Source organism: Rhodococcus sp. B10, from assembly GCF_011770055.1.
Taxonomy (GTDB): Bacteria; Actinomycetota; Actinomycetes; order Mycobacteriales; family Mycobacteriaceae; genus Rhodococcoides; species Rhodococcoides kyotonensis_B.
This window is the reverse complement of the sequence record NZ_JAAFYV010000034.1, coordinates 1-57056: the sequence shown is the minus strand read 5'-3', so window position 1 is coordinate 57056 and position 57056 is coordinate 1. Positions and strand designations below refer to the sequence as shown.

The window sequence follows — 57056 nt, the reverse complement described above, 5'->3', positions numbered from 1 at the left end:
ACCCTGCTCGACCGCCTCGTCGACGGGGCTCTGTTCGGGATCGAGTGCGCCGTCGAGAACCATCGCGCGGACGTTGGTGGGGAACGTCTCGGCGTACGTGCTGCCGATCCGCGTGCCGTAGGAGAATCCGACGTAGGTGAGCTTGTCGTCCCCGAGGACCGAACGGATGACGTCCATGTCTCGGACGACCTCCTGCGTGCCGACGTGTTCGAGAACGTCGGCGCCGGTCCGCTCCGCGCATTTGGCCGCGTAGTCGCGGTGATCGTCCTCGGTCTCGGCGATGCCTTCGGGCGACATGTCGACGTCGTTCTCGCTGCGTTGCTCGTCGGTCTCCTCGGTCGTCAGACACCTGACCGCCGGGGTCGACGCGCCGATCCCGCGCGGGTCGAATCCGATGCGGTCGAACCGTTCCGAGACGGCCGAGCCCTCGGCCTGCGTCGCCAGGTACAGCCCGGAGGCTCCCGGCCCGCCCGGGTTGAACAGAATCGAACCGATCTTGTCTCCGGTCGCACGCGCGCGCGAGATCGCGACGTCGGCGGTGGCGCCTGTCGGGTCCGCGTAGTCCAATGGCACGGTCACCTTCGCGCATTCGAGATCGGTGCCGATCAGCGATTCGTCGGTGTCGTAGCTGTCGCACGATTCCCAACCGAGGGTCTGGGTGTAGAACTGCTCCAGCCCCGGAGGAATCACGCCCGCACCGGGCGCCCATGCCTCCGCCGGCTCTGCCTCCGGAGTCCCCACGGTGGACTCGGGTTGCGCGCATCCCTGCACGCCGAGCACTGCGACCGCGACGAACGCTGCGACACCCGCTGTCGACGACTTCATCGACATGATGTTGCCAGAGCACGCCGAGCGGAGTGCCGAGGACGCCTTTAAGATCCGACCCGTGCAGGCACTGCGAATCGCTCTTGCTCAGATCAATCCGACGGTGGGCGACCTGGAAGGCAATGCCGCGCTGATCGTGTCGTGGGCGAGGCGTGCCGTCGAAGAAGGCGCGCAGATCGTCCTGTTCCCCGAGATGGCGCTGACGGGTTATCCCGTCGAAGACCTCGCGCTGACTCCGGCCTTCGCCGATGCAGGTAAAGATGCCGTGCGACGGCTCGCCGACGCCTTGGACCGTGCAGGCTGCGGAGACATCGTCGCCGTCGTCGGCTATCTGGACCGCGACCTCGCGGGTGCCCGCAACAGTGCGGCCGTGCTGTTCCGGGGCGAAGTCCTCTCGCACTACGACAAGGTCGCCCTGCCGACGTACCGCGTGTTCGACGAGGCCAGGTACTTCGCACCCGGATCGCGACTGAGCATCACGAGCATCGGCGATCACCGCGTCGGCGTCGTGATCTGCGAGGACATCTGGCAGCCCGGTGGCCCGGTTCCCGCGTACTCGGCGGCAGGTGTCGACGTCCTTCTCTGCCTGAATGCGAGCCCGTTCGAGCGCGGCAAGGACCACATCCGCCGGTCGGTCGTCGAACGACGAGCTGCCGAAGCGGGCGTGCCTCTGGCGTACGTCAATCTGGTCGGGGGGCAGGACGAGCTCGTGTTCGACGGCGGCAGCCTGGTCGTCGCGCGCGACGGACGCCTGCTCGGTCGTGCTCGACAGTTCTCCGAGGACCTGCTCTGCGTCGATGTCGATCTGCCCGACCACCCGCGACCCGATCGCGACGACGTGCCAGGCTGGACCGTCGACCGAAACACCGTGTCCGACATCGTCGTTCGCGGATGGGATCGACGAGACGAGACTGTCGCCGATTCGAAGCCCGACGAGGAACAGGTGTGGGCAGCACTGGTCACCGGGCTGCGAGACTACGTGCACAAGAACGGTTTCCGATCCGTCGTGCTGGGCCTGTCGGGTGGGATCGACTCGGCCGTCGTCGCCGCGATCGCCGTCGACTCGCTGGGGAGCGACGCCGTTCACGGTATATCGATGCCCTCGCGATACTCGTCGGACCATTCACGCAGTGACGCAGCCGAACTCGCGCGCCGCACCGGGCTTCACTTCCAAACCGAATCGGTGGAGCCGATGGTGGAAGTGTTCGTGCGCACCCTCGGACTCCACGGTCTCGCCGAGGAGAACATCCAAGCCCGCTGCCGCGGAATGACTCTGATGGCCGTATCGAACGAGGCGGGCCATCTGGTGTTGGCGACGGGCAACAAATCCGAACTGGCCGTCGGCTATTCGACAATCTACGGCGACGCCGTCGGCGGATACGCACCCATCAAGGACGTTCCGAAATCGCTCGTCCGCGACCTCGCGCGGTGGCGCAACAAAGCGGCTACCGAGCGCGGCGAGGTCCCGCCCGTTCCCGAGTCGAGCATCGACAAGGCACCGTCGGCTGAGCTGCGTCCCGGCCAGCTCGACACCGATTCACTGCCCGACTACGACGAGCTCGACGCGATTCTGTACCGCTACGTCGATTGCGATCAGGGCCTGCACGACATCGTCGCTGCCGGGTACGACCGAGACACCGTCGCCGACATCCTGCAGAGGGTCGACGCGGCCGAGTACAAGCGCAGGCAGTATCCGATCGGCACCAAGGTCACCTCGCGCGCGTTCGGGCGCGATCGGCGGATGCCCGTCACGAACGCGTTCCATTCGCACGAGGAACGAATGTGATGTATTGCACTGACAGGACCTCTCGGGCTCGCCGTCGGTCGGTGGCAGACTGAAGGACGTCATCAACCCCATCCCGGGGACCCGCAGGCGGGCCTCGAGGAACCGAAAGGGACAAAGATGTCCGACAACTCCGTCTATGGCGCGTCCGACGCCTCGGTATCCGGATTGACTCGCAAGACCCGCACTCATCACCTTCTGCAGATGAAGGCCGAGGGCGAGCGGTGGGCCATGCTCACCGCCTACGACTATTCGAGCGCCCGCATCTTCGAAGAAGCCGGTATCCCCGTGCTGCTCGTCGGGGACTCGGCGGCCAACGTCGTCTACGGCTACGACACGACGGTCCCCGTCACCGTCGACGAACTGCTGCCCCTCGTCCGCGGCGTCGTCCGGGGAGCACCCAACGCACTGGTGGTCGCCGACCTCCCGTTCGGAACGTACGAGGCGTCGCCGCAGCAGGCGCTCGAGACCGCGACGCGTTTCCTCAAGGAAGGCCTCGCGCACGCCGTCAAGCTCGAGGGTGGCGAACGCGTCGCCGATCAGATCGCAGCCATCTCCGCGGCAGGAATTCCGGTCATGGCGCACATCGGCTTCACGCCGCAGAGCGTCAACGGGCTCGGCGGCTTCCGCATCCAAGGTCGTGGTGACGGTGCCGATCAGCTCGTCGCCGACGCCATCGCGGTCCAGGAAGCAGGCGCGTTCTCGGTCGTCATGGAGATGGTGCCCGCCGATCTCGCCGGTCAGGTGACCCGCAAGTTGTCGATCCCGACCATCGGTATCGGCGCGGGCAACGAGACCGACGCGCAGGTCCTCGTGTGGCAGGACATGGCCGGCTACACGAGCGGCAAGACGGCCAAGTTCGTCAAGAAGTTCGGCCACGTCGGTGACGAACTTCGCACCGCCGCCGCAACCTACCTGGCCGAGGTGCGCAGCGGGGTCTTCCCCGGTCCCGAGCACAGCTACTGACTCGATGCGGAGATGGCACACTCTGTGCCATGAACTCACGACCGACACGTGACACGCTTGTTCGGACAGCCGTCTCCCTCGTGGGGGCGGCTGCCGTCGTTGCAGCGGCTACCGCATGCAGCACCGATTCGACGTCGACGGGCTCGTCCTCGTCCCTGACGACCACCACCACCTCGGCAGCGCCGACGACGACCCCCGCCGCGACCGGTCCCGCCGTCACCGATCAGCAGGCCCAGCAGCTGTGCACCGACCTGGAACAGCAACTGCAGGAGTGGCGCATCCAGGGTCCGACGCTGGGGCGCGGCGGATTGAACATCGTCGTGCAGACGTGGGCGGCGCAGAGCGGCGCAATCAACGTTCAGGTGATCCAGGACCGTTCGATTGTCGACACCGTCACCATCGCCAATTGCCCCGAGGTGCGCGACGAAGCCATGCGTTCCCTCGACATCCCCGACCTCGCGTCGGGTCTGGTCGGGTTCTGACCGGTGACGCAGACGTACGCAACCGAGCTGTATCCGCCCATCGAACCGTACGACGCAGGCCACCTCGACGTCGGCGACAGTCAACGCATCTACTGGGAAACCAGCGGTAACCCGTCGGGCGCCCCGGTGGTCTTCGTCCACGGTGGTCCCGGCGGCGGCACCGGTCCGGCGCAGCGTCGATACTTCGACCCGGCGGTGTACCGGATCGTGCTGTTCGATCAGCGAGGATGCGGACAGTCGACGCCGCACATCGCCGACGGCGCGGACCTCTCGGTCAACACGACCGACCGCTTGATCGCCGACATCGAAACGCTGCGCACGCATCTCGGTGTCGAGCGGTGGCTCGTGTTCGGTGGTTCGTGGGGTTCGACGCTGTCGCTCGCATACGCGCAGAGCCACCGCGACCGCGTCGTCGGACTGATTCTCCGAGGCATCTTCCTGCTGCGGCGCAGTGAGATCGACTGGTACTACAACGGCGGCGCAGGCCACCTGTTCCCCGAGCAGTGGGAGAGGTTTCTCGCCCCGATTCCCGAGGCCGAGCGCGCCGGCGATCTGGTCGAGGTCTACCACCGGCTTCTGACGTCGGACGATCGTGACGTCGCGACGGCCGCGGCGGTCGCGTGGTCGTCCTGGGAGGCGGCGACGAGCTACCTGTTGCCTCGGCCGGAGCAGATCGCCGAGAACGAGGACCCACGGTTCGCCTCGGCGTTCGCCGGCATCGAGAACCACTACTTCGTCAACGGCGGATTCCTGCGGGAGAACCAGCTGTTGGACGACGCGCATCTGCTCGACGGCATCCCCGGCGTCATCGTTCAGGGCCGGTACGACGTGGTCTGTCCGGCGACGAGCGCATACGCCCTGCACAAGGCATGGCCCGGTGCCGAACTGATCGTCGTCGACGACGCCGGGCACTCGGCGAGCGAGCCCGGCATCGTCCACCACCTCGTGCAGGCCACGGACAGGTTCGCCTCGCTACGGTGATTCGTATCCGAACTGGATACGGCGGGAGTCGGTGTCGGCGACGGTGAGCCGTACCGTCACCTTCTCCCCCTCCGGTGGCTCACCGGTGCACTTGCCGATGACGATGGGATCGTCGAGGAACACTTCGGCATCGCGTTTGCCGTCCGCTCCCCGCAGCACGAGCGCCCCGAACTCCTCGCCGACGCGTCCGGCCAGCACCGTCGCCTCGGTCAGGTCGATGCAGGCGCGATCGACCTTCGACGCGGTCGAATCCGACGAACGCATCACGGCCGGCAGGTCCGGCAACGCCGTGCGTGCCCACACCGGAATCTCCGTGTCGCCTACGACGGCGAGACAGACCTCGGTGGCGTACCGATCCGACAGTCTCCGCAGCGGCGCGGTGACGTGCGCGTACGGCGCACCGATTCCCGCGTGCTCGGTCACGGGCGGCAACTCCCCGTCGAAGGCGGCGTAGTCCGCGCCCCGCAGCAGACCGGTCGCCTCGGTCATCATCGCCAGGGTCTCCGGTGCGTCACGCGGCAGACCCGCGAGAACTGCGCCTGCCGACGCACCCGCAGGCCACTCGATTCCGAGCGTGTCCGCGGTGGTCCGCAGGGTGGCCAGCGCGTCCTCCGACGCAGGCGGAAGCGTTCGCAACAACCCGACCCGCGCGTCGAGCATGATGCGTGCCGCGCACATCCCGGTCAGCAGCGACACCTCGGCGTTCCATGCGTCGACGTCGGTTCGGCCCTGCAGTTCGATACGCCAGGAATCGCCGTCGCGCACGACCTCCTGTTCGGGCAACGTGATGTCGATCGACCCACGCAGCACTGCCGCCTGAGCGCGCAGCGCCCCGAATTCCGCCAGCGCCGCGATCGACGGGTGTGGTGTGCCCGCGTCGAAATCCGCCTGCACACCGGCGTAGTCGAGTCGTGCGACCGACTTCACAAGAGCTCGGGAGACGGTCCACGCGACCGCCTCACCGTTCGAGTCCAGCTCGATGCGCCACAACGCGGCCGCCCGAGTTTCGTTCGGCAACAAGCTCGCCGATCCTTCCGAGAGCACCCTGGGGTGCAGCGGTACCGATTCGTCGGGCAAGTAGTACGTCTGGCCGCGCTCCCGCGTCTCGGCGTCCAGTGCCCCGCCGGGCGCGACGAGCGCACCGACGTCGGCGATCGCGTAATGAACCACGAATCCCGACGCCACTCTCTCGATGTGGACCGCCTGGTCGAGATCCATCGACCCTGGCGGGTCGATGGTCACCAGCGCGAGGTCGGTGCGATCGGCACGCTCGGCCGCGTGCCGATCGACGGGCGCAGCCGCCTCGGCCATGGCGTCGTCGGAGAACGCCTCTCGCAGATCGAACTCGGATCTGATTGCTCGGAAATCGAAGGTGGAGACGGGCAGTCGGATCGGAGCCACGTCGGTCAATTGTTCCAGTCGTCGTCGGCCTTGTCGGCCGCCTTGTTGCGCTCGGCCGCGATCTCGATGGCACGCTCGGCCGTCTGCCGATCGGGGTACGGTCCCATGCGGTCGAAGGCGCCTGCCTCTTTGCCCTGGGAGACGGTCTTGGTGCGGACGTCGTAGTACCAGGCTTCGTCGTCTGTGCTCATGGAACCAGTGTGCCGTACGGAGTGCGAACGAGTCGGCATGTAAGCCGGATCCTGTTTTCCCTCCCGCCGAAACGGGACGGAACGACGACCATCCATCTGGGCACACCGTCGCCGGGTACCTCGAGCAGTCCACCCGCAGGCTCGGGCGAGCAGCCCTCGAACACCTGCGCAGCCGCACCTAGAGAAGGTGCGGCCTTCGACCTTGCTCCGGGCGGGGTTTACCTAGCCACCTCAGTCACCTGAGGTGCTGGTGCGCTCTTACCGCACCGTTTCACCCTCACCCACGCACGACACCCGAGAGCGCCGCGTGTGGGCGGTCTGTTTTCTGTGGCACTGTCCCGCGAGTCACCTCGGGTTGCCGTTAGCAACCGCCCTGCTCTGTGGAGTCCGGACTTTCCTCGGCGCGAAGCTTGACGGAATCGCTCCGTCAGTTCTCCGTGCCGCAGCCGTCCAACCGACTCGTTCGCGAGAGCAGATTCTACCGGCAGTGTGGGATGGTCGTTCCGCCGGCTCCGGTCCTGTCATTACAGTTCACGTCATGGATCACGTCATTCTGCTGCGCGGAATCAACGTCGGCGGAATCAACATCAAGATGGCGGATCTGCGAGCCGCCCTGACGGAAGCCGGCTTCTCGGACGTACGGACCGTCCTGGCGACGGGCAACGTGCACCTGCGGTCCCCGATGCGAGGCGCCGAGCTGAAGTCGTCCGTGGAGAAGGTGCTGTCGGACCGCTTCGGCTACGAGGCAGGGGTCATCGTGCTCGACGTGCCCACGCTGCGCGGCATCGTCGACGACTATCCGTTCGACGCCGAACGGAACGGCTGGCATCCGTACGTGATCTTCGGCAACGACGACACCCATCTCGCCGAGCTCGCGGCCATCGGAGACACCCTGGATCCCGTGCTCGAACGGATCGCGGCCGGACACGGCGTCGTGTACTGGGAGGTCGTCAAGGGCAGCACCACCGACAGCGTGGTCGGAAAGTTCACCGCGAAGGCCAAGTTCAAGCCGACCACGACGACGCGCAACCTGCGGACGCTCGCCAAGATGCTCGCGTGAGCGTCGTCGCTGCCGCACTCGTAGCGGCCGTGCTGATTTTCGCCATCGTTCGTCCGCGTGGTCTTCCGGAGATCGTGATCGCCCTCCCGGCGGCTGCGCTGACGCTTCTGCTCGGCTTGGTGTCGGTCTCGGCCGCGGCGGAGCAAGTGACCACACTGCTCCCGACGGTCGTGTTCCTGGCGTTCATCCTCGTTCTCGCTCATCTCGCCGACGCGCGCGGCGTCTTCACGTGGATGGCGTCGGCCATGGCCCGCAGCGCGCACGGCAGTCCGCATCGCTTGCTCGTGTCGGTGTTCGCGGCGGCCGCAGTGACCACCGCGATCCTGAGTCTCGACGCCACCGTCGTGCTGCTGACGCCCGCTGTCGTCGGTGCGGCCCGCGCACTGCGCATGTCCGCGAGACCGCACAGTTACGCCAGTGCGCACCTGTCCAATTCGGCGTCGACGCTCCTGCCCGTCTCCAACCTCACCAACCTTCTGGCGTTCTCGGCGACCGGGCTGACGTTCGTCCACTTCGCAGCGTTGATGGCATTGCCCTGGGTGGCGGCGGTGCTGATCGAGTTCGTGGTCTTCTGGGTGTTCTTTCGATCCGATCTGAAGCGGACCGAAGCAGTACCGCCACCCGAACGCGTCCCCGCTCCGGTCGGCACGTTGATCGTGCTCGGCGCCACGTTGGTCGGATTCGCCGTGGCCGGCTTCTTCCACGTCGAACCGTTCTGGGTCGCGGCCGCGGGCGCACTCGTGCTGGCCGTTCCGTCGCTACGCGACGGGTACACGTTCCCGACGCGTGTACTGCGGGCCGCCGACCTGACGTTCTGCGGCTTCGTCCTGTTGCTCGCGATCGTCGTCGCCGGCGTGACGGCAGGGCCCATCGGCCGGTGGCTCGCCGACATTCTGCCGACCGAACCGACCTTCGTCGGCCTGCTCGTCACCGCAGCCATCGCTGCAGTCGCATCCAACGTCGTCAACAACCTGCCCGCGACGCTGATGCTTCTCGCCGCGTTCGGCCCGTCGGCGCCACCCGGACTGTTGCTCGCGATGGTCATCGGGGTCAACCTGGGCCCCAACCTCACCTACGTCGGCTCGCTCGCGATCATGCTGTGGCGGCGGGTGGCCGCCTCGAACCACGAACCGGCCGACCTGAGGACGTTCACCGTTCTCGGTGTGATCACCACGCCGCTGACGATCGTCGGATCGGTTGCGGCGCTGTGGTTCTCGCTAGGAGTCCAGGTATGACGTCTCGTTGACCAGACGCACCGACGCTCCCCCGTCGGGATAGAACTCCGCGATGCTCAGCGACGCCAGATCGAGGTGCATGCGGTACAGAATCGACGGACCCACGTCGAGCGCCAACTGCAGCAGCATCTTGATCGGCGTGACGTGACTGACCACGACGATCGTCGAGCCCGCGTACGACGCGATCATCTTGTCCCGCGCCGCCTTGACGCGTCCGAAGACGACGTCGAAGCTCTCCCCGCCGGGTGCCGCGACGGACGTGTCACCGCGCCACCGCTGGTGGATGTCCGGATCTCGCTCTGCGGCCTCGGAGAAGGTCAGACCTTCCCAGTCGCCGAAGTCGGTCTCGGTGAGGTCGTCCAGAACGGACACCTGCAGCCCCGCCTTTCGGGCGTAAGCTTCCGCGGTCTGCCGGGCGCGACCGAGGGGACTCGACACGACGGCTGCGATGTCGTCGCGCCGTGCCAGGTAGTCCGCGGCCGCGGCGGCCTGACGCTCGCCCAACTCGGTGAGCGCCGGGTTGCCTCTGCCGGAGTACTTTCGGCCGACCGACAGCGGGGTCTGCCCGTGACGCAACAGCAGCATCCGCGTCGGCTCACCCACGGCGCCGGTCCAGCCGGGCGCCGCAGGCTTCTCGGCGACCTCCTCGGCGGGTGCGAGGTCCTCGCCTGCGTCGGCCGCATCCATCGCCTCGTTGGCGAGGCGGTCGGCGTGCGAGTTCTGGTTACGCGGAATCCACTCGAAGCTCACCGAGTCGAAGCCGCGAACCAGTTCTGCGGCCTCCCGGTTGAGCGGAATCATGTCCGGGTGCTTGACCTTCCACCGCCCCGACATCTGCTCGACGACGAGTTTGGAATCCATGCGGACATGCACGACACGTGCGCCGACGTCGGCAGCCGCCGTCAGCCCGGCGATCAAGCCGCGGTATTCGGCGACGTTGTTGGTGGTGACACCGAGCGCCAGCCGTCGTTCTGCCAGCACTTCGGCTCGGTCCTCGGACAACACGACAGCACCGTATCCGGCGGGACCCGGGTTGCCCCGCGAACCGCCGTCGGCCTCGACGATCACCCGCGTCGGTGCACTCACAGACCGGATTCCTTGGTACGCACCAGGATTGCGTTGCATTCCGAGCACCGGACGAGTTCGTCCGCGGGTTTGGCCGCGATACGCGAGATCTCACCGCGATCGAGTTCGATGCGGCACGCACCGCACCGACGGGCTTGGAGCAGTGCTGCGCCGCGACCGGTCAGGGCCCGCTGCTTTTCGTACAGAGCGAGCAGGTCCTCGGGGAACGTGGCAGCCAGCTCGGACCTACGCCCGGTGCTGCGTTGTTCGGCGGCGTCGATGTCGGCGACGGCATCGTCACGACGTCGGCCCGCATCGATCAGCTCTTCCTCGATCTGCGTCAGCTGTGCGCCCGCGTGGTTGTAGTCGCTTTCCGACGCCTCCCGCCGCTCCATGACCTCGAGCAATTCTTCTTCGAGGATGCTCTGACGACGCTCCAAACTGGTCAGTTCGTGCTGGATCTCGGACATCTGCTTGGCCGCGACCGTGCCGCTCTCGAGCAGCTTCTTGTCGCGGTCCTCGCGCTGGCGGACCGCGTCGACCTCGTTCTCGAGCTTCTTGATGTCGCGATCGAGGTCGTCCATCGAGATCTGGACGGCGACGGCCGCGTCCTTCCTGGCGATGCGCTCGGCTTCGAGTTTCTCGACCTCCGCCTGCTCAGGAAGGTTGGTGCGACGGTGCGCGATCTGAGTCAGTTCGGTGTCCACTGCGGCCAGTTCGAGAAGTGAGGCCTGTACTCGGGGATCGACGTTCACGCGTGATGGCTCCTGCGACTATGGAAGAAGGATTCGGTCAAGCCTACCGGCACGGTGTCAGGTGTCCGCGGCACCGAGGGTCCACGGGTCCGTTCTGGTCGTGCTCACTCGACTCTCCCACGCGTCGGTGCCCGAGAAAGCGGAATCGACGATCGCACGCGCCTGTGCGCACCACGGCCATTCCGACGCCCAGTGCGCGACGTCGATCACCGCAGGCCCCCCGGCGCGAAGATGCTCGTCGACGGGGTGATGGCGCAAGTCGGCGGTGACGAACACGTCGGCGCCGAGCGAGCCGACCGAGCTCAGGAACGAGTCTCCCGCGCCGCCGCACAGGGCGACCGTCCGGACGACGGCGTCCGGGTCGCCTGCCGTCCGCACTCCCCACGCGGTCTCCGGCAACCTGCTGCGTACGCGTTCGGCGAACGCACGCAGCGTGACGGCCTCGTCGAGCGTGCCGACGCGGCCCAGTCCCGTCGACGACGGACGCCGCACCTGCTCGAGAATGTCGAAGGCCGGCTCCTCGTAGGGATGGACCTGTCGAAGCCGTTCGAGCACCTGCGCGCGCAGCGACGCAGGCGCGACCATCTCGACGCGGTCCTCGGCCACCCGTTCGACGCGCCCGACGGTTCCGATCGCCGGATCCGCGCCCTCCTGGGGGTGGAACTGGCCCGTCCCCGCGACGGTCCAACTGCACTCGCGGTAGTCGCCGATCGCGCCCGCGCCTGCCTCGAACAGCGCGTCGCGCACGGCGTCGGACTGCTCGGTCGGCACGAACACGACCCACTTGTCGATGCGCGGTCCGTCGATCGGCTCGATCGGGCGGGTTCTCGTGACTCCCAGGAGGTCCGCCAAGGCGTCGGAAACTCCCGGGTCGGCCGAGTCGGCGTTCGTGTGCGCGGTGAACAGCGCACATCCGGCCTTGACGAGGCGGTGGATCAGCGCACCCTTCGGGGTGTTCGCCGCGACGGTGTCGACGCCGCGCATCAACAGCGGATGATGCACGACCAGCAGGTCGGCGCCCCACTCGATGGCCTCGTCGACGACGCCTGCGGTGGCGTCGACAGCGAACACCACCTTGCGCACTCGGTCCACGGGATCACCCGTGACGAGCCCGACCGAGTCCCAACTCTCGGCGAGCCGGGGCGGATACGCACGGTCGAGGACGGCGATCACGTCGGCGAGGCTGACGTGGGGTTCGGACACGGATGTCTCCTTCTCTACAGAACGCGTCTCAGTGCGTCGACGAGGACGTCGACGTGCTCGGCACCACGGACGGCGACGCGCAGGTGGTGCGGCGGCAGTCCGGGGAACGTGTCGCATCGGCGCACAGCCACCCCCTCCGCGCGCAGCCGCTCACGGACGTCGGCAGCCGACGGCACCTGGACCAGCAGGAACGGGGCATGCGCCGGCGTGTGCACGCCGACGCCCAGACCGACCAAGCGGGCGATCATCGCGTCCCGATTCTCGGCGATGCTCGACGCCTGCGTCGCCGCCAGATCGACCGCGGCCGGTTCGCTGCATGCGGTGATGGCTTCGAGCTGCAGGGTGCCGACCGGCCAGTGCGCGCGACCGTGCGCCAGCGACGCCAACAGGTCCGGCGGACCGAGAACGTAGCCGCACCGCAGGCCCGCGAGCGCCCAGGTCTTGGTCAAACTGCGCAGCACCAGCACGTCCGGCAGCGCGTCACCCGCCAGCGACTGGGACTCACCCGGAACCGCGTCGGCGAACGCTTCGTCGACGACGACGACTCTCCCGGGGCGCCGCAGGGCGAGGACGGTCTCCCGTCGATGCAACACGGACGTCGGATTGGTCGGGTTACCGACGACGACCATGTCGGCCGACGCCGGCACCAGCGCCGGATCGAGTACGTACGGCGGCGGCAGGACGACCTGTACGACGTCGATGTCGGCCTCGCGCAGCGCGAGTTCGGGTTCGGTGAACGACGGATGCACGACGGCCGCCGAGCGTGGCTGCAGCCTCGGCAGCATCGCGAAGCCTTCGGCGCCTCCGGCGAGCAACAGCACCTCGTCGGGACTGCGGCCGTGCCTGCGGGCAACCGTCTCCCGCGCGCGCAGGTCCGCCGCGGCGGACGGATACGCACCGAGTTCGCCGAGTTTGCCGGCCAGGCGGTCGCGAAGCCACAGCGGCGGGGCCGTCCCTTGGACGTTGACCGCGAAATCGACGAGACCGTCGCCGACTTCGGCGTCGCCGTGATGGCGCAGCAGCGATCGTGAGAGCACTTCGAGCGGTCCTTTCGTTGCCAGTGAGCGTAGTCGGCGGCCTCACCGATATGGTTTTGTCATGACAAAGCCCCCGGAATCGACGAACGTGCAGGCCTCTGTCGTGCTGTTCGACCTGGACGGAACGCTGACCGACTCGGCGCCCGGCATTCTCGCCGGTTTCCGCCACGCTCTGGCGTCCGTCGGAGCACCCGAGCCGACCGAGAAGCAACTGGCACTGGTGATCGGACCGCCCCTCATCGACTCGTTCCGCACGATGGGCCTTGCCGAGGACGTGGCTCAGCGCGCGCTCGCCGCGTACTTCGAGCGGTACGACGCCCAGGGCTGGGCCGAGAACTCGGTGTTCGACGGCATCGAGCCGGTTCTGGCGGAGCTGCAGTCGCGTGGCATCCGGCTGGGTGTCGCGACGTCGAAGTCCGAGCGATTCGCGCACCGGATCCTCGACCACTTCGGTCTGTCGAAGTATTTCGAATTCATCGGCGGCGCGAGCAGCGACGGCGTCCGACGCGCGAAGCCCGACGTCATCGCGCACTCGCTCCGCAATCTCGGTCTGATCCCGAAGGAGATCGCCGACGGCGGAACGCCGGGTGTGATCATGGTCGGCGACCGTGACCACGACGTGCACGGTGCCGCTCGGTTCGGAATCCCCGCGGTCTACGTCGACTGGGGATACGGCATCGACGGCGAGAACGACGATGCCGCGTTCACCGTGACGACGATGGACGAGCTGACGAAGGTGCTCGGTGACAACACCGTTGCGTAAGCCCGGCGTGCACATCGCCTTCGTCTGCACCGGCAACATCTGCCGCTCCCCCATGGCCGAGAAGATCTTCGACCAGTTCCTGCTCGAAGCAGGTCTCGAGCAGAGCGTTCGAGTCTCGAGTGCAGGCATCGACGGCTGGCACGAAGGCGAGGGCGCCGATCCGCGTGCCGTCGCCGAGCTCGAGGCGCATGGATACGACGCCGACCACGTGGCAGCGCAGGTGGACGACGGCCATCTCGCGGCCGACCTCCTCGTCGCACTCGACTCGGGACATGCGCGACAACTCCTGCAGTTGGGCGCTCCCGCCGACCGCATCGCACTGCTGCGCTCGTTCGACGACGACGCCGACTCGGAGTCCGTCGCCGACCCGTACTACTCGTCCGACAGCGCGTTCACCGAGGTTCGCGAGCAGATCGAAGCAGCGATGCCCGGTCTCGTGAGATGGGCCGGCGAACGCGTCTCCGACGAGGCGTCGTAGATCACGTCGGACCAGCCGCTACGGTAGTGGTGTGCGAAGGCTGAAATTCCTGCTGCGACCGGGCTGGTTGGCGCTGGCGGTCGTCGTCGTGGCGTTCGCCTTCATGTGCTTCTACGTGCTCGCGCCCTGGCAGCTCGGCAAGAACACCTCGACCTCACACCGCAACGACCTGATCGAGCAGTCGGTGAACGCCGATCCCGTGCCGATCTCGCAGGTCCTGAATGCCGACGGGTTCGCGCCGGACGACGAGTGGCGACGCGTCGTGGCCGAGGGGTCGTACATTCCCGACAAGGACGTGCTCGTCCGGCTTCGGGTCATCCGAGACCAGCCCGCGTACGAAGTCGTCACGCCGTTCCAGCTACAGGACGGCCCCGTCGTCCTGGTGAACCGCGGGTACGTGCTGCCCGTCCAGGGCACCGCTCCCCCGGCCATCGAACCTGCGCCGACCGGGCCGATCACTCTCGACGCACGGCTTCGGGTGTCCGAAGGTAGTTCACGACAACCGATCGACGAGGCCGGGCACCTGCAGGTGTACAACATCGCTCCGGGGCAGATCGGTGAGGCCGTCGGTCTCTCACCGGTCGACGGCTACCTGCAGCTCGACGACGGACAGCCCGGCGGGCTCGGTCTCATCGACCTTCCGCAGACCGACGCGGGTCCCTACCTCTCGTACGGACTGCAGTGGCTCGCGTTCGGCATCATGGCACCGCTCGGGCTCGCGTATTTCGTGCGAGCGGAATGGCGAGAGCGCCGAAAAGCGAAGGGTCAGGACATCGTCGGCGACACGCCGCCCACCCCGACCGAGCCCGATACCATCGACCGCGCCTCCGAGCCGGTCGCCGCAGAGCCCGAGTCGACGGCTGTCGAACCGGAATTCACGCTGCCGACCCGCAAGGAACGTCGCGCCGCGAAGAAGGAGAAGGAACGGTCAGCCGAGCGCACGGCGAACGACGTGCGTCTGGCCGACCGCTACGGCAAGAACCGCTGACGCGACGGTCGCGGCACCCTGCACGAGCGTCGACAAGCGCGCCGCCCGTCCGATGTCCGACGCCGTCGGCTCCCGGCCCGTTCCCAGCGTCGCGCGGATCTCGACGCCGTGGGCGTATTCCGTGCGCCCACCGAGGCGGACGCCGAGCGCGCCTGCCGCCGTCGCTTCGGCGACGCCCGCATTCGGGCTCGGATGGCGAGACGCGTCGTGACGCCAGGCGCGGATCGCGTCGGGCGCCCGACCACCGACGGCGGGCGACAGAAGGACGGTCAGCGCACCGGTCAGCCGGGCGGGTACGAGGTTGACGACGTCGTCGAGTCTCGCCGCGAACCAGCCGAAACGTCGATATCTCGGCGACCTGTATCCGATCATCGCGTCCAAGGTGTTGACGGCGCGATAGCCGAGAATGCCGGGCACGCCTGCGGTCGCACCCCAGAACAGCACGCCGACGGTGGCGTCCGAGGTGTTCTCCGCGACCGATTCCACCGACGCCCGCGCCAGACCCGCCTCGTCGAGCACGCTCGGGTCGCGACCACACAACGACGGCAGCAGAGCGCGCGCGGCGGCGACGTCACCGTCGTCGAGGCTCCGGGCCATCCGAGTTCCCGTCCGCGCGAGCGATGTTCCACCGAGTGCAGCCCACGTCGACGCTGCCACGAGAGTGATCTCTCCGACCGCGCCCCATCGTCGGGCTGTCTCGGTCGCCGCGGCCCCGAGGCCGACGCAGCCACCGACGAGAACAGACGTGTGCACGACACCGGCAACTCGGCTGTCTCGGTAGATCCACCGCTCGAGCCCCGCGGCGCATCGACCGAAACCGGCGACCGGGTGAAACCGACGGGGATCGCCGAGTGCTCGGTCGAGTGCGTATCCCAGCAGTAAGCCGGTGGCACGCGATCGATTGTGCCGCTTGTTCATACGCTCGAACATAGCGAACTCGTCCGATGGGCCGATCGGGCGCGCGGCGCCCGCCCGATCGGCCCCGTCACGGCTGGGGAATCAGGTCCAGCGCGACCGGTAGGCGGCCGTCATCTGCCGGTTGTCGAAATTCAAGTCTCGACCCGAACCGAGCATGGCCATGGCCAAACCGACGAAGCCGACCGCTCCCATCAAGAACAGCGTCATGATGTACCCCCTGAGATCGCAGAAACACCCGCGTACGGGCTTGAACCGATCTTGATTGTTACCGACGGACACAGACAAAAGAACGCAGATGAGGGGGCCGTCACATGTGGCGACTGTCACCGAAATACCGAAGCTAGGATCGTCGTCATGACCGTCGACGGCACGTCCCCCGACAGCACGACATCCCGCAGGCCCGGCTGGGTCAACAAGGCCATCATGATCGCCATCGGAGTGGTGGCGCTGATCATCGCGTACTTCGCCCTCGCAGCGTTCGTGCCGCGGTGGTGGGGCATCCGCATGTCGCAGCTCGCGGATCAGTCCTTCGGCAAGGGCATTCTGTGGGGTCTCGTCTTCGGCCTCGTGTGCACTCTCGTTCCGCTGCTGCTGTTCTTCGTGGCCTGGTCGGTGCGGGGGCGCCGTGGCGGCAAGGTCACCGCGATCGTCGCGGCGCTACTCGCGGTCGTCGTCGCCGTGCCCAATCTGATGACGTTGTCGATCGTCGCGGGCAACGGCAACGCGGCGCTGGCCGCCGCTCAGAACATGAACACCGGTGCGCCGGGCTTCCGAGGCGCCACCGCAGTGGGCGCCGTCGTCGCCGCCGTGCTGTTCGCACTGTTGGTGTTCGTCATCGTGCGTGGTCGACGTCGGCGCGCCCGGAAGCGACTCGACGCCGCGGCGCCCCCGCCTGCAGTCTGACTCACTCGTACACGCGCGGGATTCCGACGACCTTCGTCGCGTCGACTGTCAGCCCGAGCCGAGAATCGAGACCCAGCGCGGGGACCTCGGGAATCGACTCGGGGTCGAGACTCACTGCGCCGATCACGTTCGATCCGGCGATGGCGAAGTCGGATATCGACCGTCGGACATGGTTCGCCGAGGTGGCCAGTACAACGCTCTGCGCTCCGATGTCCCGCAGCAGAGGTTGCGTCAGCACCGCATTCTGGGGTGTCGAGTTCGCACGGTTCTCGACGTGGATCCGTTCTGCCGCAACTCCGTTGTCGATCAGCCAGGTACGCATGGCATCCCCCTCCGCCACGCCGTTCCGGGGATTTCCACCCGTGACGACGACCGGTGACGTGGGTGACGCCGTCGCCGCGGCAGCAGCACCGGTCAACCTGTCGATCAGTTCGTCGCGCATCGAGCCGTCATCCGCCAGTCCGAAGCCGAGCACAACGATCGCGGTTCGTGCACCGTCGTAGACGGGCGCCCACTCGACGGGAGCTTCCGCCGAAGTGGCGATGATGTCGATCGCACGCTCGACTGCGGCATGCAGTTCGGGGTCCAGGCCACCGAGCCGTTCCAACGCTGCGTCCCGGCCGCGCGGGTCGTTGGCGGCGTTCCGGTAGAAGGCCTGCAGGGCGGGCACGTTGGAATCCTGCGGCGCCGCCAGCGCCAGCGCGTCCAGTGCCGCGAACCCGACGTCGTAGTTTCCCTTGACCAAATTGTCCTGCGCGGAGTTGTACAGAGCAGGGGTGGCAGGTGCTGCGATCGATTCGATGATCGCGCGCGCATCCGCCGGGGTGGGCGGTGCCGGTTCAGCGCTTGCGACACCACCCGAGGCGAGAACCGCTGCGGCGGACAGCGCGGCGGAGACACCGATCTTCGTGCGGGACAGGCTGATTCGCACAGCACGTCCTTCCTTCCGACGACGGAGGTCAGCCACAGGATAGCTCGAGTGTGACCGATGTGACCAGTGTTACGAAAGTGCAGGAAGTTACACCGTTGTAAGTCGTTCGTCGTCGAATGCCCACCGCGCGAACATGTTCGACGGTCAGGGAACGACCGGAGCCTTGCCGCCGTCGTACGGTTCGATGGTCACCTGCTCATCCGGTGCGAACTCGACGCCGACGATGTCGTCTCCTTCGGTGACCGTGACGACCACGGCGAGACCGTCCTGCGCAACGGCTTCGATGCGGCCGCGAGATTCGCCGTCGTCGCCGACGAGTTGGTAGTCACCGACCACGACCAACAGCTCCTCCGCCGAAATCGTTCGACGCCCACCGAAATCTTCTACAGTCATGCCCACCACCGTAGACGGATCGAACGTTTTCCGTCACGACACGCGCCTCGGAGTGATCTCGACCAGCACGTCGAAATCGAACTCACCCGCTTTGGCAAGGTAGATCGGTTGCGAGACATGGCCGTTGGTCATCTTCAGATGACCGCGTGCGCCGTCGTACGAGAAGTTCTGGGCGATCGACTCCAATGCCGTCACCTCGGCCGACCCCGCGCGGTCGACCATCTCCCCCAACATCGTGATTCCCTCGTAGCACGACTGACCGAGTGAACCGACTATCGGCGCGTCGACCCCGAAGCGGGACGAGAATCGGCCGGAGAAGTCGAGACTCTCCGACGTGCCGAGCGTCTCGAAATAGCCTGAGGAGACGTACAACTCGCGGGCGTTTTCCGATCCGGTCGCCAGCAGCATGTTCTCGTCCATCAGTGGGCTGAGCCGGACGCACCGACGGTCCAGTCCCGCGGACGCGAACGCCTGATGGAACGCGACGGCGTCGTCGCCCAGCAGCAGGACGACGACGCCGTCGCACCCGGATCTCTCGATGCCGGATACGGTCTGGGCGTAGTCGACGGTGCCGATCGGTGAGAAGTCACCGAACACCACCGACACGCCGATCGAGTGCAGGTACTCGGTGACGATGGCGGCCGTCTTGCGGGGCCATACGTAGTCGTTGCCGACCACAGCCCACCGCCTGCGGCCCAAGTCGTCGACCATGACGTCCAACGCCGGAATCAGCTGCGCCGATGGTGTTTCACCGGTGACGAACAGACCGGGGTACCGATCCCCACCCTCGTAGAGCGACGTGTAGACGTACGGAATTCTGTTGGCAGTGATGGGAATCAGCGCACGGCGCACCGCGGATGTATGCATCCCGGCGACCGCGTCGAGGGCTCCGACGTCGACGAGCCTACGTATCTCTCCCGCGACGACGGCCGGGTCGCGCCCCCCGTCGATCGGCACCAGTTCGACGCGTCTTCCGAGCACGCCGTCGTTGGCGTTGAGCTCCTCCTGTGCGAGTTGCGCGGACAATTCGCTCGACGGTCCGACGAGACCGAACGATCCGGACATGGGAAACACGATGCCGACGGTGAACGTCGCATCGCTGCGTGCCCGCGTCACATTCATTCGTCCGTTCACCTGCCGTCGCCTAGACTCCTCTGCGGAGAATCCCTTCATGATAGGAGTGCGATCGCGTGAGCCTTTCCGAACGGCCAGATCGTGCTCCGGGCACGGACCGACTGCTCGCGTCCGTCGATCGCTTGGTCGGCGAGCGTATGCGCACGCTGCTGGCACCGGCAGATCTGGACCTGGAGGAATGGCGCGTTCTCTGCCTGCTGTCCGACGGCGACGGTCACACGATGGCCGAAACGGCCGAGTTCGCACTGCTGCCGCCTCCGACTCTGACCAAGGTCGTGAACCGCCTTGTCGCGAACAATCTCGTCCACCGGCGATCGGGCACGGTCGACCGCCGTCAGGTGCTGATTCGCACTACCACTCGCGGACAACAGAAGTACGACGCGTTGGCGTCGGATGTCGAAGCTCTGCACCGCGAGCTCTTCGGCGCGGACTCCGACCGCGCACTACTCGAAGGCATGCTCGAGACACTGCACCGCAACGCGGCGGCCGACCGCGCGCCTGCCGATCACTGACCGGATTGCAGATGGGGCGCATCCGCGACGATCGACGTCAGGAGTTCGTCGACGGCTTTGACCCTTGCGAGCGACGTCAGCTCGCGTGGAACCGCGACCCAGTACGTGCGATCGATCGAGAACTGTTCCGGCAGAACGCGTTCGAGCGCACCATCCGGCTCGCCGATGTAACTGGGTAGCGGCGCGATGCCCAGGCTGTTCTTGGCCGCGAGCCAGTGCCCGGTGATGTTGTTGGTCTGAATCTGCGCACGCCCGTCCGCGAGGATCGAGTCCAGGATGCGCAACGGCGCCACGTCGAGCAGCGCCCCGACGTACCAGATCAGTGTGTGGTCTCGCAGATCGTCGATCTTCGAGATCGCGGCCGTCCTCGCCAGGTAGTCCCTCGTCGCGTACAGGTGCAGTGAGTACGTGGCCAGTTTGCGATACGAGACGAGCCGCGCCGACGGCTGCTCCAGCGTGATGGCGACGTCGAACTCGCGCGTGTTCAGAGAGTTGTGCTCGGTAGCGGTCACCAGCTCGACGTCGAGATCGGGGTGACGGCTCCGCAGCTTTGTCAGATTGGGCGTCAAGACGAATGCGCCGAACCCGTCCGGAGCCGCAATACGAACCGACCCCGTGAGCGATCCCATCGTCGACGTCTGATCCTCGAACGCGGCGATCAACGCCGATTCGACCGTCTCCGCGTAGCCGACCAGCCTGTCCCCCGCCTCCGTCAATCTCCACCCACTGGGTGTGCGATCGAAAAGCCGTTGTCCCGCAAGCTTTTCCAAACTCGTGATCCGACGACCGACAGTCGTGTGATCGACACCGAGCGCTTTCGACGCCTCGTTCAGGCGACCGTGACGGGACACCTCGAGGAAGAAGCGGAGATGGTCGGCGGTGAACATTTCGCCAGCGTATCAGCGCGTGCATTTTTGCACGCACAGGTGCGCGATTGGCCTTTGACAGGGGCATGTATGCCTACGAGACTGGTGTCACATCTCGAGCGAAGGAATATCTGTGACGACTATCGCGCACTGGCTGGACAACAAGGAATTCGCCGGCACCTCCGGTAACACCGCACCGGTCACCAACCCCGCTACCGGCGAGGTCACCGGACAACTGGCACTGGCCAATCTGGACGATGCCCGCACCGTCATCGACGCCGCCGCAGCCGCGTTCCCCGCCTGGCGCGACACCTCCCTCGCCAAGCGCGTGCAGGTCCTGTTCAAATTCCGCGAACTCCTGAACGAACGCAAGGGCGAGTTGGCGGAAATCATCACCGCCGAACACGGCAAAGTACTCTCCGACGCATTGGGTGAAATCTCCCGCGGCCAGGAAGTCGTCGAATTCGCCTGCGGCATACCGCACCTGCTGAAGGGCGGGTTCACCGAGAACGCCTCCACCAAAGTCGACGTCTACTCCATCCGCCAACCCCTCGGTCCCGTCGGCATCATCTCCCCCTTCAACTTCCCCGCCATGGTCCCGATGTGGTTCTTCCCCGTCGCCATCGCCGCCGGCAACACCGTCGTACTCAAGCCATCGGAAAAAGACCCCACCGCCTCCATCTGGATCGCGAACCTCTGGGCCGAAGCAGGACTACCCGCAGGCGTGTTCAACGTCCTGCAAGGCGACAAACTCGCCGTCGACGAACTCCTCGAAAACAAGAAGATCAAAGCGATCTCCTTCGTCGGCTCCACCCCCATCGCCCAATACGTCTACAGCGTCGGCACCGCGAACGGTAAACGCGTCCAAGCGTTGGGTGGCGCGAAGAACCACGCCATCGTCCTCCCCGACGCCGACCTCGACCTCGCCGCCGACGCCATGGTCAACGCCGGCTTCGGCTCCGCAGGCGAACGCTGCATGGCCATCTCCGCACTCGTCGCCGTCGGCGACATCGCCGACGACCTCGTCGCGAAAATCGTCGAACGCACCACCCCCCTCGTCACCGGCGACGGCACCAAGAACTCCGACATGGGCCCCCTCGTCACCCAGGCGCACCGCGACAAAGTCGCCTCCTACGTCGACGCCGGCGAAGCAGCAGGCGCCACCATCGTCGTCGACGGCCGCCAAGTCCAGCCCGACGGCGGCAAAGACGGATTCTGGCTCGGACCGACCCTGATCGACAACGTCACCACCGACATGAGCATCTACACCGACGAAATCTTCGGACCCGTCCTGTCCGTCGTCCGCGTCGACAGCTACGACGAAGCCCTCCAACTGATCAACGACAACCCCTACGGCAACGGCACCGCCATCTTCACCAACGACGGCGGCGCAGCACGCAGGTTCCAGAACGAAGTCGAGGTCGGCATGGTCGGCATCAACGTCCCCATCCCCGTCCCCATGGCCTACTACAGCTTCGGCGGCTGGAAGAACAGCCTCTTCGGCGACACCCACGCCCACGGCACCGAAGGCATCCACTTCTTCACCCGCGGCAAAGCCATCACCAGCCGCTGGCTCGACCCCAGCCACGGCGGCATCAACCTCGGATTCCCCGAAAACAGCTGACACCCCCACGTGCGCGCGAATGTATAGCCCGCTATACATTCGCGCGCACGAGGCGTAGTTCTAACACGCACGAGGCGTAGCCCTAAGGAGTAGTGCATGGTTGCCAACATTTCGTTTCCGCGGTTTCTGAAACTCGGCTCGGGCGCAGTCGAGGAGTTGGGTTCGGTTCTGTCCGATCTCGACGTCGAGCGCCCCCTGCTCGTCACCGATGCGTTCATGGTGAGCAATGGATCTGCCGATCGGCTGCTGAAGATCATCGAGGCCGCGGGGAAGCAGGGCGCGGTGTTCTCCGAAACCGTTCCCGATCCGACCACGGAATCGCTGCAGGCCGGTCTCGACGCGGTACAGGCGCACGGCGCCGACGTCATCATCGGTTTCGGCGGCGGTAGCCCGATGGACACCGCGAAAGCCCTTGCCGTGCTGACGAAGCAGGGCGGTGAGATGCGTGATTTCAAGGCGCCGCGCGTGTACACGGGTCCGGCGCTGCCCATCGTCGCGATTCCGACGACGGCCGGAAGCGGTTCGGAAGCAACGCAGTTCACGATCATCACCGACGTCTCGACCGACGAGAAGATGCTGTGCCCCGGCTTGTCGTTCCTGCCGATCGCGTCGATCGTCGACTCCGATCTGACGATGTCGATGCCTGCTCGATTGACGGCCGATACCGGCGTCGACGCGCTGACTCACGCCATCGAGGCGTACGTCAGCAAGAAGGCGAACCCGATTTCCGACGGTTTGGCCCTGTCGGCGATGAAGACGATCGGCCGGTATCTGTTGCGGGCGTACAGAGATGGTTCGGATCGTGAGGCACGCGAGAACATGATGCACGCGTCGACGCAGGCAGGCATGGCGTTCTCCAACGCGAGCGTGTGTCTCGTGCACGGCATGAGCCGTCCGATCGGTGCGCACTTCCATGTCGCACACGGTCTTTCGAATGCGATGCTACTTCCTGCGGTCACCGCGTTCTCGATTCCGGGTGCGCGCGGACGCTACGCCGACTGCGCTCGCCAGCTGGGTGCGGCCGATCAACACGACAGCGACGATGTGGCGTCGTCGAAGTTGATCGAGTTCATCGACACGCTGTGCGCGGACGTGGAGGTTCCGTCCCCGAGCAAGTACGGCATCGACAAGGCGCGATGGGACGAACTGATCCCCTTGATGGCCGAGCAGGCCCTTGCGTCGGGCTCGCCGGGAAACAACCCGGTGGTTCCGACCGCCGACGAGATCGCCGAGCTGTATCGCACGATCTTCTGAGTTCACCAGCACTGTGGCCTCGTACCCGTCAAGGGTGCGGGGCCACAGGTGTTTCGGCCCGAAATGTACGAATCCAAGACCGTCTCGAGAAATTTACATAGTTCCTAGAAAAATAGTGTCTGTAGGAAGTATTCTTCTGGGAGCGCAGCATCGTGTCGACCATCACCGCTGGCTGCGCATCCCACCGACCACGGCGCCCCGCGCACCCGCGGACGGCCCATGAGCCACCGCGTCGATCGAGAAGAACTGGACACGCGTCATGAACATGAAGAAATATTTCGAGGGGCCGGCCACCAGCCTCGACGATCAGATCGAAAGTTATGCGACATCGCGCGTACCGGCGAGCCAGCGCTGGCCTAGGCCGGCAATTCTGCTGGTGTTGACGGGCAACGTCACCGCGATGTTCTGGTTCTCGCTCGGCGGCCAGATCGGCTTTCTCGTCGGTTGGCCGATGTTCCTCGTTCCGATCGCCTACATGGTCGTCGGTGCGACCCTGATCGGAAGCCTGATCATGCGGATCGCCAGCCAGGAGGGGCTTTCGCTCCCGCTTCTGACGCGCGGTCTCGGATTCGGAACGAAGGGCTCCGCGGTTGCCTCGCTTGTCTACGCGGTGAACTACGTCTTCTATTTCATCTTCGAAGGCAGCATCGTCTCACACGGCCTCAGCGAGTTCGCGGGCATCGACATAGACTCGTTCTGGGCGACGGTCGTGTTCGCTGTCGTCGCGCTCGTCGCGCTGTACTTCTCCTGGCGCGGAATGCATTCGATGAACGTCCTGCAGAAGTTCGGCATGCCGATCTTCCTCGTTCTGTTCGCGATCGGCATGTACATGCTCGCGAGCGGTTACGTTCTCGTGGGCCCCGGCGAATGGGAAGCGACGGGCGGCTTCTCGTCGACCGCGATGTGGCAGGCACTGAGCCTCGTCAACGGCCAGATCGTCTTCCAGGCACTCATCGCGACCGACTACGGCCGATTCGTCAAGAAGGAGGTCACCTACCGCGGCACTGCAGGTCTGATGCTGTCGGAGCTGCTGATGATCGTCGTCGTGATGATTCTCGGTGTCTTCCTCGGCTTCACGATGCTGCGTCACTTCGACGGCACAGCGACGCCCGAGCTGTCCGCCACCGACCCCGGCCTCTACTTCGCCGTCGTGATGGGTCTGCTCGGTGTCGTCTTCGCCATCGTCACCCAGGTTCGCATCAACGTCATGAACCTCTACTCCGGATCGCTCGCGCTCTCCAATGCATGGGATGCGTTGTCGCCCCGCAAGTTCGGACGTCAGTGGTGGATGGTGGCGCTTCTCGTCATCGGAATTGCTCTGTACCCCATCAACGTTCTGCAGTACACCGACAAGTTCCTCGCCGTCACCGGCATCATGACCAACACGTGGATCTTCATCCTGCTCGCCGACTACTTCGTCTGTCGCAAGTGGCTCGGGCTGGCACCGTCGTCGAACATCGAATTCCGCGACGGCTTCGTACGCACCTGGAATCCGTGCGGAATCACCGCGATGATGCTGGGAATCGTCATCGGCGCTCTGGGCGTCTTCGGCGTATACCCGTCGTACTACGCGTCGTTCATCGCGATGTTCGTCGGACCGATCGTCTACATTCCGCTGACGATCGCCACCCGCGGACGCTTCTACACACCCACCACCCTGCCCGCTGCGGAACAACACACCGATTTGCCCGACGCGACCCCGACGCACCGATAGGACCGACACGATGACTTCCGTAGCACCTTACGAAGCAGCAGCGATTCAGTACGAGCCGACGCTGTTCGACAAGTCCGGCAATGTCGCGGACCTTCTCGCGCTGGTCGGCGAAGCCGCCCGGCACGGCGCGAAGCTGATCACCACTCCGGAGATGGCGACGACCGGATACTGCCTGTACGACTACGACGAGGCAGCCACCGTCGTCGAAACCGTCCCCGGCCCGACGACGGATGCGTTCGCTGCCGTAGCGAGCGAACACGGCTGCTATGTCGTCGTCGGAATGCCAGAGGTCGACGCGGACACCGGCCTGTTCTACAACGCCGCCGTGCTCGTCGGTCCCGACGGCGTGGTGGGCAAGCATCGAAAGACGCACTCGTACATCGCCGAACCGAAGTGGGCGGCACCGGGAAATCTCGGCCACCAGGTGTTCGATACCCCCATCGGCCGGATCTCTTTGCTGATCTGCATGGACATGCACTTCGTGGAGACCGCGCGCGTCGTGGCTCTCGACGGTGCGGACGTGATCTGCCACATCAGCAACTGGCTCGCCGAACGCACGCCGGCTCCGTACTGGATCAGCCGCGCCTTCGAGAACCGGTGCTACGTCGTCGAGAGCAACCGCTGGGGCCTCGAGCGCACCGTGCAATTCAGCGGCGGGACGTGCATCATCGAGCCCGACGGCACCGTCGCGTCGTCGATCGACTCCGGAAACGGCATCGTGTACGCGCAGATCGACCCGGCGCGCGCCCGAGAGCAGAACCCGTGGGGCGATCGCAGGCCGGAGCTCTACCGCGAACTGCAGTCGAACACATTCCTCTGGAACCCGCTGGACTTCTTCTCCCTCTACGGACACCGCACGTTGCCCGACGGCGCTCGCACCGCGGTGACGGTCGTGCAGTCCACGCCCACCACCGATGTCGAAGCCAACGTCGCCGCCATCGAGAACATTATGTCGAAGGCGAACGGCGGTGAGCTGCTGGTCTTTCCGGAGTTGTCGATCACCGGACCGCTGTCGACGGATCGTCCGGCGTCCGCGGTGGCGGAATCGCTCGACGGGCCCTCCCTCGCACGGATCGCCGACGCGGCCGCGAGAACCTCCACGACGGTCGTCGTCGGCCTCGCAGAGTTCGCCGACGCGACGTTCTACAACACCGCCGTCGTCGTCGGTCCGTCCGGAATCCTGGGCAGCTATCGCCAGACCCATGTCGCGCCGGCCGACACGGAGTTCTTCGACGCAGGCGACAGCTGGGCCGTGCTCGACCTGCCTGCCGGACGCGTCGGAATCCTGCTGGGCAACGACGTTCACTTCCCCGAGGCCGGACGTGTTCTCGCCCTTCGGGGATGCGACATCGTCGTCTGTCCCGCGGCGATGTCCGCACCGGTCGGCGGTCACGTCGGCACCACCATTCCGCACCAGGGCGCAATCCTGACCGATGCGGATCCTCTGCACTGGCACCACATGCGGGTGCGGGCGGGTGAGAACAACGTGTGGTTCGCCTTCGCGAACGCATTCGATCCGGACCGCGGATTCGACGGGCACAGCGGCGTTTTCGGTCCGGACACCTTCGCGTTTCCGCGTGGCGAGAGCGTCGTGACGACCGAAAGGGGCACGGCAACGGCCGTCGTCGACACCACCAATCTCGACAGCGTATATCCGACGAACGTCGTCCGACGCAAGGACCTGGTGTCGATGCGGCTGCCCCACCACTACCCCACCCTGAGTGCCGCGTCGAAGGTCGCTGTCGACGCGTGATCGCACGGGGTCGACGGCGAAGACGAAACTCGTTCGCCGGACGGTTCGACTTTCGACTACCGTCGACCCCATGCGTTCAGGACCTCGTGTCATAGGTTTGCTCGGCGGAATGAGCTGGGAAAGCAGTGCCCTGTACTACCGCCTGATCAACGAAGGCGTTCGGGACCGCCTCGGCGGAATCCATTCGGCACGCTGCATTCTCGACTCGCTCGATTTCGCGGAGGTCGAGGCGCTGCAGGTTGCAGGCGACTGGGATTCCGCGGCAACCCTCCTCGCGGAGGACGCCGTCAATCTGCAGCACGCCGGAGCCGAGATCGTCGTGCTGTGCACCAACACCATGCACAAGGTGGCCGACGCCATCGAGGCCGCGGTGTCCATTCCGGTCCTCCACATCGCCGACGCGACCGCGGCCGCCGTCAAGCGCACCGAGGTCACCACGGTCGGCCTTCTGGGCACCGCGTTCACGATGGAGCAGTCGTTCTACCGTGAGCGTCTCGAGAACAGTGGGCTCGGTGTCGTCGTGCCGTCGTCCGACGATCGCGCCGACGTCCACCGCATCATCTACGAGGAGCTGTGCCGCGGGATCATCACGGACTCGTCCAGGGAGGTGTACCGACGGGTCATCTCGTCGCTCGTTGCGGAGGGTGCCCAGGGAATCATCCTCGGCTGCACGGAAATCGAGCTGCTCGTCTCTTCCGAGGATTCCCCGGTTCCGGTGTTCCCGACGACGGCGATCCACGCCGACGCGGCCGTGGAATGGTCGATCGGGCGGTCACGCCGATGACGCGCTTCGACGCACCCGTCACGATCGTCGGCGCGGGCATTGCCGGGGCGGCCTGTGCCACCGTCCTCCGCGACGCCGGGGTTCCGTTTCGGCTCGTCGAACGCGGCCGGGCAGTGGGTGGCCGGATGGCATCACCCGAACTACACGGCCGACGCGTCGACATCGGTGCCGGATATTTCACGGTGCGTGATCCCGAATTCGCCGCACTCGTGTCGCGTTGGGAGTCCGCAGGCCTCGCTCGGCCGTGGACCGACACGTTCGGTGTTCTGGCCCCCGACTCGGACCCCGAGACCAGCACCGGTCCGACGCGATGGCGTACCCCGGGAGGGCTCCGTTCGCTCGTCCGGTCCATGCTGGCCGACGTGCCTGTCGAGAGCGTCACGGTCGAGGGGCTCCCGGACGGTGACGTCGTTCTCGCGATGCCCGATCCGCAGGCTGCCCGTCTCACGACGGTTCCCGAACCCGTCGACTACCAGCCGGTTCTGACGGTCGTCGTCGGCTTCGACGAACTGCGACTTCCCTTTCGGGACGCGGCGTTCGTCAACGACCACCCGATCGTGGAGTTTCTTGCCGACGACGGCGCGCGACGCGGTGACGGTGCTCCGGTACTCGTCGCACACACGACGGCCGAGTTCGCGCGTGCACATCTCGGCGACCCCGACACGGCAGCAGACCCCGTCGTCACCGCACTCGTCGAACTACTCGACACCGACCGGCCGACATGGACGCACGTACACCGCTGGAGCTTCGGTAAGCCCGAGTCGAGTCACGACGCATCCTTCGCGCTGATCGAATCCGATGGTCGCCGAACGGGATTCGCCGGCGACCAGTGGTGCCCGAACGGCGCGCCGCGCGTGGAGAGCGCTTGGCGTTCGGGTACCGATCTGGGCCGCGCCTTGCTGACGTAGCTGCTACGCAACGGGAAGGTGAGTTGCCTCGGCTTCAGCGGCGTCGAGGTCGTCGTCCGACAGGGTGAGCAGCGCCGCGATCGGGGCGGCGAGGGCCAGCAGGCCGACGACGAACACCGGGAACAGGAACCCGAACACCTCGAGGCCCTGCGGGATCGGCAGGGCCGGGTCGACGGATACGCGCACGGCGGCCATGCCCGTGTAATGCATACCCACCACGGCGACGCCCATGGCGATTCCGGCCGCGAGCAGCAGCAGCGGCCTCTGCAGGACGAGGGTGAACCACAGCGACAGCGTGCCGGCAACGACGGCGATGACCACCGAGATGGCTACCAGCGTCGTGTCGTAGGACACCGATCCTTGGATGCGAATCGCGTTCATGCCGGTGTAGTGCATGACGTTCACGGCGACACCCATGATGACGCCACCGATGAGCAGCGTCCAGATGTTGACGCGACGTCCGATGATGACGAGACCGACCATCGTCGCAGCGATGGCAAGCAGTGCCGAGACCACGGTCCAGAACAGGTCGTACCGAATGACGCTGCCGGACACCGAGAATCCGAGCATTGCGATGAAGTGCATCAACCAGATGCCGATTCCGCCGATCGACACGGCCGCCATGGCGAGCCATCCGAGGCGGCTGCGCTCGGTCGACGCCACCGCCGATCGACGCGTACACGCCAGTCCGACAACACATCCCACTACGGACACGATGTAGGCCAGGAACAGCAGCCACAGGCCCATCGAGAAGTGGTTCATCTCGTGCGCGTGATGCATGACGGTGTCTCCTTACGAGGCGGAGTGCACTCGATCGAGCGCGTACTCGGTGAGGGTGATCAGGGCGCGGCGGACCGATTCGGTGACTCGGGCGTCGACGGTGATGATGGGCACGTGCGGCGGGACGGCGAGCGCCTCGCGAATGTCGTCGACGGGATACGTCGGCGCACTGTCGAATTCGTTGACGGCGACGACGAAGGGCAACCCCTTCGCTTCGAAGTAATCGATGGCGGCGAAACAGTCGTCGAGCCGCCGGGTGTCGATGAGGACGATTGCGCCGATTGCACCACGCACCAGGTCGTCCCACATGAACCAGAAACGTCGCTGCCCCGGTGTACCGAACAGGTACAACACCAGGTCGTCCGCCAGCGTGATGCGGCCGAAGTCCATGGCCACCGTCGTCGTGGATTTCGTTGCGGTGTCGTCGAGTTCGTCGATGCCCTCGGAGGCGTCGGTGATCAACGCTTCGGTACGCAGCGGAACGATTTCCGAGATCGCACCGACGAGCGTCGTCTTGCCCGCTCCGAAGCCGCCTGCAACGACGATTTTCGTCGATGCCGCCCGGCCTCCGACGTCAGAGTGCGCGTAGTCCACGGAGGGTCCTTCCGATCAGTTCGCGGCGTTGGTCCGCGGTTGCGTCGTCTCCGAGCGTCATCGATACGCGGAGTGTCCCCGTGCCGACCAGGTCTCCGACGAGTACTCGCGCGACACCGAGTGGAATGTCGAGCCGCGCCGAGATCTCTGCCACCGAAGGACCGTCGATGCACAGCTGGACTATTCGAGAGCGAATGTCGCTGGCGGGCCACGGGTTCGGCGCCGTGTGGGACACGACGTGCACGGGGGCTTCCAGCGGCAGGTAGACCTCGGACGTGGTGCGTCCAGCGGTCAGCATGTACGGGCGAACCAGGCTCGGAGCAGGCTCCGGTGGGATCGCCTCTACGTCGGCAACGAATTCCGATGCAGCCGTCGCCGATTCGAGGTCGTTATCGGTCGTGTCCACGATTCATCACCGATCTCGCATCCGAGCGGACGGCTCGATCATGCTGCCGACACGGTCGACGAGCACTGCCATCTCGTATCCGACCTGGCCTATATCGCACGTCGACGCAGTGAGCGACGCGAGGTGCGAACCGTCGCCGACACTCATGAGCAGAAGGTAGCCGTTCTCCATCTCGACGATGGACTGCAAGACCGGGCCTCCGTCGAACAACCTGGCCGCGCCCGACGACAGACTCGCCAAACCCGAAGTGACCGCGGCCAATTGCTCGGCACGCTCTCGGGGCAGCTGTTCGCTGGCGGCCATGAGCAGACCGTCGGCCGATACCAACACCGCGTGCGCGACCCCCACGATATCCCGCGCGAAGTTCGAGACCAGCCAGTCGAGTGACCGGTCGGGCGTCGATGCGATGGGATGGTTCATTCGTCCTCTTCCGTTCTGTGTCGACCTGTGACGTCCTCGGCGCGGCCGGTGCGAACGCCCGTGAAGTGGCTGGTCAGCTTGTCGCGGACGGCCTCCGGTGATCGCGTCGGAATCCGGTCCTGCGGGCCGTGACCGTTCGAGCCGCCCTCGGGTGTTCGCCGATCGACCGCGCCGGGTACGAGTCGTGCTCCCGGTCGCCGCGCAGGCAGCCCGGCGTCCGTCCGCTGCCCGACGGCACTGTCGGTGGCGTGGCGTGCCGCTGCCCATCCCGAATCGGCAGGCGTCGTCCACGACCGCGAACGCCCATGCCCGGTCGCAGGATCCACCAGCCACTCGGAGACCATTCGCTGGTAGATCGGCATCTGCTGAGGCCGCGGCGACAAGGGATCCGGTGGTGGCGGAATCGGTGTGTCCGAATCGAGGTCGGCTCTGGCCGCGTGCACGGCCGGGCGGGCCCCGAAGAACGCGGCCGTATTCGACGGGCCCTGCGCGCGACGATCGGGTGCGTCGCCCGCATCCGACGACGCAGGCGACGTCTCCGCGTCGACTCCGCTGGCTCCTGGTCGACGCCTCGGCAGCTTCCCCGGCTGAAATTCGTGCGCCACTCCATTGACACGACCGGGCGCGGTCGGGGCGGGCGCAGTGCTTTCGAGGACCGATTCGTTCTGAGACTCCGGCAGGTCGTGTGTCTCCGGCGTCACCGCAACAGGCACCGACATCACCGACGACGTTCGCGGCGTGGGTCGTGCATGACGCTCGGAAGTCGGGAAGGAAGTCACGACCAGCCCGACGGGAATGTGCATGCTGACGGTCACGCCGGACGACCCGCCCTGCACCTGGGTGGGCCGCAACCGCACGGTGACGCCGTGCCGGTGGGCCAGCCGACCCACCACGAAAAGACCCATGCGACGGGCAGTTTCGGGTGTCACCTCGCCGCCGACTGCCAACCGGTTGTTGGTCTCCTCCAGATCTGCGGGTGGCATGCCGAGGCCACGATCGGCGACTTCGAGGAGGATTCCGCCTTCGATGGCGCGCGCACCGGTCACGGCGACTGCACTGTCCGGAGGTGAGTACCGCAGGGCGTTGTCGATCACTTCCGCGACGAGGTGGACGATGTCCGCTGCCGACGCGGCCGTGAGCGCGGCGTCGGGCACGTCGAGCATCTGCACGCGGCGGTAGTCCTCGACCTCGGACACTGCGGCGCTCAGCACCGCGTCCAGCGCTACCGGCTGGTCGCTGTGAGGCCGACGGGACTGAGTCCCGGCGAGAACCATCAGGTTGGCGCCGTTACGACGCATCCTCGTCGCGAGGTGATCGAGACGGAACAGGCTGTCCAGTCGACGCGGATCGTCTTCGTCGCGTTCGAGTTCCTCGATGAGCGCCAACTGCTGGTCCACGAGCGATCTGGACCGGCGGGACAGCGTCTCGAACATGTTTCCGACCTGAACCCGCAGCCGCGCCTGCTCGCCTGCCAGCTGCAGGGCCTCTTCGTGAATCGCGTCGACGGCCCGAGCGAGTTGCCCGATCTCCTCACCGGTGTGCACCGGAACGGGCGTGATGTCGGGCGTTCGGCCGCCGCCGCGAATCTGCTCGATCTCCTCCGGTAGCTCGCGGTGGGCGACGGACAGCGCACCGAGGCGCAGTCGCCGGAGGGGAGCCACGAGCGACCGCGCGACGAGCAACGCCAGAACCAACGCGATCAACACCGCGCCGAGAACGACCGCGGCGTCGCGCAGTGCGACCGAGCGCCTGTCGAGTGCCGCTGCGGACAACGACGATCCGAGAGTGTCGGAGAATTCGCCCAGTGCCGCCGTGTACAGCTCGGCAGAGCGGGCGGCCGACAGGAACGGATTGGTCGGCGCCCCGGCCGCAGCGGACCCGTACATCCGAATTCGGCTGTCGAGTTCGGCACGGAGTCCGGCGACGGTCGTCGCATCGTCGCCGAGAACCGCTGCGAGCGCGTCGATGTCGGCGGATTCGCGACCCGCTGTCCGGTTGGCCGACGCCAGTACGTCGGGATCGAGGATCGACACCAGCAACTGCTGTGTCTGCGCGGCTCGGCGCCCGGCCATGGCAACGGTGACGCCGTCGATCGCCGAACGCACCTCGGCGTTCTCGACGTCGAGCGCGGCGGAGACGACACCTGCCAGACCCGTCGTGACCGCGGTGGCGGCGTCCGCCCGTTCGATCGGCGGCACGAATTCCCCTACGAGCCGTTCCCGCATGGCGACGGCGGCCTCGATGGATCGGTCGAGACGTTGCTGCACGTCCGAACCGGAGCCGACCGTCGATTGCACGACCGACCTGACGGTGTCGACGGCACTGTCGAATCCGGCCGGGTCCAGCGCCCTACCTGCGACTGCGTCGGCACCGACCACGGCGTCGAGACGCAGGATCGGTTCGACGATCCGTGCGTTGTCGGCGGCCGCGGACAGGTCGGCTGCGGCAGCCAGTTCGGACTGCACGCGTACTGCACCGAAGCCCATGGCCAGCACCAACGGGAGTGCGACGACGGCTGCGACCTTGGCTCGGAGCGGCCACGCAGCAAGCGTTCGGCGTCGCACGGCCGCATCCCGGGAAGGGGGTTCCGTTACTGTTTCGACCACTGATCCGGACTCGCTTCGACTCGGAATGGGGACGACGGGCCTGAATTCTCGGACACCGCGCTGCCACGACGGTCACGCAGCATGTGAGGAACAACAAACCGCGTGGACTTCTTCTGTCACGAAGAACTTATACCAAAGACTTGTTTTTCGGAAGATTAACGACCTGAAGAATGTTTGATCGGCGTAGGACACGCTCTCATCAGGTCAAAGCCATGGACGCGGCCGCCTGGATGGCGGAAGTCAGGGCATCGAGGGCCTCCGTGCGCACACTCCATCGCTGCCAGTGAAGGGTGACGTCGACGCCCGTGCCCGGGGCCATGTCGATCAATTCTCCCGTTCGCTCGAGTCGGTCGCTCTGCTGTCTCGGCAGTACTGCCCAGCCGATGCCGAGCCGGACGGCTTCGACGAAGTCCGCGGACGCCGGCACGTGATGCCTCCGGTTGTCGATGCGCGTGTGCCCGTAGCGCTTCAGATAACGATCCTGCAGGTCGTCGGACCTGTCGAAGACGATCATCGGAGCACGGGCGATCCCGGCCGACGTCGATTCGTCGAACCACCTGTCCCGAAAGTCGGGCGAGCACATCGGGCGATACCGCATGATGCCGAGCGGCGAGACCGAACATCCCTGCACCGGTTCGCCCGACGTCGTGACTGCGGCCATGACAACGCCCTGCCGCAACGATTCCGCCGAGTGATCCTGGTCCTCGCGGCGCACGTCGAAGTCCATGCGGTCCGACAGTGTGGCAAGCGCAGGCAGCACCCAGGTGTTGAGAGAGTCGCCGTTGACGGCGATCGGAACGGTCGGGACCGCGGCGGCTTCGCCGAGCTCGTGCATGTCGGCGACGAGAGATCGAATCTGGCGTGCCAATCGCAGGTACGGCTGCCCCGCTTCGGTGATCCGAATCGGTTTGGAGCGCTGCACCAGGACGACTCCCGCCGCGGTCTCGAACGCCTTGACTCGCTGGCTGATGGCCGACGGTGTCACGTGCAGGCGTCGCGCGGCCGCGTCGAACGATCCCTCGTCCACGGCGGCAGCAAGGGCGTCCAGTTGCGGCAGATCGAAGGGCGACATAAGCAATGCTAACGCTGGGCCAGAAACATTCGCTGTACTGTTTCTCGAAGCTGCTCTAACGTCGACGCATGTCGTTTTCCGCCGCGCCCGTGTTCGCCGGTTTCGCTTTCGGGCTGTCGCTGATCGTGGCGATCGGAGCGCAGAATGCGTTCGTTCTCCGTCAGGGAATCGCTCGGGCACACGTCCTGCCGGTCGTGGCGGTGTGCGCGCTGTCCGACCTGGTGCTCATCGCCGCAGGCGTCGCGGGTGCGGGTGCTCTGCTGGACGCCGCCCCGGCGTGGGCGACCGTCGCCTACTGGGGCGGCGCCGCGTTCCTGCTCGCGTACGCACTGCTGTCCGTTCGCCGTGCGATACGGCCGGCGACGCTCGTCGCGGAGGCCGACGGGCACGCACCGCACATCTGGGCTGCAGTGGTCACCGCACTGGCGTTGACCTGGCTCAACCCGCACGTGTACCTGGACACACTCGTGCTGCTCGGTTCCATTGCATCGAGTTACGACACGGCTCGCCTGTGGTTCGGGGTCGGCGCCGCCGCTGCCAGCATCGTGTGGTTCGTCGGACTCGGGTACGGCGCTCGGATCCTGCGTCCCGTGTTCGCGAAGCCGGGTGCGTGGCGAGTGCTCGACGGCTCGATCGCCGCCGTGATGACCGCACTCGCCCTCTCCCTTGCGACACAGGCACTCGCGGGGTGAACGGCCGACGTCAGTCGGTGACTACGATGCGTTCCCCGACGTCGACGACCGCGCGGCTCAACGTCTTCGACGCGTGGCGCGACAACGGGCCCTCGTCCATGCGCAGCGCGTGAATGGTCATCAGGAGTTCGATCAGCGTGCGTATCGCCAGCGTGTGGGAGGCGTGTGCGACCGCGGCTCCCCGTTTCGTCGACGGGACCGCCGCGGGTAACAGGTAGTCGAAGGCTCGCTGCACGTGTATGCCCTCGAAGTCGCGTCGCAGCGTCGCCGTCTCGGCCGTCGCACCGGGTAGGTGGTAGTGCATGAGCCGAGATTCGTCGGGATGCGCTTCGACCCAGTGCCACACCGCGAGCGTGACTGCCTCCAACGAGGGAACGTCCTCGGGGTCTTCTTCGGACCGGACCTGATCGACGACCTCGTTGACCATGTCCATCACCCGTCGCATGGCGAGTTCGAACAGTTCGTCCTTACCGCTGAAGTGGTAGTAGACGGCGGACGGCACGACGTCGGCTTCGGCAGCGACGTCCTGAATGCTCGCCTCGGGGAAACTCTTCGCCGCGAAGACTCGGATCGCCGCATCGACGATGTCCTGCCGACGTGACGGCCGATGAGCCGACGGTTTCCCGTCCGCCGACCCGTTGCCGGCTCCGTTGCCCGATTCTTCCGTCACGCTCTTCGGTTTCGACTTCTTGATCTTCTGCGCGCTCACAGTCACAGCTTCCCCCACCCTTCGGTCGCCGAGCCTCTAGTCTTGCATGACCGAAATTCGAGGAGGGCGAATGTCGACAACACAGAGAAGACCAGCACACCGGCCGTCACGGCGCGGCGTCATCGTCGAGACCGCATTCGATCTGTTCGCGACCGGGGCTGTCACCGACGTGACGGTCGCCGACATCGCGAGCGCAGCAGGAATGACGTCGGCCGCTATCTACTACCACTACCCGTCTCGCGAAGAGATTCTCCTGGAGGGACTGCGTGAGTTCTCGGCGGCGTACATCGGCGAAGTCGGTCGCATCACCGCCGAGGAGAGCATTCCCCACGGTTCACTGGACACCCTGGTCCCGTCGCTGGGGCGCTGGTTGGAGGACAACCGAACCCGGGCAGTCGTGTATTTCGTGAGTGCGCGCGGGTCGAGCCTGCTCGTCGAGGCGCTTCGTCGAGAGAACACCGTCGCACTGATTCCGATCCTGTCGAGCGCTGCCCGCAAGATTCGCGGCAAGCTGTCGGCCGCCGAAGCCGGAGTGATCGCGGTCGCGCTGATCGCGCAGATCGAGGTGTTCGCGTCGTCGATGTTGTCGAAGGACTCGGTGTTCGAGACCCTCGGCCGGAAGAGATTCGTCGACACCGCCGCTCGGCTGTCCGAGCGGATCGCGGGCTCGACTGCGGGCTAGGTGTCTACAAGCCGGAAGCCACCACCTCGAGATGTGACTCGACGGTCCCGAACAGCAGTTCGTTCGTCTTCGCGCGCCGGAAATAGGTGTGCAGCGGATGCTCCCAGGTGAAGCCGATCCCGCCGTGGATCTGAATCGACTCCTCGGCCGCGAACACCGACGCCGTCGTTGCCAGGACCCGCGCCGTCGAGACGGCGGTGACGAACGCTGCGGTGTCTCGATCCGTGGCGGCGTCGGCAGCGTCCAGGACTGCGGCTTCCGCCAGTTCGATCGCGATCGACATGTCGGACAAACGATGTTTGATCGACTGGAACGACCCGATCGGACGGCCGAACTGCTGACGCGTCTTCGCGTAGTCGACGGACATGTCGAGACAGGCGCGCGCCGCTCCCACCTGTTCCGACGCGACAGCCGCCAGCGCGAGTGCCTGCGCTCGCTCGAGACCGGACCGCAGATCGCTCCCTCCGACCCGAGACGCCTCCACGTCCGCGAACTCCACGCGCGTCAGCGCGCGTGTGAAGTCCAACGCCTCCATGGGCGTTCGCGTCACTCCCGGTGCAGTCCCGTCGACCACGGCCAGCTCGGGACCAGCCTGTCCGTTCGCGACGACGACCAGAAGGTCTGCCTCCGCGCCGTCGACGACGAAGTCCTGACGTCCGTTCAGTGTCAACTGTCGCCCGTTCGCGTGCGCGTCGATGTTCGACACCGAGAACGGATAGCCGGTGACAAGCGCTGCGGTGGTCGATCCCGCCGCGATCGCCGGGACATACTCCGCACAGGCATCGTCGGTAGCGCATTCGAGCAACGTCGACCCGGCAAGCACGATCGACGACAGGTACGGCGCCACCGTCATTGCCCGGCCTAGTTCGGCGGTCACGACGGACAGATCCTTCGCGCCGTATCCCGCACCACCCATGCTCTCCGGGAAAGGAATTTCGGTCATGCCGAGATTCACCAGCGAAGCCCATGCGTCTCCTGGGCGCGCGAGCACCCCGCGCAGGCTGTCGCGAATTTCGTTCTGTTCGACGGTCATGTCGAGTGTCATGATGCGAGCCCCTACCGTGGTTCCCTGGGCAGTCCGAGCCCACGTTCGCCGATGATGTTGCGTTGAATTTCGTCGGATCCTCCGGCGATGCGATAGCCGGGTGCGCCGAGAAGATGCTCGGTCCACGCGAACGTGTCCGCTTCTCCGTTGTCCGCGAGGACTTTCGGTCCGAGGAAGCTCGCGGCCGCGTCGCCGATGCGTTTGAGGTTCTGTGTCCAGACCAGCTTGCCGATCGATCCTTCGACACCGGGGACATGACCCGCCAGTTCACGTTCGGCGTAGCGCGCGACCATCAGCGCCGACGCGCGTTCGTACACCGCGACATTCGCCAACTTCTGCCGAACCAGCGGGTCGCCGTCGATGCCAAGACGTCGCGCCAAGCGGAGCAGATCGGTTCCACTCCCACCGGCGCTGACGATTCCCGCACTCGAATTTCGTTCGAAGCCGAGCGTCGTCAGCGCAACGTTCCATCCCTGGCCGACGTCGCCCAGCCTCATGGAATCGGGCAGCTCGACACCGGTGAAGAACACCTCGTTGAACGTCGAGCCACCGGACATCTGCCGGATGGGTCGTACCTCGACTCCCGGCGCGTCCATCGGAACCAGGAATGCCGTCATACCACGGTGTTTCGCGACCGACGTGTCGCTGCGGGCAATCAACAGCCCCCACTCCGAGAACTGCGCCCCGGAACTCCATACCTTCTGGCCGTCGATGATCCAGCTGTCACCGGTGCGCACTGCCTTCGTCGACAAGCCGGCGAGATCCGACCCCGCTCCCGGTTCGGAGAACAACTGACAACACAGCTCGTCGGCACGGAGGAACGGCGTCACGAACCGTCGACGCTGATCCTCGGTACCGAGGAGGTGAACGGTGGGAGCCACCAGTTCGACTGTCACCAGGACGGTTTCGTGTCGCTCCGGCGCACGGAACTCACGCTCGCGGGACACGTAGATGCGTTCGTGGCTCGCCGAGAGACCAGGACCGCCCCATTCGGGAGACCACGTGATCGCGCCGAACCCGGCGTCGACGCGCGTCGACTGCCACGTCTTGGCCGCCTCGATGAGCGCGCGTTCCTCGGATTCGCTGTGGTTGTGGAAGATTGCGTAGGAGGGCTTTTCGGCGGTTTCGCTCGTTCTACGTTCGAGATGTTCGGAGAGCCACGCCGTGCACGTGGCGTCGAACTCGCCCAGTCCGATGTCGGTGTTCTCGATCGTCGACGTCATGTCCGCGCCTTTCCTGCCATCTGCGCCATTCTCGTTTCGACTGCAGTCTTCGAATCGGGGTGTTCCGATAGACGAACGGTGAACGTCTGTTCCAGTTCGTATCCGCGCTTGAGATCGAGCGGCTCGCAGCCGTTCAACGATTGCTTGGCCAGCGTGATCGCGTAGCGGCTCTTGGCGGCGATGGTTCGAGCACGCTGCATCGCGAGCTCGAAATACTCGTCGTGCGACGCGACCTCGATCGGAGCGCCCCATCGTTGCAGCGTCTCGGCATCGACGGACTCGGCAGTGAAGAACATGCGACGCATCGCTTGCTGCGGAAGCATTCTCGCCGTGAATCGGCCACCGCCCAACACGCCGACATTCATCTCCGGGAGTCCGAATGTCGCCTTCTCGGATGCGACGACAACGTCGCACGCTGCCGTCAGTCCGAACCCGCTACCCAACGCCGGTCCGTTGATCGCGCCGACGACGGGGATCGCGCAATCGATCATGTTGAAGAGCGCACGCCGCACCCGGCGCATCTGCACTTCACCACTCGTCGCGTCCATCACACGGAACTCGTTCAGATCGTTTCCCGCACAGAAGATTCGGCCGCGCCCGGTCAAGACGGCTACCTTCACTTCGGCGTCGTCCGACAGCGTGTCGAACACGTCTGCGATGGCGTCGTACATCGCGGAGTCGAGAGCGTTGACCTTTCCGTGCGCGAGTTCGACGACCGCGATACCCGGTTCGGGAACGGTGACGACTACTCCTTCTGCCACTTTCGACACCTCACTTCTCGTAACTCGCCGAGATGGTCACCCCGGCCATTTGTTTCGGAACGACGGATCTGTCGCGGGTCCAGTCGCGCAGCGCGAACTTCTGAATCTTGCCGCTGGCGGTCTTGGGCAGAGCGTCGACGACGAACACGCTTTCCGGGATTTTCTGCACCGCGACGTCGCGGCCGGAGAGGAATTCGTACACCTCCGTCAAGCTCAGATCGCGAGCATCGCGCGTCACGACGAACGCGCATCCTCGCTCGCCCGTCGTGACATCGGGGCCTGCGACGACGGCCACCTCCACGACGGCGGGGTGTTCGCTCAGCAGGTTCTCGACGTCGTGTGTGCTGATCTTCTCACCGGACCGATTGATGATGTCCTTGATGCGTCCGACGATGTGCAGGCCACCGAGCTCGTCGACGGTGGCGAGGTCGCCCGTGCGGAAGAAGCCGTCGGGCGTGAACGCGGCGTCGTTGAGCGACGAATCCAGATACCCGAGGAACGTGTCGGGTCCACGCCACAGCGCCTCCCCGACGACACCCGGTGACGCGACGCCACCGTTGCCGTCGGACACGATCACCTCGGTCGGCGCCATGGGCCTACCGTCCGTTCTCGTACGAAGCTCGACGGTGTCCCACCGATCCGTGCATGTCACCGACGGCCCTTCGGTCGCACCGAACATGCGCACGACCGTTCCGAGACGCTCGGTCGCTGCCGCGGTCAGCGAATCGGGGATGTCCGCACCACCGCAGATGATGTAGCGGATCGACGGTGTCGCCTGCTCGGAGGCGTCCGCGGCGTCGAGCAGTCCACGCAGGAACGGTGTCGAGAAGATCATGAAGCTGGCGCCCTCTCGGACGATCCGTTCCAATGCGACCGTCGGCTCCCACAGATCCTGCAGAACGACGGGCGCTCCCAACAGAAACGGAAGTGTCAGAGCACAATTGACGCCGGTCACGTGCGTCACCGGGGACGGGTTGAAGATCGCGTCTCGCTCGTTGAGGCCGAACCAGTCGATCATCGACCGATTCTCGAAGACGACCGTGTTGTGGCTGTGCAGCGCACCTTTCGGGTCGGCGGTCGTGCCCGAGGTGTAGAGCAGCAGGCAGACGCCGTCCGGGTCGGGTTCCGAAAGGCCCTCCAGTGCATCCGGTCTCGCCTCGTTCAGCAGGTCGGACCAGGACGTGTCGCCGACGACGATGACATCGAGTCCGGGGACGCCGAGCGCGTCGTACATCGCCGCGTAGTCGAAGCCGCGGTACGACCCGAGTACGAACACCATGGCACTGCGCGCCTGACCGATGATGAACCCCACTTCGCGACCGCGATAGATCGGCACGATGGGGTTCGCGATCGCGCCCAGCTTCATGATGGCCTGGAACACGATGACTGCTTCCGCACAGTTCGGCAGCTGGAACGAGACGACGCTGTCCGTTCCGATTCCCCGGCCGTGCATGGCAGCAGCGAGACGGCAGGCCTCCCGGTCGATGTCGGCGAACGTGAACCGGCGATCGCCGTCGACGACGGCCACGGTATCCGGGAACTGCGACGCCGCCCGCGTCAGGAAATGACCGACCGGCTTGTCCTGCCAGTGACCACCGTCGCGAAACGACTGCGCGAGAGACGAATCCGGTAGCCGAGTCGGCAGCATGCGAACCTCCAGAAGAACCGCCCTGTGGTGGGATCGCCCTACAGTAACCAATCCCTGTCAAATATGTACAGGTTTTGGCCGTATTGCTTCGTTGGTAGCCGGTAAGGTGAATCAATTGCCGACACCACGTGAGGACTCGCAGATGACCACCGAAGACCATCGCCATCGAATGGGCCGCCCCCAGAAGATGTCCGAACGCGTGGCCAACGTGATCGCCGACGAGATTCTCGGCGGCGGTATCGTCGCCGGTCAACGCTTGCCCACCGAGAAGGAAATGGTGGCCGAATACGGGGTCGCGCGCACGACGGTGCGCGAAGCGCTCCGTCTGCTGGAAAGCCGCGATCTGGTCACCATCAAGGCCGGAATCGGCGGCGGCCCCGTCGCATGCAGGCCCAAGTTCGAGTCCCTCGGCAACACGATGAAGCTGTTTCTCCAACTCGAGGGTGCGAACATCAGCGACGTCATCGACGTCCGACTGACACTCGAACCGATCGTCGCTCGGCAGGCCACCTCCAGCATCACGGACGCACAACTCGACACGATGCAGGCCGCGCTCGACAGCATGCGTGAGGCGCCCGAGGACTACGAGAATTTCCAGGAGAAGAACGCGCTGTTCCAGACGTCGATCTACAAAGCCGCGGGTAACCCGGCGTTTCGCATCGTCATGGAAACGCTGTGGCTCCTCGTGCGCGACGCCGAACCCAACGAGCACCCCATCGCGACCCGTAAGGCCGCGACCGAGGCGCAGCAGGCCGTTCTCGACGCGATGCGCGAGCGCGACGCCGACGCCGCGGCGGCGGCGATGAGCGACTTCGTCCACGACACCGCGCGGTACTACCGAAAGCGCCTGTCCGCGATCATCTCTCAGCCGGTGCACTGGCAGCTCTGACGCACGGGCCGTGGTTGCTCACCACCGACTCCGGATGAACCCATCCGAATCCAAACATGTACACATTTGACAGGGTTTGGGGTTACAGTGTGATCGCGCACACCCGATTCGCCCGTAGCCGGCCGACGACACAGGACACCGGCGCCCGGTGAATGCGCGACCGATCTCCTTCACACAGAACCGGAGCCGTTCGTGGCAACCACACGCACCCTCGAGCAGACCCGACGCCGCGGTGTTCTCGCCGCCGCCGTCGGAACCATCGTCGAGTACTACGACCTGACCGTGTACGCCTACCTGGCGGTCGTGGTCAGCCCTCTGTTCTTCCCCGGCGACGATCCGACCGCGTCCCTGTTGGCCAGTCTCGCGGTGTTCGCGTCGGCGTATCTGATGCGACCGATCGGTGGCATCTTCTTCGGCAGGCTCGGAGATCGGCACGGCCGTAAGCGGGCACTGCTGTTCTCCGTCCTGCTGATGGGAGCGGGTAGTGCACTGATGGCGTTCCTGCCCACCTACGAGAACGCGGGAATTCTCGCACCCGTCCTGCTCGTCATTGCGCGTCTCGTGCAGGGCTTCTCGGCCGGCGGCGAACTCGGCGGTGCGCTGACCTACGTCTACGAGACGGTCGGCGAGAAGCGCAAGGGTCTCGGCGCGTCGTTCGTCGCGTTCGGCAGCAACAGCGGTTTCGCATTGGCCGCGATCGTGGTGGCGACGACGTCGGCGTTGACGTCCGATGCCCAGATGACGAGTTGGGGATGGCGCATCCCGTTCCTGCTCGGCGTCCCGCTCGTGCTGTTCTGCCTGTGGACCCGAACCCGCATCGAGGACTCCCCCGAATTCGAGAAGGTCGCCGCGAAGGATCAACTCGCGAAAGCGCCTCTCGGCGAACTGCTTCGCACACATCCGAAGCAGGTGCTGCAGGTGTTCGGTCTCGGCGTCGCACAGAACGCCACCGGCTACATGGTGCTCACCTACATCGGTATTCACCTCGTTCGCGAGGGTGGCTACAGCCAGACCGCGGTGACGTGGACGGCTGCGCTCGTCATCGTTCTGGTCGCGTTGTCGATGCCGGTCGCGGGACTGTTCGTCGACAGGTTCGGAAGCAAGAGGGTGTTGGTGGTCGGTCTCGTCGCGTCGGCTGTCATCGCCTACCCGGCGATGCTGATGATGGGCGAGCACGGATTGTTCGTCGCCGCCATCGCATTCGGCTTCTTCGCGTTCGGAACTCCGCTGATTCAGACGGCGACTGCCCCACTGTTCCCGTCGCTGTTCGATTCCCGCGTTCGCCTGACGGGTGTCGCCCTCGGGTTCAATCTCGCGACGATCGCGACGGGCGGCACGGCCGCGTACATCGCGACGTGGCTGATCGACCGCACGGGAAGCTCGGTCTCCCCCGCGTTCTTCGTCGTCGGGTCTTGCATCGTCGGCCTGATCACGCTTGCGACCGTTCGCCAGACGACGTACCTGGGTTCGCGCGCGGAGCGAAAGACACCGGCGGCGGTCTGACGCAACGGACTGCACAGAATCGGCCCGGTTCGACGGAATTCCGTCGAACCGGGCCGATTGTGTGCACTGAGTTGCGCCGAATGAGAAGAAGGGTGGGCGCAGAGGGGTTCGAACCCCCGACCGCTGGTGTGTAAAACCAGAGCTCTACCGCTGAGCTATACGCCCGAGTACCGGCGACCGAAGCCGCCGGAACGCATGGAAAAACTTAGCGCGTCCTGTCGCGATCTACAATTCCGCAGGTCAGACGCTGGCGAGCGCGTCGTCCCATACGGACTGATCGCGCGCTTCGCCGGGCTGCTTCATCTCGGAGAACCGGATGATGCCGTCCTTGTCGATGACGAAGGTGCCGCGATTGGCGAACCCGGCCTTGTCGTTGAACACGCCGTACGCCTGGGCTACTTCTCCGTGCGGCCAGAAATCGGACAGCAGAGGGAACGTGTACCCCTGCTCGGCCGCCCAGATCTTGTGCGTCGGTGGAGGTCCCACCGAAATGGCGAGAACGGCGGTGTCGTCGTTCTCGTACTTCGGCAGTTCGTCGCGCACCTTGCACAGTTCGCCCTGGCAGGTACCGGTGAACGCAAGCGGGTAGAACACCAGGAGCACGTTCTTGACGCCGCGATACGACGCCAGAGAAACTTCCTGGTTGTTCTGATCTTTCAGAGTGAAGTCAGGCGCCTGCGCGCCCACCTCGAGTGGCATCAGATCTGTTTCCTGTTCCGACGTGTCTAGCGCTTGCCTGCGCGCGACTTGGGCTGCACCAGGCGGCTTCCGATCCAATCGCCCAGGTTGGCCGCGGAGGTCTGAGTCAGACCCGCGGTCGGTGCCGACTCGGCGATCTCACTGGGTTCGACGTGTCCCGGCAGGCCGGTCTTGGGGCTGAGGACCCACACGAAACCGTCGTCCGACAGCGGACCGATCGCGTCCATGAGGGCGTCGACCAGGTCTCCGTCTCCATCGCGCCACCACAGCAGCACGACGTCGATCACCTCGTCCGAATCTTCGTCGAGGGTTTCACCACCGATGGCTTCCTCGACGTCGGCACGCAGATCGTCGTCTGTGTCCTCGTCCCAGCCCAGTTCCTGAACGACCAAGTCGCGGGTGATTCCAAGCTTCTGAGCGTAGTTCTGAGCGTCCGCCGCGGCGACCACGGTGGTGACCTCCTTGCATTGTGGGTGAAGTAGTGCAAGCGAACAGTGTTTTCGCCGCGTGCGCAAGCGGACCGCGCCGAAATTGCGTACATAAATTTCTACTCGCGGGTAGGGGGACTCCGTACCACCGCGGTGGAAGATGTGTAGGAGGATTGAGGTGGATCACCGGAAATGATGAACGTGTCTCGCCGTCACAGAGCGCGAGATACAGGGAACGGTCGCCGCACCGAGCGTCCGCCACACTGAGGAGTACACACGTTGTCCGAGTTGAACAAGGACGAACGGCAGACCACACATGCTGCCGGCAAGACCAGCGGGCCCACCGGCTCGGACGGCAGGGTTCGCGTCATCCGCGAGGGTGTCGCGTCGTACCTGCCCGATATCGACAGTTCGGAAACCGACGAGTGGATCGAGTCGTTCGACGGATTGCTCGAACGCTCCGGACCCGCCCGAGCCCGGTACCTGATGCTCCGGTTGCTCGAACGCGCCGGCGAGCGCCGCGTCGCGCTCCCGTCCTTGACGTCGACGGACTACGTCAACACCATCCCCACCGAGAACGAGCCGTGGTTCCCCGGTGACGAAGAACTCGAGCGTCGCTACCGCGCCTGGATCCGCTGGAATGCCGCGATCATGGTGCACCGCGCCCAGCGTCCCGGCGTCGGCGTCGGCGGCCACATCTCCACCTACGCGTCGTCCGCCGCTCTCTACGAGGTCGGCTTCAACCACTTCTTCCGCGGCAAGGATCACCCGGGCGGCGGCGACCAGATCTTCATCCAGGGCCACGCCTCCCCCGGTATCTACGCGCGTGCGTTCCTCGAGGGCCGCATCCCCGCCGAGCGCATGGACGGGTTCCGGCAGGAGTACAGCCACAGCGATCAGGGAGGCGGTCTGCCGTCGTACCCGCACCCGCGCCTCATGCAGGACTTCTGGGAGTTCCCGACGGTGTCGATGGGCCTCGGCCCGATGAACGCCATCTATCAGGCTCGCTTCAACCACTACCTGCACGATCGCGGCATCAAGGACACCTCCGACCAGCACGTGTGGGCGTTCCTGGGCGACGGCGAGATGGACGAGCCGGAGTCGCGCGGCCTCGCGCACGTCGCGGCCACCGAAGGTCTCGACAACCTGACCTTCGTCGTCAACTGCAACCTGCAGCGCCTCGACGGCCCGGTCCGCGGAAACGGCAAGATCATCCAGGAGCTGGAGTCGTTCTTCCGCGGCGCCGGATGGAACGTCATCAAGGTCATCTGGGGACGCGAGTGGGACTCGCTGCTGCACGCCGACAAGGACGGCGCGCTGGTCAACCTCATGAACGTCACCCCCGACGGTGACTACCAGACCTACAAGGCCAACGACGGCGGCTACGTTCGCGACCACTTCTTCGGCCGCGACCCGCGGACGAAGGAGCTCGTCAAGGACCTGTCCGACGACGACATCTGGAACCTCAAGCGCGGTGGCCACGACTACCGCAAGGTCCACGCCGCCTACGCGGCCGCGATGGCCCACAAGGGACAGCCGACGGTCATCCTGGCCCACACCATCAAGGGCTACACGCTCGGCAAGAGCTTCGAGGGCCGCAACGCGACCCACCAGATGAAGAAGCTGACGCTGGACGACCTGAAGAAGTTCCGCGACCTGCAGCACATCCCGATCTCCGACGAGGAGCTCGAGAAGGATCCGTACCTGCCTCCGTACTACCACCCGGGCCCCGACGCGCCGGAGATCCAGTACATGCTCGAGCGGCGCAAGAACCTCGGCGGCTTCGTCCCCGAGCGTCGCACAAGCCCGAAGCCGCTGCCGCAGCCGAAGGACGACACCTACAAGACGTTGCTCAAGGGCTCCGGCAAGCAGGAAGTTGCCACCACCATGGCGCTCGTGCGTGTCATGAAGGAGCTGTTGCGCGACAAGGAGATCGGCCACCGCATCGTGCCGATCATCCCGGACGAGGCGCGCACGTTCGGGATGGACTCGTGGTTCCCGTCGCTGAAGATCTACAACCGCAACGGCCAGCTCTACACGTCCGTGGACTCCGAGTTGATGCTCGCCTACAAGGAGAACGCCACCGGCCAGATCCTGCACGAGGGCATCAACGAGGCCGGGTCGACGTCGTCGTTCACCGCCGTCGGTACGTCGTACGCGACGCACGGCGAGCCGATGATCCCGCTGTACATCTTCTACTCGATGTTCGGGTTCCAGCGCACCGGCGACGGCCTGTGGGCCGCGGCCGATCAGATGGCCCGCGGTTTCGTCCTCGGCGCGACGGCCGGCCGCACGACGCTCACCGGTGAGGGTCTGCAGCACGCCGACGGCCATTCGCTGCTTCTCGCCGCGACCAACCCGGCGGCAGTGGCCTACGACCCGGCGTTCTCGTACGAGATCGCGCACATCGTCAAGGACGGTCTGCGACGGATGTACGGCGGCACCGAAGGTACCGAGGGATTCGGTGGAGAGAACATCTTCTACTACATCACTCTCTACAACGAGCCGTACCAGCAGCCGGCTCAGCCCGAGGACCTCGACGTCGATGCTCTGCTGAAGGGCATCTACTTGTTCGAGAAGCCGCAGCAGGGCGACGGACCCGAGGCACAGATCCTGGCATCGGGTGTCGGCCTGGTCTCTGCACGCAAGGCCCGCCAACTCCTCGAGGACGAGTGGGGTGTGCGTTCCGGCGTCTGGTCGGTCACCTCGTGGAGCGAACTGCGTCGCGACGGCGTCGAGGCCGAGCAGGAAGCACTGCGCAACCCGGGTGCCGAGAAGCGGGTTCCGTTCGTCACGCAGGCTCTGTCCGCTGCGGCAGGACCCGTCGTCGCCGCGTCGGACTGGATGCGCGCCGTGCCGGACCAGATCCGTCAGTGGGTCCCGGGCGACTACGTCACCCTCGGCACCGACGGATTCGGATTCTCCGACACCCGTCCCGCAGCCCGTCGTGTGTTCAACGTCGACGCCGAATCCATCGTCGTGGCCGTGCTGACCGCGCTCGGTGAGTCCGGTGAGATCGACAAGTCGAAGGCGGTCGACGCTGCGGCCAAGTACCGCATCGACGACGTCCACGCTGCAGAGACGTCGTACGCCGACACCGGTTCCGCGTAGCCGCAACCGATATCCGACGCTCGCTCGCCCGTGTCCGTGTCACCGGACACCGGCGGGCGGGCGTAGGTTTTTCACATGGTCGACAGCAAGAAGCCCGCCGGAGCGCACGAACACACCAACGCCGGCGGCTACCCCGTCGAGTCCGACGGGATCGTCACCGAGAACGAGGTACACCTGCCGGTCAAGGCCTTGGCTCCGTCACGGCACAAGCGGGATCCCCTGCCCGACGCCCTCCTTCGGCGCGTCAAGCAGTTCTCGGGGCGTCTGTCCACCGAAGCAGTCACGACGATGCAGGACCAGCTCCCGTTCTTCGGGGGTCTCGACGCGGCCCAGCGGGCCAGCGTTCAGCTTCTGATCCAGACTGCCGTCGACAATTTTCTGGAGTGGCTGAAGAATCCGCAGAGCGACATCCGCTTCAGCCTCGACGCGTTCCAGGTGATCCCGCAGGATCTCGCGCGTCGACTCACTCTGCGCCAGACGGTCGACATGGTTCGCGTCGCGATGGAGTTCTTCGAGCAGTGGCTCCCCGCGCTGGCGAGAAACGATCAGCAGCTGGTGGCGCTCACCGAGGCGGTACTGCGATACGGGCGAGAACTGGGTTTCGCGGCCGCGTCCGTCTACGCGAGCGCCGCCGAATCACGCGGTGCATGGGACACCCGGCTCGAAGCTCTCGTCGTCGACGCGGTCGTCCGCGGGGACACCGGTTCGGACATGCTTTCGCGTGCCGCGACGCTGAACTGGGACGCGACGGCGCCTGCGACGGTCCTGGTCGGTACGCCGCCGGAGAACCAGGGTGTGTCCGTCGTCGGCACCGTGCACACCGTCGCACAGAAACATCATCGGGCCGCGTTGGCCGTCGTCCAGGGCACGCGGCTCGTCATGGTCGTCAGTGGCGAGCTGATCGACAGCCCGACGAGCAGCGCCTTTCTCGAGGACATGCTCGAGAACTTCTCCGACGGACCTGTCGTCATCGGCCCGACGACGCGGACGCTCGGTGCCGCGCATTCGAGCGCCGTCGAGGCGTTCGCGGGAATGCAGGCCGTCGCGGGATGGCGCGGGGCGCCGCGCCCGGTGCATGCCGGAGAGTTGCTACCCGAACGCGCGCTCCTCGGCGACGGGGCCGCGATCGCCGCGTTGAACGAGCAGGTGGTGCATCCGCTCGCCGCCGCGGGATCGGGTCTGGCGGACACTCTCGACGCCTACCTCGACTGTGGAGGTGCAGTCGAGACTTGTGCACGGCAGCTGTTTGTTCATCCAAATACTGTCCGGTATCGCCTGAAACGTATAGCGGAAGTCACAGGCCGAGATCCCACACAATCGCGTGATGCGTATGTATTACGTGTCGCCGCAACGGTCGGTCGTCTAGCCCAAATGCATCACGAACCGCAGTATCCCGCCCCACAGATCACACACGTAACATTCGGCGAAGTGGTGACGTAACGCCGAGGCAGGGTGTGGCGATGTCGCCGGACCACGTGCCGATTTGTTGGGTCCCTACAAATTGGATGCCGAAGGTTTGACGAGGGCGACATCGGCCAACGGGGCCGCCACAGTGTTCTCTAGACGATGTGATTGCGTTGCTTGCGCCCGGTCAGGGCTCTCAGACACCCGGCATGCTCCTGCCATGGCTCGAACTCCCCGGAGCTGCGGACCGGATTGCTCTCTGGTCCAAAGCGTCGGGACTCGATCTGGCTCGGCTCGGGACGACGGCAACCGCCGAGGAGATTACCGACACCTCGGTCACCCAGCCGCTCGTCGTCGCTGCTGCGCTCCTCGCGTTCGAAGAAGCCGACGGCCGCGGAATCGTTCCCGCGGACGCCATCGTTGCAGGTCACTCAGTCGGCGAGCTCGCTGCCGCCGCGGTGGCAGGCGTCATCACCTCCGACGAAGCCGTCGCTCTCGCTGCCGTCCGCGGCGCGGAGATGGCGAAGGCATGCGCCCTCGAGCCGACCGGAATGTCGGCGGTCCTCGGTGGTGACGAAGCAGCCGTGCTCGCTCGACTGGGCGAACTCGGCCTCGAACCCGCCAACATCAATGCTGCAGGTCAAATCGTTGCAGCAGGGTTGCACACCGCCCTCGAAGAACTCGCTGCGAACCCGCCGGAGAAGGCTCGCGTGCGTTCGCTTCCGGTTGCAGGCGCATTCCACACTCGTTTCATGGCGCCGGCGCAGGACGCCGTCGCTGCCGCCGCGTCGGCGATCACTCCGTCCGAGCCCACACGGACGCTGCTGTCGAATTCCGACGGCAAGCCCGTGACGTCCGGCGCCGACGCGCTCGCCAAGCTGGCCGCCCAGGTCACCAAGCCGGTCAGGTGGGATCTCTGCACGGCGACGCTGAAGGAGAACACCGTCTCTGCGGTCGCCGAGCTTCCCCCGGCAGGCACGCTCGTCGGCATCGCGAAGCGCGAGATGCGCGGAACGCCGAACCTCGGTCTGAAGACCCCCGAGGACATCGCCGCTCTGGCCGAACTGGCCTGATCGACACAGACCTCCCGTGGCGCGAACGCCGCGGGTACGGAAGAGGGCGTCATCTCGCGAGAGATGTGCGCCGTCAACGAGAACTTCGGTGCGGCGATTCCCGTCGCACCGACATCGAAAAGATCGATACCGACAAGAAGGGAGCCACAACAGTGGCCAGCCAGGAAGACCTCATCGCCGGACTTGCAGAGATCATCGAGGAGGTCACGGGTATCGAGCCCTCCGAGGTGACCATCGAGAAGTCGTTCGTCGACGACCTCGACATCGACTCGCTGTCCATGGTCGAGATCGCAGTCCAGACCGAGGACAAGTACGGCGTCAAGATCCCCGACGAGGATCTCGCCAGCCTGCGTACCGTCGGCGACGCCGTTGCGTACATCCAGAAGCTCGAGGCGGAGAACCCGGAAGCCGCTGAGGCGATCAAGGCCAAGCTCGACGACTCGGGCGAGTGAGTCGAACCGTGACCAACCCATCCACCAACAACGGGCGCTTCCCGAATGTCGTCGTCACCAGCCTCGCTGCGACCACGTCCATCGCGGGCGATGTCGATGCCACGTGGAAGGGTCTGCTGAACGGCGAGAGCGGGATCACTGCGCTCGAAGACGACTTCGTGAAGGAGTTCGACCTTCCCGTTCGCATCGGCGGCCACCTCGCGGTGAACCCGTCGACCCTCCTCAGCCGGGTCGAGGCTCGGCGACTGAGCTACGTGGAGCAGCTGTCCACGGTGCTCGGTCGTGAGGTGTGGAAGAACGCGGGCAGCCCCGAGGTCGATCCACTTCGTCTCGGAGTGTCGATCGGAACCGGCCTCGGTGGCGGTGACTCGCTCATCGACGCCAACGACAAGATGAAGGCCGGTGGCTACCGTAAGGTGTCGCCTCTCGCAGTTCAGATGGTCATGCCCAACGGACCGGCAGCGGTCGTGGGACTGGAACTGAAAGCACAAGCCGGCGTCATCACGCCGGTGTCGGCGTGCTCCTCGGGCTCCGAGGGCATCGCTCACGCATGGCGAATGATCGTCATGGGTGACGCCGACATGGTCGTCACCGGTGGCGTCGAGGGATACATCGACGCCGTGCCGATCGCGAGCTTCTCGATGATGCGCGCGATGAGCACCAGGAACGACGACCCCAAGGGCGCGTCGCGGCCGTTCGACAAGGACCGTGACGGATTCGTGTTCGGCGAGGCAGGTGCGCTCATGGTCATCGAGACCGAGGAGCACGCCAAGGCGCGCGGAGCGACGATTCACGCTCGCCTGCTCGGTGCCGGAATCACCTCCGACGGGTTCCATCTCGTGGCTCCCGATCCGGAAGGCACGGGCGCTGCTCGTGCGATGACGAAGGCCATCGAGAACGCAGGCCTGCAGAAGTCCGACATCAAGCACGTGAACGCGCACGCCACGGCCACACCGATCGGTGACACGGCCGAGGCGCTCGCGATCAACAAGGCCGTCGGAAATCACGCAGCGGTGTACGCACCGAAGTCCGCACTCGGACACTCGATCGGTGCCGTCGGCGCCCTCGAATCGGTGCTGACGGTGATGGCAGTGCGCGAGGGAATCATCCCTCCCACACTGAATTTGGAGAATCAGGATCCCGAAATCGATCTCGACGTCGTCAAGGGTGAAGCCCGCAGGACGCAGATCGACTACGCGATCAACAACTCGTTCGGATTCGGTGGGCACAACGTCGCGCTCGCCTTCGGTCGAGCTTGATTCGGTAGGGCTTCACTGCTCGACCGAGCTTGCTCAGCAGGTACTCGAACCCGGGTGGGACCTTCGTTCGAAGGTCCCACCCGGGCACCGCCCCCCTCGGGGCATGCAGAAGGAGAACGTGATGACCATTCTGTCCCCCGTCACCAGGTCCGGCAGTTCCACCGATCCCCGTGATCCCGTCGCTCGCCTCGAGAAGCTCTTCGACGCCGGGACGATGGTCCCTCTCCACGACCGTGACAAGTCCGGTCTTCTCGCCGCTTCCGGCGACATCGACGGTGTGCACACCGTCGCCTACTGCTCCGACGCCACCGTCATGGGTGGCGCAATGGGTGTCGACGGGTGTGCCCACATCGTCGACGCCATCGACACCGCGATCGACCGCGGCGCACCGATCGTCGGAATCTGGCATTCCGGTGGTGCCCGCCTCGCCGAGGGCGTCGAAGCGCTCCACGCCGTCGGACTCGTGTTCGAGGCCATGGTCCGCGCATCCGGCCTCGTCCCCCAGATTTCCGTCGTCCTCGGTTTCGCAGCCGGTGGCGCCGCGTACGGTCCCGCGCTGACCGACGTCGTCATCATGGCTCCCGAGGGACGCGTGTTCGTCACCGGTCCCGACGTCGTCCGCAGCGTCACCGGCGAGCAGGTCGACATGGCGTCGCTCGGCGGACCGGAGACCCACTACAAGAAGTCGGGCGTCTGCCACATCGTCGCCGACGACGAGCTCGACGCGCTCACCCGCGCTCGGCGCCTCGTCTCGATGTTCAGTGAGCAGGGCACGTTCGACATCGCCGCCGCCGAGCACGGGGACACCGACCTGCGCGCTCTGCTGCCGGAGTCGAACCGACGCGCCTACGACGTCCACCCGATCATCGACGAGTTGCTGGACAACGTCGAAGGCGAATCGACGTTCGAAGAATTCCAGGGCGGCTGGGCACGCAGCATCGTCACCGGTCTGGGTCGACTGTCCGGCCGCACCGTCGGCGTCATCGCGAACAACCCGATTCGTCTCGGCGGCTGCCTCAACTCCGAAAGTGCCGAGAAGTCGGCACGTTTCGTCCGGCTGTGCGACGCGTTCGGCATTCCGCTCGTGGTCGTCGTCGACGTTCCCGGCTACCTACCCGGTGTCAGCATGGAGTGGGAAGGCGTCGTGCGACGCGGAGCCAAGCTTCTACATGCGTTCGCCGAAGCGAAGGTTCCGCGTGTGACGCTGGTGACCCGCAAGATCTACGGCGGCGCCTACATCGCGATGAACGCACGCGCACTCGGCGCGACCGCTGTCTACGCGTGGCCCGGTTCCGAGGTCGCCGTCATGGGCGCCAAGGCCGCGGTCGGCATTCTGCACAAGAAGGCGCTGGCCGCCGCGCCCGAGTCCGAGCGCGAAGCCCTGCACGACCGCTTGACCGTCGAGCACGAGACCATCGCGGGAGGCGTCGACCGTGCCGTCTCCATCGGAGTCGTCGACGAGGTCATCGATCCGGCACGCACCCGTTCGATCATCGCGAAAGCGCTCGCGGCCGCTCCCGCTCTGCGCGGCGACCACAAGAACATCCCGCTGTAAGGACGTTCGAGTCAGGACTGTGCCCCGGTGATCACACCGGGGCACAGTCGTCCGTAGCGGTCGAGCACCGGCTGCGTCAGCCCTCGACCCAGTTGTGAGACCGTGCAATGCGGGTGACGACCTCGCGCACATCGAGAACCTGTTCGGCAGTGAGCCCGGGGTGCGAGTGCAGCAGAGCCTCGGTCAATTCGGCGGTGAAGGCAGGGATGGACAGGACGTCGCACACGACGTCGTCGTAGCTGGTCTCGGCCGGCGGGACCACCGCGGGAACGGCCGCGCGGGTAACCGGTTTCGGTGATTCGATGACGCGGACCTGACCCGCCTTGGGCCCACGGTCGCCGTCCTCAGCGACGTATTCGACGCGCACACCGGGTGCCAGCAGTCGTTTGTCGAACGTCAGATCGTTGACGTGGATGAAGACGTCCTCACCCCCGGCGTCGGGCGCGACGAAGCCGTACCCCTTGTGTTCGTCGAAACGAATGATCTTGCCCGTCGAGAACATCGACACCACCCACATCGCCGGCTGTTGTGCACCACTTCTCGTGCCGCGGTGCGGATATTACAGGGGCGAGGTCAGCCCGCGGTGCGGCTCAACCACGTGACCTCGGAACCGCCACCGCCGGTGCGGTAGGGCTCGAGCGCGTCGTCCCACGCACTCCCCAGGGCGTGCTCGATCTCGGCAGCGAGGTTGCCGGAGTTGCCCTCGATCATCGACTTCAGGCGCATCTCCCCCAGGATGACGTCGCCGTTGGCGCTGGTCGAACCGCGCCAGAGCCCCAGTCCCGGCACGTGTGCGAAGCGTTCTCCGTCGACGCCCTCGCTCGCGTCCTCGGTCACCTCGAACCGCAGCATCTGCCACGCCCTGAGCACGCCGGCGAGCGCGGCGCCGGTGCCGACAGGACCGACCCAGTTGGTGGTGGCGCGCAGCTGACCGTCCGACGCAGGCTGAGCCGACCAACCGAGGTTCGCGCGGGAGTTCAGTGCATCGGACAGCGCCCATTCCACGTGCGGGCACAGCGCGGCAGGCGACGAGTGGATGTAGACCACACCCGACGTCGCGTCCGCGAATTGATTCAACGCGCGCATTCCACAACACCTCCAGCTTCGACGAGGGACGTCTTCCCCAACGACCTCGACACGGGCTGCAGATGCTCGGTGAGAACACGTGCGTGCACTAGTGTGCCCGGAGTTACCCCTGTTGCGCTAGTGCATTCGTGAATTCATGCGTGTCACCTGCGGTTGTTGTGCAGAATTTCGTCCGACAGCTCGGGCCACAGCGGCTTCGCCCACTCTCCGAACGCCAGATCGGTGAGCACCACGGTGGCAAGATTCGCGTCAGGGTCCACCCACAGGAATGTCCCCGACTGGCCGAAGTGACCGAAGGTCCGCGGAGAATTGTTCGCACCGGTCCAATGAGGGCTCTTGGAGTCGCGCAACTCGAAGCCGAGACCCCAGTCGTTGGGCTTCTGCATCCCGTAGCCCGGCAGAATGCCGGACAGCCCGTCGAACTGCACCGTGCGCGCTCGCCCGAGCATGTCGGGAGAGACGAGCTGCGGAGCGAGAAGTTCGGCCGCGAACGCCGACAGGTCACGGACCGTCGACTGCGCGCCATGCCCAGCCGAGCCTGTCAGCGTCGAATTTGTCATCCCAAGCGGTTGGAACACCGCCTCGTCGAGATAGGTCTCGAACGGGATACCGGACTCCGCCGCGATCTTGTCGGCGAGCACCTCGAAGCCTGCACTCGAATAGATGCGTTTGGCCCCCGGTGCGGCCTGCACCTTCTGCTCGCCGAACGCGAGACCCGACGTGTGCGCCAGCAGATGCCGAACCGTCGACCCCTCAGGACCTGCAGGTTGATCGAGTTCGACGGCCTCTTCCTCGATCGCGACGAGCGCCGCGTACGCAACCAGAAGCTTCGTCACCGACGCGAGTTCGAAGACGCGCTCGACGTCGCCGTACTCGTCGGTGACACCCGCAACCGAGACCACCCGGGCTGCAGCATTGTCGACGGGCCAACCGGCAATCAAATCCAGACTGTGCACGGCGACAACCCTATCGGGGGTCGTTCCTGCAGGCTCCACTCCCGGCCTTAATGGGGGTCGTTCCCTGTCACGGCATCGATGTCACACGAAAGCCGTCTATCGGATGCCACGGGCCATCGATGCGGCCCAGAGGGCCCGCCTACCGATCCGCGTCGGTGTATTCGATGACCCCGCGGATGTTCTTGCCGTCGAGCATGTCCTGGTAGCCAGTGTTGATGGTGTCGAGGGTGTATGTGTTGGTGATCATCCCGTCGAGGTCGAGTTGTCCGCTCTTGTACATCGACAGCAGCCGCGGAATGTCGTGTCGCGGATTTCCGCCGCCGAAAATGGCGCCCTGAAGGTCCTTCTGCAGCATCGTGAACAGGAACAAGTTCAGCTTGACGTCCATGTCCTCCATCCGACCCATTCCGGTGACGACGCACCGGCCCGCCTTGGCCGTGAGAAGCAGCGCGGCTTCGATGTCCTCACCCTTGATCTCGCCGACGGTGATGATCGTCTTCTCCGCCATCCGACCCTCTGTCAGTTCCATCAGCGGCATCAATGCCTCTGCGGCGCTGGGGAATACGTGGGTGGCACCGAACTTGAGGGCTTGATCCCGTTTGAACGGAACAGGATCCACGGCAACGACCTTCGACGCACCCGATCGCACGGCACCCTGCAACGCACTGATGCCCACTCCCCCGACGCCGATGACGACGACGGTGTCACCCGGTGCGACCTTCGCGACGTTGACGGCCGAGCCCCACCCCGTCGGCACGCCACAACCGACGAGTGAGGCGACGTCGAACGGTATGTCGTCGTCGATCTTGATCGCCGACGTCTCGTGCACCGTCATGTACGGAGAGAACGTTCCGAGCAGACACATCGCGATGACGTTCCGGCCCCGCGCCTGGATGCGAAATGTGCCGTCGCTGATGGCCATTCCGCCGAGCAAGCCCATGCCGAGGTCGCACAGATTCTGATGCCCGTTCGCGCACGCCGGACAGTGACCGCACGACGGAATGAACGACAGGACGACGTGATCGCCCTCCTGCAGAGTCTTCACCTCCGGCCCCACCTTGGTCACGACGCCCGCCCCCTCGTGCCCACCCATGAC

The 57056-nt window shown here is 65.7% G+C and carries 57 protein-coding genes, 1 tRNA gene and 1 other RNA gene (1 of these 59 running past the window's edge); 27 read left to right on the top strand and 32 right to left on the bottom strand.

Features of this window, described 5'->3' with window-relative positions:
* On the bottom strand, positions 1-825 hold the 5' portion of the coding sequence (locus RhoFasB10_RS20475) for an alpha/beta hydrolase (protein WP_167678282.1). It extends 738 nt beyond the left edge of the window; the window shows 825 of its 1563 coding nt (coding positions 1-825); its start codon is at positions 823-825; the stop codon falls past the left edge of the window.
* Positions 826-886: 61 nt separating this feature from the next.
* Between RhoFasB10_RS20475 and RhoFasB10_RS20470 the strand changes: the two genes are divergently transcribed.
* From RhoFasB10_RS20470 to pip, 4 genes are all read left to right on the top strand, one after another.
* The gene (locus RhoFasB10_RS20470; RefSeq protein WP_167678280.1) at positions 887-2611 is read left to right on the top strand and encodes an NAD+ synthase; all 1725 of its coding nucleotides are present in this window, start codon (positions 887-889) and stop codon (positions 2609-2611) included.
* A 117-nt stretch (positions 2612-2728) separates the two neighbouring features.
* Complete coding sequence (panB, locus tag RhoFasB10_RS20465; protein WP_167678278.1) at positions 2729-3574, top strand: 3-methyl-2-oxobutanoate hydroxymethyltransferase; 846 nt, start codon at positions 2729-2731, stop codon at positions 3572-3574.
* Positions 3575-3603: 29 nt separating this feature from the next.
* Complete coding sequence (locus tag RhoFasB10_RS20460; RefSeq protein ID WP_167678276.1) at positions 3604-4056, top strand: hypothetical protein; 453 nt, start codon at positions 3604-3606, stop codon at positions 4054-4056.
* Between the two features lie 3 nt (positions 4057-4059).
* Positions 4060-5037: a prolyl aminopeptidase gene (pip, locus tag RhoFasB10_RS20455; protein ID WP_167678274.1), complete on the top strand. Its 978-nt coding sequence runs from the start codon at positions 4060-4062 to the stop codon at positions 5035-5037.
* Here pip and RhoFasB10_RS20450 read toward each other — a convergent pair.
* The 3 genes from RhoFasB10_RS20450 to rnpB form a co-directional block, all read right to left on the bottom strand.
* The gene (locus RhoFasB10_RS20450; protein WP_167678272.1) at positions 5029-6438 is read right to left on the bottom strand and encodes an RNB domain-containing ribonuclease; all 1410 of its coding nucleotides are present in this window, start codon (positions 6436-6438) and stop codon (positions 5029-5031) included. The genes pip and RhoFasB10_RS20450 overlap by 9 nt on opposite strands.
* 5 nt (positions 6439-6443) lie before the next feature.
* Positions 6444-6629: a hypothetical protein gene (locus RhoFasB10_RS20445; protein WP_068420555.1), complete on the bottom strand. Its 186-nt coding sequence runs from the start codon at positions 6627-6629 to the stop codon at positions 6444-6446.
* 24 nt (positions 6630-6653) lie between these two features.
* Positions 6654-7091: RNase P RNA component class A (gene rnpB / locus RhoFasB10_RS20440), an RNA gene on the bottom strand.
* 76 nt (positions 7092-7167) lie between these two features.
* Here rnpB and RhoFasB10_RS20435 point away from each other — a divergent pair.
* Both RhoFasB10_RS20435 and RhoFasB10_RS20430 read left to right on the top strand, forming a co-directional pair.
* Positions 7168-7689 carry a DUF1697 domain-containing protein gene (locus tag RhoFasB10_RS20435; protein WP_167678270.1) on the top strand — a complete coding sequence of 174 codons (522 nt, stop codon included), beginning with the start codon at positions 7168-7170 and terminating at the stop codon, positions 7687-7689.
* Complete coding sequence (locus RhoFasB10_RS20430; RefSeq protein WP_167678268.1) at positions 7686-8924, top strand: SLC13 family permease; 1239 nt, start codon at positions 7686-7688, stop codon at positions 8922-8924. Before RhoFasB10_RS20435 ends, RhoFasB10_RS20430 begins: the two co-directional genes overlap by 4 nt.
* Here RhoFasB10_RS20430 and RhoFasB10_RS20425 read toward each other — a convergent pair.
* Genes RhoFasB10_RS20425 through cobC form a run of 4 tightly spaced genes read right to left on the bottom strand, consistent with a single transcriptional unit; the run spans position 8907 to position 12984 of the window.
* Positions 8907-10010: a bifunctional RNase H/acid phosphatase gene (locus RhoFasB10_RS20425; protein ID WP_346764439.1), complete on the bottom strand. Its 1104-nt coding sequence runs from the start codon at positions 10008-10010 to the stop codon at positions 8907-8909. The two genes, RhoFasB10_RS20430 and RhoFasB10_RS20425, sit on opposite strands and share 18 nt — an antisense overlap.
* The gene (locus tag RhoFasB10_RS20420; RefSeq protein ID WP_068420546.1) at positions 10007-10744 is read right to left on the bottom strand and encodes a C4-type zinc ribbon domain-containing protein; all 738 of its coding nucleotides are present in this window, start codon (positions 10742-10744) and stop codon (positions 10007-10009) included. Before RhoFasB10_RS20420 ends, RhoFasB10_RS20425 begins: the two co-directional genes overlap by 4 nt.
* A gap of 57 nt (positions 10745-10801) precedes the next feature.
* Positions 10802-11947 carry a Nif3-like dinuclear metal center hexameric protein gene (locus tag RhoFasB10_RS20415; RefSeq protein WP_068420545.1) on the bottom strand — a complete coding sequence of 382 codons (1146 nt, stop codon included), beginning with the start codon at positions 11945-11947 and terminating at the stop codon, positions 10802-10804.
* A gap of 14 nt (positions 11948-11961) precedes the next feature.
* Positions 11962-12984 (bottom strand): Rv2231c family pyridoxal phosphate-dependent protein CobC, encoded by a 1023-nt coding sequence (gene cobC, locus RhoFasB10_RS20410; RefSeq protein ID WP_068420543.1) that lies wholly within the window; start codon positions 12982-12984, stop codon positions 11962-11964.
* A gap of 61 nt (positions 12985-13045) precedes the next feature.
* Between cobC and RhoFasB10_RS20405 the strand changes: the two genes are divergently transcribed.
* Genes RhoFasB10_RS20405 through RhoFasB10_RS20395 form a run of 3 tightly spaced genes read left to right on the top strand, consistent with a single transcriptional unit; the run spans position 13046 to position 15213 of the window.
* The gene (locus tag RhoFasB10_RS20405; RefSeq protein WP_068420542.1) at positions 13046-13747 is read left to right on the top strand and encodes an HAD-IA family hydrolase; all 702 of its coding nucleotides are present in this window, start codon (positions 13046-13048) and stop codon (positions 13745-13747) included.
* On the top strand, positions 13728-14225 hold the full coding sequence (locus RhoFasB10_RS20400; RefSeq protein ID WP_346764438.1) for a low molecular weight protein-tyrosine-phosphatase: 498 nt from the start codon (positions 13728-13730) through the stop codon (positions 14223-14225). The genes RhoFasB10_RS20405 and RhoFasB10_RS20400 overlap by 20 nt, the downstream gene beginning before the upstream one ends.
* Before the next feature lie 31 nt (positions 14226-14256).
* Positions 14257-15213, top strand: a complete 957-nt coding sequence (locus tag RhoFasB10_RS20395) for an SURF1 family protein (RefSeq protein ID WP_167678264.1) — start codon at positions 14257-14259, stop codon at positions 15211-15213.
* On the opposite strand, the gene RhoFasB10_RS20390 is transcribed toward RhoFasB10_RS20395, so the two are convergent.
* Positions 15154-16131, bottom strand: coding sequence for a cobalamin biosynthesis protein (locus tag RhoFasB10_RS20390; protein ID WP_068420931.1), 978 nt, complete (start codon positions 16129-16131; stop codon positions 15154-15156). The genes RhoFasB10_RS20395 and RhoFasB10_RS20390 overlap by 60 nt on opposite strands.
* Before the next feature lie 81 nt (positions 16132-16212).
* Positions 16213-16338 (bottom strand): hypothetical protein, encoded by a 126-nt coding sequence (locus RhoFasB10_RS26710; RefSeq protein WP_261768632.1) that lies wholly within the window; start codon positions 16336-16338, stop codon positions 16213-16215.
* Between the two features lie 147 nt (positions 16339-16485).
* Here RhoFasB10_RS26710 and RhoFasB10_RS20385 point away from each other — a divergent pair, with 147 nt between their 5' ends.
* Positions 16486-17034 carry a permease gene (locus RhoFasB10_RS20385; protein WP_068420538.1) on the top strand — a complete coding sequence of 183 codons (549 nt, stop codon included), beginning with the start codon at positions 16486-16488 and terminating at the stop codon, positions 17032-17034.
* Between the two features lies 1 nt (position 17035).
* On the opposite strand, the gene RhoFasB10_RS26490 is transcribed toward RhoFasB10_RS20385, so the two are convergent.
* The 3 genes from RhoFasB10_RS26490 to RhoFasB10_RS20370 all read right to left on the bottom strand — a co-directional run bounded on the left by RhoFasB10_RS26490 (position 17036) and on the right by RhoFasB10_RS20370 (position 19480).
* Positions 17036-17965, bottom strand: a complete 930-nt coding sequence (locus RhoFasB10_RS26490; protein ID WP_157105189.1) for a YdcF family protein — start codon at positions 17963-17965, stop codon at positions 17036-17038.
* Between the two features lie 144 nt (positions 17966-18109).
* Complete coding sequence (locus RhoFasB10_RS20375) at positions 18110-18358, bottom strand: hypothetical protein (RefSeq protein WP_114330520.1); 249 nt, start codon at positions 18356-18358, stop codon at positions 18110-18112.
* Positions 18359-18391: 33 nt separating this feature from the next.
* Complete coding sequence (locus tag RhoFasB10_RS20370) at positions 18392-19480, bottom strand: substrate-binding domain-containing protein (protein ID WP_068420534.1); 1089 nt, start codon at positions 19478-19480, stop codon at positions 18392-18394.
* 68 nt (positions 19481-19548) lie between these two features.
* Between RhoFasB10_RS20370 and RhoFasB10_RS26485 the strand changes: the two genes are divergently transcribed.
* A complete protein-coding gene (locus tag RhoFasB10_RS26485) occupies positions 19549-20004 on the top strand; it encodes a MarR family transcriptional regulator (protein ID WP_068420531.1) in 456 nt (151 codons plus the stop codon).
* On the opposite strand, the gene RhoFasB10_RS20360 is transcribed toward RhoFasB10_RS26485, so the two are convergent.
* On the bottom strand, positions 19998-20891 hold the full coding sequence (locus RhoFasB10_RS20360; protein ID WP_068420530.1) for a LysR family transcriptional regulator: 894 nt from the start codon (positions 20889-20891) through the stop codon (positions 19998-20000). The two genes, RhoFasB10_RS26485 and RhoFasB10_RS20360, sit on opposite strands and share 7 nt — an antisense overlap.
* Before the next feature lie 112 nt (positions 20892-21003).
* Between RhoFasB10_RS20360 and RhoFasB10_RS20355 the strand changes: the two genes are divergently transcribed.
* The 6 genes from RhoFasB10_RS20355 (at position 21004) to RhoFasB10_RS20330 (ending at position 28907) form a co-directional block, all read left to right on the top strand.
* Complete coding sequence (locus RhoFasB10_RS20355) at positions 21004-22494, top strand: CoA-acylating methylmalonate-semialdehyde dehydrogenase (protein WP_167678262.1); 1491 nt, start codon at positions 21004-21006, stop codon at positions 22492-22494.
* A gap of 96 nt (positions 22495-22590) precedes the next feature.
* Positions 22591-23748, top strand: a complete 1158-nt coding sequence (locus tag RhoFasB10_RS20350) for an iron-containing alcohol dehydrogenase (RefSeq protein ID WP_068420527.1) — start codon at positions 22591-22593, stop codon at positions 23746-23748.
* Between the two features lie 259 nt (positions 23749-24007).
* A complete protein-coding gene (locus RhoFasB10_RS20345; RefSeq protein ID WP_068420525.1) occupies positions 24008-25462 on the top strand; it encodes a cytosine permease in 1455 nt (484 codons plus the stop codon).
* A gap of 10 nt (positions 25463-25472) precedes the next feature.
* Positions 25473-27215: a nitrilase-related carbon-nitrogen hydrolase gene (locus RhoFasB10_RS20340; protein ID WP_167678261.1), complete on the top strand. Its 1743-nt coding sequence runs from the start codon at positions 25473-25475 to the stop codon at positions 27213-27215.
* 70 nt (positions 27216-27285) lie between these two features.
* Positions 27286-27999, top strand: coding sequence for an aspartate/glutamate racemase family protein (locus tag RhoFasB10_RS20335; protein WP_167678259.1), 714 nt, complete (start codon positions 27286-27288; stop codon positions 27997-27999).
* Positions 27996-28907, top strand: coding sequence for an NAD(P)-binding protein (locus RhoFasB10_RS20330; RefSeq protein WP_167678257.1), 912 nt, complete (start codon positions 27996-27998; stop codon positions 28905-28907). The genes RhoFasB10_RS20335 and RhoFasB10_RS20330 overlap by 4 nt, the downstream gene beginning before the upstream one ends.
* Positions 28908-28910: 3 nt before the next feature.
* Here the strand turns inward: RhoFasB10_RS20330 and RhoFasB10_RS20325 are convergent, their stop codons facing one another.
* The 6 genes from RhoFasB10_RS20325 to RhoFasB10_RS20300 all read right to left on the bottom strand — a co-directional run bounded on the left by RhoFasB10_RS20325 (position 28911) and on the right by RhoFasB10_RS20300 (position 34785).
* Positions 28911-29687 carry an MHYT domain-containing protein gene (locus RhoFasB10_RS20325; RefSeq protein WP_167678255.1) on the bottom strand — a complete coding sequence of 259 codons (777 nt, stop codon included), beginning with the start codon at positions 29685-29687 and terminating at the stop codon, positions 28911-28913.
* A 12-nt stretch (positions 29688-29699) separates the two neighbouring features.
* Complete coding sequence (locus tag RhoFasB10_RS20320; protein WP_068420516.1) at positions 29700-30281, bottom strand: ATP/GTP-binding protein; 582 nt, start codon at positions 30279-30281, stop codon at positions 29700-29702.
* A complete protein-coding gene (locus tag RhoFasB10_RS20315; RefSeq protein WP_068420924.1) occupies positions 30262-30579 on the bottom strand; it encodes a DUF742 domain-containing protein in 318 nt (105 codons plus the stop codon). Before RhoFasB10_RS20315 ends, RhoFasB10_RS20320 begins: the two co-directional genes overlap by 20 nt.
* Before the next feature lie 114 nt (positions 30580-30693).
* Positions 30694-31107 carry a roadblock/LC7 domain-containing protein gene (locus RhoFasB10_RS20310; protein WP_068420515.1) on the bottom strand — a complete coding sequence of 138 codons (414 nt, stop codon included), beginning with the start codon at positions 31105-31107 and terminating at the stop codon, positions 30694-30696.
* Entirely contained in the window at positions 31104-33671 is a 2568-nt protein-coding gene (locus RhoFasB10_RS20305; protein ID WP_308115261.1) for an ATP-binding protein, read from the bottom strand. Before RhoFasB10_RS20305 ends, RhoFasB10_RS20310 begins: the two co-directional genes overlap by 4 nt.
* 241 nt (positions 33672-33912) lie before the next feature.
* Positions 33913-34785, bottom strand: coding sequence for a LysR family transcriptional regulator ArgP (locus tag RhoFasB10_RS20300; RefSeq protein ID WP_068420512.1), 873 nt, complete (start codon positions 34783-34785; stop codon positions 33913-33915).
* A 68-nt stretch (positions 34786-34853) separates the two neighbouring features.
* On the opposite strand from RhoFasB10_RS20300, the gene RhoFasB10_RS20295 reads away from it, so the two are divergent.
* Positions 34854-35477 carry a LysE/ArgO family amino acid transporter gene (locus RhoFasB10_RS20295; RefSeq protein ID WP_068420510.1) on the top strand — a complete coding sequence of 208 codons (624 nt, stop codon included), beginning with the start codon at positions 34854-34856 and terminating at the stop codon, positions 35475-35477.
* A 10-nt stretch (positions 35478-35487) separates the two neighbouring features.
* On the opposite strand, the gene RhoFasB10_RS20290 is transcribed toward RhoFasB10_RS20295, so the two are convergent.
* Positions 35488-36192, bottom strand: coding sequence for a TetR/AcrR family transcriptional regulator (locus tag RhoFasB10_RS20290; protein WP_254303356.1), 705 nt, complete (start codon positions 36190-36192; stop codon positions 35488-35490).
* A 64-nt stretch (positions 36193-36256) separates the two neighbouring features.
* Here RhoFasB10_RS20290 and RhoFasB10_RS20285 point away from each other — a divergent pair, with 64 nt between their 5' ends.
* Positions 36257-36868: a TetR/AcrR family transcriptional regulator gene (locus RhoFasB10_RS20285; RefSeq protein ID WP_068420509.1), complete on the top strand. Its 612-nt coding sequence runs from the start codon at positions 36257-36259 to the stop codon at positions 36866-36868.
* A 4-nt stretch (positions 36869-36872) separates the two neighbouring features.
* Here RhoFasB10_RS20285 and RhoFasB10_RS20280 read toward each other — a convergent pair whose 3' ends face one another.
* Genes RhoFasB10_RS20280 through RhoFasB10_RS20265 form a run of 4 tightly spaced genes read right to left on the bottom strand, consistent with a single transcriptional unit; the run spans position 36873 to position 41545 of the window.
* Complete coding sequence (locus RhoFasB10_RS20280; RefSeq protein WP_068420508.1) at positions 36873-37913, bottom strand: acyl-CoA dehydrogenase family protein; 1041 nt, start codon at positions 37911-37913, stop codon at positions 36873-36875.
* An 11-nt stretch (positions 37914-37924) separates the two neighbouring features.
* Positions 37925-39136 (bottom strand): acyl-CoA dehydrogenase family protein, encoded by a 1212-nt coding sequence (locus RhoFasB10_RS20275; RefSeq protein WP_068420507.1) that lies wholly within the window; start codon positions 39134-39136, stop codon positions 37925-37927.
* Complete coding sequence (locus tag RhoFasB10_RS20270; protein WP_068420505.1) at positions 39133-39897, bottom strand: enoyl-CoA hydratase-related protein; 765 nt, start codon at positions 39895-39897, stop codon at positions 39133-39135. Before RhoFasB10_RS20270 ends, RhoFasB10_RS20275 begins: the two co-directional genes overlap by 4 nt.
* A gap of 10 nt (positions 39898-39907) precedes the next feature.
* Complete coding sequence (locus RhoFasB10_RS20265; RefSeq protein WP_167678253.1) at positions 39908-41545, bottom strand: AMP-binding protein; 1638 nt, start codon at positions 41543-41545, stop codon at positions 39908-39910.
* Positions 41546-41687: 142 nt separating this feature from the next.
* Between RhoFasB10_RS20265 and RhoFasB10_RS20260 the strand changes: the two genes are divergently transcribed.
* Positions 41688-42434, top strand: a complete 747-nt coding sequence (locus RhoFasB10_RS20260) for an FCD domain-containing protein (RefSeq protein ID WP_068420922.1) — start codon at positions 41688-41690, stop codon at positions 42432-42434.
* A gap of 192 nt (positions 42435-42626) precedes the next feature.
* Entirely contained in the window at positions 42627-43937 is a 1311-nt protein-coding gene (locus RhoFasB10_RS20255) for an MFS transporter (protein WP_068420501.1), read from the top strand.
* Between the two features lie 93 nt (positions 43938-44030).
* Here the strand turns inward: RhoFasB10_RS20255 and RhoFasB10_RS20250 are convergent.
* The 3 genes from RhoFasB10_RS20250 to RhoFasB10_RS20240 all read right to left on the bottom strand — a co-directional run bounded on the left by RhoFasB10_RS20250 (position 44031) and on the right by RhoFasB10_RS20240 (position 45085).
* Positions 44031-44102 (bottom strand) — tRNA-Val (locus RhoFasB10_RS20250).
* Between the two features lie 75 nt (positions 44103-44177).
* Positions 44178-44636, bottom strand: a complete 459-nt coding sequence (locus RhoFasB10_RS20245) for a peroxiredoxin (RefSeq protein WP_068420500.1) — start codon at positions 44634-44636, stop codon at positions 44178-44180.
* A 26-nt stretch (positions 44637-44662) separates the two neighbouring features.
* Positions 44663-45085 (bottom strand): DUF3052 domain-containing protein, encoded by a 423-nt coding sequence (locus tag RhoFasB10_RS20240; RefSeq protein WP_068420499.1) that lies wholly within the window; start codon positions 45083-45085, stop codon positions 44663-44665.
* A gap of 267 nt (positions 45086-45352) precedes the next feature.
* Here RhoFasB10_RS20240 and aceE point away from each other — a divergent pair, with 267 nt between their 5' ends.
* The 6 genes from aceE to RhoFasB10_RS20210 all read left to right on the top strand — a co-directional run bounded on the left by aceE (position 45353) and on the right by RhoFasB10_RS20210 (position 53918).
* On the top strand, positions 45353-48175 hold the full coding sequence (gene aceE / locus RhoFasB10_RS20235) for a pyruvate dehydrogenase (acetyl-transferring), homodimeric type (protein WP_240931332.1): 2823 nt from the start codon (positions 45353-45355) through the stop codon (positions 48173-48175).
* Between the two features lie 75 nt (positions 48176-48250).
* A complete protein-coding gene (locus RhoFasB10_RS20230) occupies positions 48251-49615 on the top strand; it encodes a helix-turn-helix domain-containing protein (RefSeq protein WP_068420496.1) in 1365 nt (454 codons plus the stop codon).
* A gap of 128 nt (positions 49616-49743) precedes the next feature.
* Positions 49744-50652, top strand: coding sequence for an ACP S-malonyltransferase (locus RhoFasB10_RS20225; protein WP_068420493.1), 909 nt, complete (start codon positions 49744-49746; stop codon positions 50650-50652).
* A gap of 152 nt (positions 50653-50804) precedes the next feature.
* Positions 50805-51104 carry a meromycolate extension acyl carrier protein AcpM gene (acpM, locus tag RhoFasB10_RS20220; RefSeq protein ID WP_068420919.1) on the top strand — a complete coding sequence of 100 codons (300 nt, stop codon included), beginning with the start codon at positions 50805-50807 and terminating at the stop codon, positions 51102-51104.
* Between the two features lie 8 nt (positions 51105-51112).
* A complete protein-coding gene (locus tag RhoFasB10_RS20215) occupies positions 51113-52363 on the top strand; it encodes a KasA/KasB family beta-ketoacyl-ACP synthase (protein ID WP_068420921.1) in 1251 nt (416 codons plus the stop codon).
* 121 nt (positions 52364-52484) lie between these two features.
* The gene (locus RhoFasB10_RS20210; protein ID WP_068420917.1) at positions 52485-53918 is read left to right on the top strand and encodes a carboxyl transferase domain-containing protein; all 1434 of its coding nucleotides are present in this window, start codon (positions 52485-52487) and stop codon (positions 53916-53918) included.
* Positions 53919-53994: 76 nt separating this feature from the next.
* On the opposite strand, the gene RhoFasB10_RS20205 is transcribed toward RhoFasB10_RS20210, so the two are convergent.
* From RhoFasB10_RS20205 to RhoFasB10_RS20190, 4 genes are all read right to left on the bottom strand, one after another.
* Positions 53995-54420 carry a cold shock domain-containing protein gene (locus tag RhoFasB10_RS20205; RefSeq protein ID WP_167678250.1) on the bottom strand — a complete coding sequence of 142 codons (426 nt, stop codon included), beginning with the start codon at positions 54418-54420 and terminating at the stop codon, positions 53995-53997.
* Between the two features lie 71 nt (positions 54421-54491).
* The gene (locus tag RhoFasB10_RS20200) at positions 54492-55004 is read right to left on the bottom strand and encodes a DUF3145 domain-containing protein (protein WP_068420492.1); all 513 of its coding nucleotides are present in this window, start codon (positions 55002-55004) and stop codon (positions 54492-54494) included.
* 143 nt (positions 55005-55147) lie between these two features.
* Entirely contained in the window at positions 55148-55960 is an 813-nt protein-coding gene (locus RhoFasB10_RS20195) for a serine hydrolase domain-containing protein (protein ID WP_167678248.1), read from the bottom strand.
* A gap of 139 nt (positions 55961-56099) precedes the next feature.
* The coding region (locus RhoFasB10_RS20190) for an NDMA-dependent alcohol dehydrogenase (RefSeq protein ID WP_167678246.1) at positions 56100-57056 on the bottom strand (957 nt) is incomplete at its 5' end.

What these genes read in the sequence shown, in the direction of transcription:
- RhoFasB10_RS20275 (WP_068420507.1), bottom strand. Translation starts at nt 39,136, where the DNA reads ATGACGTCGACGATCGAGAACACCGACATCGGACTGGGCGAGTTCGAC.
- RhoFasB10_RS20390 (WP_068420931.1), bottom strand. Translation starts at nt 16,131, where the DNA reads ATGAACAAGCGGCACAATCGATCGCGTGCCACCGGCTTACTGCTGGGA.
- RhoFasB10_RS20260 (WP_068420922.1), top strand. Translation starts at nt 41,688, where the DNA reads ATGACCACCGAAGACCATCGCCATCGAATGGGCCGCCCCCAGAAGATG.
- RhoFasB10_RS20230 (WP_068420496.1), top strand. Translation starts at nt 48,251, where the DNA reads ATGGTCGACAGCAAGAAGCCCGCCGGAGCGCACGAACACACCAACGCC.
- RhoFasB10_RS20445 (WP_068420555.1), bottom strand. Translation starts at nt 6,629, where the DNA reads ATGAGCACAGACGACGAAGCCTGGTACTACGACGTCCGCACCAAGACC.
- RhoFasB10_RS20295 (WP_068420510.1), top strand. Translation starts at nt 34,854, where the DNA reads ATGTCGTTTTCCGCCGCGCCCGTGTTCGCCGGTTTCGCTTTCGGGCTG.
- RhoFasB10_RS20300 (WP_068420512.1), bottom strand. Translation starts at nt 34,785, where the DNA reads ATGTCGCCCTTCGATCTGCCGCAACTGGACGCCCTTGCTGCCGCCGTG.
- RhoFasB10_RS20245 (WP_068420500.1), bottom strand. Translation starts at nt 44,636, where the DNA reads ATGCCACTCGAGGTGGGCGCGCAGGCGCCTGACTTCACTCTGAAAGAT.
- RhoFasB10_RS20385 (WP_068420538.1), top strand. Translation starts at nt 16,486, where the DNA reads ATGACCGTCGACGGCACGTCCCCCGACAGCACGACATCCCGCAGGCCC.
- RhoFasB10_RS20435 (WP_167678270.1), top strand. Translation starts at nt 7,168, where the DNA reads ATGGATCACGTCATTCTGCTGCGCGGAATCAACGTCGGCGGAATCAAC.
- RhoFasB10_RS20205 (WP_167678250.1), bottom strand. Translation starts at nt 54,420, where the DNA reads ATGTTCTCGACGGGCAAGATCATTCGTTTCGACGAACACAAGGGGTAC.
- RhoFasB10_RS20350 (WP_068420527.1), top strand. Translation starts at nt 22,591, where the DNA reads ATGGTTGCCAACATTTCGTTTCCGCGGTTTCTGAAACTCGGCTCGGGC.
- RhoFasB10_RS20345 (WP_068420525.1), top strand. Translation starts at nt 24,008, where the DNA reads ATGAACATGAAGAAATATTTCGAGGGGCCGGCCACCAGCCTCGACGAT.
- RhoFasB10_RS20460 (WP_167678276.1), top strand. Translation starts at nt 3,604, where the DNA reads ATGAACTCACGACCGACACGTGACACGCTTGTTCGGACAGCCGTCTCC.
- RhoFasB10_RS20335 (WP_167678259.1), top strand. Translation starts at nt 27,286, where the DNA reads ATGCGTTCAGGACCTCGTGTCATAGGTTTGCTCGGCGGAATGAGCTGG.
- RhoFasB10_RS20210 (WP_068420917.1), top strand. Translation starts at nt 52,485, where the DNA reads ATGACCATTCTGTCCCCCGTCACCAGGTCCGGCAGTTCCACCGATCCC.
- RhoFasB10_RS20375 (WP_114330520.1), bottom strand. Translation starts at nt 18,358, where the DNA reads ATGACTGTAGAAGATTTCGGTGGGCGTCGAACGATTTCGGCGGAGGAG.
- RhoFasB10_RS20330 (WP_167678257.1), top strand. Translation starts at nt 27,996, where the DNA reads ATGACGCGCTTCGACGCACCCGTCACGATCGTCGGCGCGGGCATTGCC.
- RhoFasB10_RS26710 (WP_261768632.1), bottom strand. Translation starts at nt 16,338, where the DNA reads ATGACGCTGTTCTTGATGGGAGCGGTCGGCTTCGTCGGTTTGGCCATG.
- RhoFasB10_RS20340 (WP_167678261.1), top strand. Translation starts at nt 25,473, where the DNA reads ATGACTTCCGTAGCACCTTACGAAGCAGCAGCGATTCAGTACGAGCCG.
- RhoFasB10_RS20315 (WP_068420924.1), bottom strand. Translation starts at nt 30,579, where the DNA reads ATGCTGACCGCTGGACGCACCACGTCCGAGGTCTACCTGCCGCTGGAA.
- RhoFasB10_RS20280 (WP_068420508.1), bottom strand. Translation starts at nt 37,913, where the DNA reads ATGACACTCGACATGACCGTCGAACAGAACGAAATTCGCGACAGCCTG.
- RhoFasB10_RS20325 (WP_167678255.1), bottom strand. Translation starts at nt 29,687, where the DNA reads ATGCATCACGCGCACGAGATGAACCACTTCTCGATGGGCCTGTGGCTG.
- RhoFasB10_RS20405 (WP_068420542.1), top strand. Translation starts at nt 13,046, where the DNA reads ATGACAAAGCCCCCGGAATCGACGAACGTGCAGGCCTCTGTCGTGCTG.
- RhoFasB10_RS20265 (WP_167678253.1), bottom strand. Translation starts at nt 41,545, where the DNA reads ATGCTGCCGACTCGGCTACCGGATTCGTCTCTCGCGCAGTCGTTTCGC.
- RhoFasB10_RS20285 (WP_068420509.1), top strand. Translation starts at nt 36,257, where the DNA reads ATGTCGACAACACAGAGAAGACCAGCACACCGGCCGTCACGGCGCGGC.
- panB (WP_167678278.1), top strand. Translation starts at nt 2,729, where the DNA reads ATGTCCGACAACTCCGTCTATGGCGCGTCCGACGCCTCGGTATCCGGA.
- RhoFasB10_RS20360 (WP_068420530.1), bottom strand. Translation starts at nt 20,891, where the DNA reads ATGTTCACCGCCGACCATCTCCGCTTCTTCCTCGAGGTGTCCCGTCAC.
- RhoFasB10_RS20200 (WP_068420492.1), bottom strand. Translation starts at nt 55,004, where the DNA reads ATGCGCGCGTTGAATCAATTCGCGGACGCGACGTCGGGTGTGGTCTAC.
- RhoFasB10_RS20370 (WP_068420534.1), bottom strand. Translation starts at nt 19,480, where the DNA reads ATGAATGTGACGCGGGCACGCAGCGATGCGACGTTCACCGTCGGCATC.
- RhoFasB10_RS20310 (WP_068420515.1), bottom strand. Translation starts at nt 31,107, where the DNA reads ATGAACCATCCCATCGCATCGACGCCCGACCGGTCACTCGACTGGCTG.